General features: G+C 56.8%; 44 protein-coding genes. 18 read left to right on the top strand and 26 right to left on the bottom strand.

Annotated features, from left to right (window positions below; genetic code table 11):
* Positions 1-173 precede the first annotated feature (173 nt).
* Genes napC through napF form a run of 7 tightly spaced genes read right to left on the bottom strand, consistent with a single transcriptional unit; the run spans position 174 to position 6,005 of the window.
* Positions 174-776, bottom strand: coding sequence for a cytochrome c-type protein NapC (gene napC / locus HX778_RS00510; RefSeq protein WP_176981049.1), 603 nt, complete (start codon positions 774-776; stop codon positions 174-176).
* A 3-nt stretch (positions 777-779) separates the two neighbouring features.
* Positions 780-1,229, bottom strand: coding sequence for a nitrate reductase cytochrome c-type subunit (gene napB / locus HX778_RS00505; protein WP_038480379.1), 450 nt, complete (start codon positions 1,227-1,229; stop codon positions 780-782).
* On the bottom strand, positions 1,226-2,089 hold the full coding sequence (gene napH, locus HX778_RS00500) for a quinol dehydrogenase ferredoxin subunit NapH (RefSeq protein ID WP_176981048.1): 864 nt from the start codon (positions 2,087-2,089) through the stop codon (positions 1,226-1,228). The genes napB and napH overlap by 4 nt, the downstream gene beginning before the upstream one ends.
* Positions 2,076-2,771, bottom strand: coding sequence for a ferredoxin-type protein NapG (gene napG / locus HX778_RS00495; protein ID WP_176981047.1), 696 nt, complete (start codon positions 2,769-2,771; stop codon positions 2,076-2,078). Before napG ends, napH begins: the two co-directional genes overlap by 14 nt.
* A gap of 6 nt (positions 2,772-2,777) precedes the next feature.
* The gene (napA, locus tag HX778_RS00490) at positions 2,778-5,264 is read right to left on the bottom strand and encodes a nitrate reductase catalytic subunit NapA (protein WP_176981046.1); all 2,487 of its coding nucleotides are present in this window, start codon (positions 5,262-5,264) and stop codon (positions 2,778-2,780) included.
* Positions 5,261-5,524 carry a chaperone NapD gene (gene napD / locus HX778_RS00485; RefSeq protein ID WP_038480369.1) on the bottom strand — a complete coding sequence of 88 codons (264 nt, stop codon included), beginning with the start codon at positions 5,522-5,524 and terminating at the stop codon, positions 5,261-5,263. Before napD ends, napA begins: the two co-directional genes overlap by 4 nt.
* Complete coding sequence (gene napF, locus HX778_RS00480) at positions 5,514-6,005, bottom strand: ferredoxin-type protein NapF (RefSeq protein ID WP_038480366.1); 492 nt, start codon at positions 6,003-6,005, stop codon at positions 5,514-5,516. The genes napD and napF overlap by 11 nt, the downstream gene beginning before the upstream one ends.
* 351 nt (positions 6,006-6,356) lie before the next feature.
* On the opposite strand from napF, the gene narQ reads away from it, so the two are divergent.
* The 3 genes from narQ (at position 6,357) to acrD (ending at position 11,991) form a co-directional block, all read left to right on the top strand.
* A complete protein-coding gene (gene narQ / locus HX778_RS00475) occupies positions 6,357-8,066 on the top strand; it encodes a nitrate/nitrite two-component system sensor histidine kinase NarQ (protein ID WP_176981045.1) in 1,710 nt (569 codons plus the stop codon).
* Positions 8,067-8,085: 19 nt separating this feature from the next.
* Positions 8,086-8,727, top strand: a complete 642-nt coding sequence (gene narP, locus HX778_RS00470; protein WP_038480360.1) for a nitrate/nitrite response regulator protein NarP — start codon at positions 8,086-8,088, stop codon at positions 8,725-8,727.
* A 153-nt stretch (positions 8,728-8,880) separates the two neighbouring features.
* The gene (acrD, locus tag HX778_RS00465) at positions 8,881-11,991 is read left to right on the top strand and encodes a multidrug efflux RND transporter permease AcrD (RefSeq protein WP_176981044.1); all 3,111 of its coding nucleotides are present in this window, start codon (positions 8,881-8,883) and stop codon (positions 11,989-11,991) included.
* A gap of 114 nt (positions 11,992-12,105) precedes the next feature.
* Here acrD and ypfM read toward each other — a convergent pair whose 3' ends face one another.
* The gene (gene ypfM, locus HX778_RS00460; protein ID WP_115586383.1) at positions 12,106-12,165 is read right to left on the bottom strand and encodes a protein YpfM; all 60 of its coding nucleotides are present in this window, start codon (positions 12,163-12,165) and stop codon (positions 12,106-12,108) included.
* A 202-nt stretch (positions 12,166-12,367) separates the two neighbouring features.
* On the opposite strand from ypfM, the gene HX778_RS00455 reads away from it, so the two are divergent.
* From HX778_RS00455 to HX778_RS00445, 3 genes are read left to right on the top strand one after another with little or no spacing between them, the layout of a single operon-like run.
* Positions 12,368-12,724: an ArsC family reductase gene (locus tag HX778_RS00455; RefSeq protein ID WP_038480356.1), complete on the top strand. Its 357-nt coding sequence runs from the start codon at positions 12,368-12,370 to the stop codon at positions 12,722-12,724.
* 4 nt (positions 12,725-12,728) lie between these two features.
* The gene (gene dapE, locus HX778_RS00450) at positions 12,729-13,856 is read left to right on the top strand and encodes a succinyl-diaminopimelate desuccinylase (protein ID WP_038480353.1); all 1,128 of its coding nucleotides are present in this window, start codon (positions 12,729-12,731) and stop codon (positions 13,854-13,856) included.
* 28 nt (positions 13,857-13,884) lie between these two features.
* Positions 13,885-14,073, top strand: coding sequence for a YpfN family protein (locus tag HX778_RS00445; RefSeq protein WP_038480350.1), 189 nt, complete (start codon positions 13,885-13,887; stop codon positions 14,071-14,073).
* A 42-nt stretch (positions 14,074-14,115) separates the two neighbouring features.
* Here HX778_RS00445 and ypfH read toward each other — a convergent pair whose 3' ends face one another.
* The 6 genes from ypfH to dapA form a co-directional block, all read right to left on the bottom strand.
* Positions 14,116-14,811, bottom strand: a complete 696-nt coding sequence (gene ypfH / locus HX778_RS00440) for an esterase (RefSeq protein WP_176981043.1) — start codon at positions 14,809-14,811, stop codon at positions 14,116-14,118.
* Positions 14,812-14,883: 72 nt separating this feature from the next.
* Complete coding sequence (locus tag HX778_RS00435) at positions 14,884-16,914, bottom strand: tRNA(Met) cytidine acetyltransferase TmcA (protein ID WP_176981042.1); 2,031 nt, start codon at positions 16,912-16,914, stop codon at positions 14,884-14,886.
* 3 nt (positions 16,915-16,917) lie between these two features.
* A complete protein-coding gene (locus HX778_RS00430) occupies positions 16,918-17,796 on the bottom strand; it encodes a neutral zinc metallopeptidase (protein WP_038480344.1) in 879 nt (292 codons plus the stop codon).
* A 133-nt stretch (positions 17,797-17,929) separates the two neighbouring features.
* Entirely contained in the window at positions 17,930-18,643 is a 714-nt protein-coding gene (gene purC, locus HX778_RS00425) for a phosphoribosylaminoimidazolesuccinocarboxamide synthase (protein WP_038480341.1), read from the bottom strand.
* Positions 18,644-18,845: 202 nt separating this feature from the next.
* Positions 18,846-19,880: an outer membrane protein assembly factor BamC gene (gene bamC / locus HX778_RS00420; RefSeq protein ID WP_176981041.1), complete on the bottom strand. Its 1,035-nt coding sequence runs from the start codon at positions 19,878-19,880 to the stop codon at positions 18,846-18,848.
* 16 nt (positions 19,881-19,896) lie between these two features.
* A complete protein-coding gene (gene dapA / locus HX778_RS00415; protein WP_038480336.1) occupies positions 19,897-20,775 on the bottom strand; it encodes a 4-hydroxy-tetrahydrodipicolinate synthase in 879 nt (292 codons plus the stop codon).
* A 146-nt stretch (positions 20,776-20,921) separates the two neighbouring features.
* On the opposite strand from dapA, the gene HX778_RS00410 reads away from it, so the two are divergent.
* Together HX778_RS00410 and bcp are read left to right on the top strand one after the other, a co-directional pair.
* A complete protein-coding gene (locus HX778_RS00410; RefSeq protein WP_038480332.1) occupies positions 20,922-21,476 on the top strand; it encodes a glycine cleavage system transcriptional repressor in 555 nt (184 codons plus the stop codon).
* Between the two features lie 15 nt (positions 21,477-21,491).
* Positions 21,492-21,962 carry a thioredoxin-dependent thiol peroxidase gene (gene bcp / locus HX778_RS00405; RefSeq protein WP_176981040.1) on the top strand — a complete coding sequence of 157 codons (471 nt, stop codon included), beginning with the start codon at positions 21,492-21,494 and terminating at the stop codon, positions 21,960-21,962.
* A gap of 45 nt (positions 21,963-22,007) precedes the next feature.
* Here the strand turns inward: bcp and HX778_RS00400 are convergent, their stop codons facing one another.
* On the bottom strand, positions 22,008-23,084 hold the full coding sequence (locus HX778_RS00400) for an AI-2E family transporter (RefSeq protein ID WP_038480327.1): 1,077 nt from the start codon (positions 23,082-23,084) through the stop codon (positions 22,008-22,010).
* A 203-nt stretch (positions 23,085-23,287) separates the two neighbouring features.
* Here HX778_RS00400 and bepA point away from each other — a divergent pair, with 203 nt between their 5' ends.
* Both bepA and arsC read left to right on the top strand, forming a co-directional pair.
* Positions 23,288-24,751 carry a beta-barrel assembly-enhancing protease gene (gene bepA, locus HX778_RS00395; protein WP_176981039.1) on the top strand — a complete coding sequence of 488 codons (1,464 nt, stop codon included), beginning with the start codon at positions 23,288-23,290 and terminating at the stop codon, positions 24,749-24,751.
* An 11-nt stretch (positions 24,752-24,762) separates the two neighbouring features.
* Positions 24,763-25,119 (top strand): arsenate reductase (glutaredoxin), encoded by a 357-nt coding sequence (gene arsC / locus HX778_RS00390; protein ID WP_176981038.1) that lies wholly within the window; start codon positions 24,763-24,765, stop codon positions 25,117-25,119.
* Positions 25,120-25,150: 31 nt separating this feature from the next.
* On the opposite strand, the gene opgB is transcribed toward arsC, so the two are convergent.
* The gene (opgB, locus tag HX778_RS00385) at positions 25,151-27,439 is read right to left on the bottom strand and encodes a phosphatidylglycerol--membrane-oligosaccharide glycerophosphotransferase (protein WP_176981050.1); all 2,289 of its coding nucleotides are present in this window, start codon (positions 27,437-27,439) and stop codon (positions 25,151-25,153) included.
* Between the two features lie 434 nt (positions 27,440-27,873).
* Between opgB and ahpC the strand changes: the two genes are divergently transcribed.
* Both ahpC and ahpF read left to right on the top strand, forming a co-directional pair.
* Positions 27,874-28,437, top strand: coding sequence for an alkyl hydroperoxide reductase subunit C (gene ahpC / locus HX778_RS00380; protein ID WP_008460202.1), 564 nt, complete (start codon positions 27,874-27,876; stop codon positions 28,435-28,437).
* Positions 28,438-28,518: 81 nt separating this feature from the next.
* Positions 28,519-30,087 carry an alkyl hydroperoxide reductase subunit F gene (gene ahpF, locus HX778_RS00375; RefSeq protein WP_176981037.1) on the top strand — a complete coding sequence of 523 codons (1,569 nt, stop codon included), beginning with the start codon at positions 28,519-28,521 and terminating at the stop codon, positions 30,085-30,087.
* 81 nt (positions 30,088-30,168) lie between these two features.
* Here ahpF and cysS read toward each other — a convergent pair whose 3' ends face one another.
* Positions 30,169-31,554: a cysteine--tRNA ligase gene (gene cysS, locus HX778_RS00370; RefSeq protein WP_176981036.1), complete on the bottom strand. Its 1,386-nt coding sequence runs from the start codon at positions 31,552-31,554 to the stop codon at positions 30,169-30,171.
* Between the two features lie 175 nt (positions 31,555-31,729).
* On the opposite strand from cysS, the gene ppiB reads away from it, so the two are divergent.
* The 5 genes from ppiB to mnmH all read left to right on the top strand — a co-directional run bounded on the left by ppiB (position 31,730) and on the right by mnmH (position 35,887).
* Positions 31,730-32,224 carry a peptidylprolyl isomerase B gene (gene ppiB / locus HX778_RS00365; RefSeq protein ID WP_038480312.1) on the top strand — a complete coding sequence of 165 codons (495 nt, stop codon included), beginning with the start codon at positions 31,730-31,732 and terminating at the stop codon, positions 32,222-32,224.
* Positions 32,224-32,946: a UDP-2,3-diacylglucosamine diphosphatase gene (gene lpxH, locus HX778_RS00360; RefSeq protein ID WP_176981035.1), complete on the top strand. Its 723-nt coding sequence runs from the start codon at positions 32,224-32,226 to the stop codon at positions 32,944-32,946. The genes ppiB and lpxH overlap by 1 nt, the downstream gene beginning before the upstream one ends.
* A 139-nt stretch (positions 32,947-33,085) precedes the next feature.
* On the top strand, positions 33,086-33,595 hold the full coding sequence (purE, locus tag HX778_RS00355; RefSeq protein ID WP_038480306.1) for a 5-(carboxyamino)imidazole ribonucleotide mutase: 510 nt from the start codon (positions 33,086-33,088) through the stop codon (positions 33,593-33,595).
* On the top strand, positions 33,592-34,662 hold the full coding sequence (purK, locus tag HX778_RS00350) for a 5-(carboxyamino)imidazole ribonucleotide synthase (protein WP_176981034.1): 1,071 nt from the start codon (positions 33,592-33,594) through the stop codon (positions 34,660-34,662). The genes purE and purK overlap by 4 nt, the downstream gene beginning before the upstream one ends.
* 127 nt (positions 34,663-34,789) lie before the next feature.
* On the top strand, positions 34,790-35,887 hold the full coding sequence (mnmH, locus tag HX778_RS00345) for a tRNA 2-selenouridine(34) synthase MnmH (RefSeq protein WP_176981033.1): 1,098 nt from the start codon (positions 34,790-34,792) through the stop codon (positions 35,885-35,887).
* Here the strand turns inward: mnmH and HX778_RS00340 are convergent.
* The 8 genes from HX778_RS00340 to HX778_RS00305 form a co-directional block, all read right to left on the bottom strand.
* Positions 35,877-37,082, bottom strand: a complete 1,206-nt coding sequence (locus HX778_RS00340; RefSeq protein ID WP_176981032.1) for an MFS transporter — start codon at positions 37,080-37,082, stop codon at positions 35,877-35,879. The genes mnmH and HX778_RS00340 overlap by 11 nt on opposite strands.
* Positions 37,083-37,558: 476 nt before the next feature.
* Complete coding sequence (locus HX778_RS00335; protein ID WP_176981031.1) at positions 37,559-38,107, bottom strand: hypothetical protein; 549 nt, start codon at positions 38,105-38,107, stop codon at positions 37,559-37,561.
* A 225-nt stretch (positions 38,108-38,332) separates the two neighbouring features.
* Entirely contained in the window at positions 38,333-38,638 is a 306-nt protein-coding gene (locus HX778_RS00330) for a transposase (RefSeq protein ID WP_255483285.1), read from the bottom strand.
* A gap of 297 nt (positions 38,639-38,935) precedes the next feature.
* Positions 38,936-39,469: a hypothetical protein gene (locus HX778_RS00325; protein WP_176981029.1), complete on the bottom strand. Its 534-nt coding sequence runs from the start codon at positions 39,467-39,469 to the stop codon at positions 38,936-38,938.
* A gap of 270 nt (positions 39,470-39,739) precedes the next feature.
* Complete coding sequence (locus HX778_RS00320) at positions 39,740-40,399, bottom strand: methionine ABC transporter permease (protein WP_038480284.1); 660 nt, start codon at positions 40,397-40,399, stop codon at positions 39,740-39,742.
* Positions 40,392-41,408, bottom strand: coding sequence for a virulence-associated ABC transporter ATP-binding protein SfbB (sfbB, locus tag HX778_RS00315; protein ID WP_176981028.1), 1,017 nt, complete (start codon positions 41,406-41,408; stop codon positions 40,392-40,394). The genes HX778_RS00320 and sfbB overlap by 8 nt, the downstream gene beginning before the upstream one ends.
* Before the next feature lie 56 nt (positions 41,409-41,464).
* Positions 41,465-42,301, bottom strand: coding sequence for a MetQ/NlpA family ABC transporter substrate-binding protein (locus HX778_RS00310; protein ID WP_038480278.1), 837 nt, complete (start codon positions 42,299-42,301; stop codon positions 41,465-41,467).
* Positions 42,302-42,529: 228 nt separating this feature from the next.
* The gene (locus tag HX778_RS00305; protein WP_176981027.1) at positions 42,530-44,008 is read right to left on the bottom strand and encodes an MFS transporter; all 1,479 of its coding nucleotides are present in this window, start codon (positions 44,006-44,008) and stop codon (positions 42,530-42,532) included.
* Positions 44,009-44,125: 117 nt separating this feature from the next.
* Here HX778_RS00305 and HX778_RS00300 point away from each other — a divergent pair, with 117 nt between their 5' ends.
* Entirely contained in the window at positions 44,126-45,139 is a 1,014-nt protein-coding gene (locus tag HX778_RS00300; protein WP_176981026.1) for a helix-turn-helix domain-containing protein, read from the top strand.
* Between the two features lie 67 nt (positions 45,140-45,206).
* On the opposite strand, the gene HX778_RS00295 is transcribed toward HX778_RS00300, so the two are convergent.
* The gene (locus tag HX778_RS00295; protein WP_176981025.1) at positions 45,207-46,358 is read right to left on the bottom strand and encodes a porin; all 1,152 of its coding nucleotides are present in this window, start codon (positions 46,356-46,358) and stop codon (positions 45,207-45,209) included.
* Positions 46,359-46,457: the final 99 nt, after the last annotated feature.

Here is a 46,457-nt window from a genome sequence, read left to right as displayed (position 1 = left end):
GCCGGGAACAAGGGCGTAGCGGTGAGACCTGAAGCGACTGTTAGTTTCCGTTTGGCTGCAAATTCAAAGCGAGTCGTTTACCGGTGCGGTGACTGCATATAAAACAGGACAGAAAGTGAACGGGACCTTAGCCGATCCTTCATAAGCAAGCCTCACCAGGCCCCCTGGCTCGATCAAAATCCCGCCTCAACCTCTCTCATATCCGGCAGCTTATGCGCTATCCCCTTATGGCAATCAATGCAGGTTTTACCGTCTTTGATCGCTTCATCATGCATTTTGGCGGCCACGGTTTTCTGTGCCGTAAAATCCATATAGTCGAAGTTGTGGCAGTTTCGACACTCCTGCGAGTTGTTATTCTTCATGCGTCGCCACTCGTTTTGCGCCATCGCCAGGCGGTGATCGTCGAACTTCTGCGGCGTGTCTATCAGGCCAAAAGCTTTGGCGTACAGCTCTTTGCTGGCCTGAATTTTACGGATCATTTTCGGCACCCACTCATGCGGCACATGGCAGTCCGGGCAGGTGGCGCGCACGCCGCTGCGGTTGTTATAATGCACCGTGCCCATGTACTCTTCATACACGTTGTTGCGCATTTCGTGGCAGCCGATACAGAACTCTTCGCGGTTGGACATTTCCATGCCGGTGTTGAAACCGCCCCAGAAAATTATCCCGGCGGCAAAGCCGATAAGCAGCAAGGTGCCGAGCGCCAACCGGCTTGGCCTGCGCCACCACTGCCACATGCGCTTAATCACGCCGGGTTTACGAGTTGATTTATCCATAACTTATTTCCCAAACCCTTTGGATGGAGTGAAGGTATTTTCAACAATCGGCGCGGCGTCCGCCTGCGGCACATGGCACTGCAGGCAGAAATAGCGGCGCGGAGCCACGTTCGACAGAACTTTACCGTCGCTGTCTAAAAAGTGCGTTGGGCTGACGCGCGGCGCGCCCGTGGCGCGATAGCTTTCAACGCCGTGACACTGCAGGCAGCGGTTGCTGGTCGTCGTGACCTGGTAGCCGTCCACGCTGTGCGGGATCATCGGCGGCTGGTTAACGTAGTTCAGCGCCATACGCTCCTGCTGCTTCGGCATACGCACCGCGCCTTCCGGCGTGCCAGAAACTTCCGGCGACTGGTTAAGATCTACGCCGTTTGCCGCCCAAAGCGCGCCGCTGACGACCAGAGTTAATGCCGCTCCCCATTGAAATAACGCCTTTGTCAGGCCATGGCTTTTCATGATTTAGCTCCCGAGCTCCATCGTGTTGTTATTTTGAAAACATCCTCCGGGCAGATGTCGATGCAGCGACCGCAGTTCAGGCAGTCGCGGCTCGTGACCCGCGCCGGGCTGTGCTTATCCAGTACCGGCGCGCGCAGCACCTGCGGCTCCGGGCAAACGTGAAAACAATCCATACAGCGGGTGCAGCGCTCCCGCCCATCGGTGCTAACTTCAAGAGCACCTTTGCTGCTGACTGCGCCATAGAGCGCCCCAAGCGGGCAGAGATGGCCGCACCAGCCGTGTTCAACCAGCAATAAATCGAAGAGAAACAGCGCAACCAGCAGCCAGATTCCGGTTCCAAAGCCGAATATCAGCCCTCGCCCCATCAGTGAAACAGGATTCACCCATTCCCAGAGAAGCGTGCCGGTCAGCGCGCTGCCCGCCAGCACCATCAACAGCAGCAGGTAGCGCAGCCAGCGCGGCAGCGAAGCCGAAGCGTTGAAGCCCGTTTTTCGCCTCAGCCAGGCAGCCAGATCCGTTAACGGATTGAGTGGACAGACCCATCCGCAAAACATCCTTTTGCCCAGCAGCGCGTACCCGGCCACCACAATTCCTGCTCCAATTAGCGCCAAAGCTGAAGGCAAGTGGCCGCCCAGCAGGCTTTGCAGCACCAGCAGAGGATCGCTCAGCGGCACCGTGTCCAGCAGCAGGCTGCCGCTGTAATTGCCATGCAAAACCCACACGCCGAAAAGCGGACCGCAGAGAAATAAACTTAAAACCAACGCCTGCGAAAAACGGCGCATCAGCAGCCATTTTCGGCTATGCCACCAGCCCTTTTTCGCTGCGGCATCGTGCCCTGCATCCTGCTTATGATTTGCCATCGGTCGCCTCCAGCCAGCCAAAACGGTAATGCTTGCCTAACTCCCCTTTTGCCAGCGAGCCTGGCAGCACTTTGATTGCCGCCAGGTCCAGCACGCAGGCCTGCTCACACTTGCCGCAGCCGGTGCAGGCATCGCTGTGTACCGTCGGCAAGAAGCGGGCGTGTTTGCCGGTACGAAGGTTGCGCTCCATCTCAAGGGTGATGGCCCGGTCGATAGACGGACAAACGCGATAGCAGACGTCGCAGCGCAGCCCCTGATAGTTCAGGCAGTTTTCATGATCCAGCAGAACCGCCAGCCCCATTCGCGCGTCGTCGATCGAGGCGATATCCGCGTCCAGCGCGCCGCTTGGGCACACTTTGGCGCACGGCACGTCTTCGCACATTTCACAGGGCACATCCCGCGCAACAAAGTACGGCGTGCCCGCCGCAAGCCCGGAAGCAAGCGTGGCCAGCTTCAGGGTGTCGTAGGGGCAGGCCTGCACGCACTGCCCGCAGCGAATACAGGCGCGTGAAAATGCCTCTTCATCCAGCGCGCCCGGCGGACGCAGCCGCACGCCCTGCGCTCTGGAAGTTTGCTGCTGCAATCCCAGAACCACGGCGACGGCCGTCAGCCCTGCCGCAGCTCGCGCAACATCACGCAAAAAGCGGCGGCGTGCCGGTTGAGTTTTGTCGGCGCGGGACATTGCGCGTTACACCTTCGCCAGCTTCACGGCGCACTTCTTGAAATCCGCCTCTTTAGAAAGCGGATCTGTGGCGTCGAGCGTCAGGTTGTTCACCAGCTGCGCGGCGTCGAAGAACGGCATGTAAACCAGGCCCCGAGGCGGTTTGTTACGGCCACGAGTTTCGACAATAGAAATCACTTCGCCACGGCGAGAGATCACTTTCACTTTGTCACCGCGGCGCAGGCCACGCTCCTGCGCATCCAGCGGATGAATAAACGTTACGGCTTCCGGGAAAGCACGATGCAGCTCCGGCACGCGGCGCGTCATGCTGCCGGTATGCCAGTGCTCAAGGACTCGCCCGGTAGAGAGCCACAGGTCGTATTCTTGATCCGGCGCTTCCGCCGCCGGCTCGAACGGCAGCGCAAAGATCACCGCTTTCCCGTCCGGCTTGCCGTAAAACTTGTAGCCTTCCCCGGCCTTAACGTAAGGATCGTGGCCTTCGCTGTAGCGCCACTGGGTTTCTTTCCCGTCCACCACCGGCCAGCGCAAACCCCGCGCTTTGTGGTAGTCATCAAACGGGGCGAGATCGTGCCCGTGCCCGCGTCCAAAGCTGGCGTATTCTTCGAACAGGCCTTTTTGCAGGTAGAAGCCCAGCTCGCGAGACTCGTCGTTTAGCTGCCGATCTGTCAGTTCAGTCAGCGGGAACTTGCGAACCGCGTCGCTGGCAAACAGCACGTCGAACAGAGTCTTGCCCCGGTACTCAGGTTTCTTATCGATAAGGTCGGCAGGCCAGACATCTTCTACCTTGAAGCGTTTTGCGAAGGTCACCAGCTGCCAGAGATCGGACTTGGCCTCACCCGGCGCGCTAACCTGCTGGCGCCAGAACTGCGTGCGGCGTTCGGCGTTACCGTAGGCGCCCTCTTTTTCCACCCACATGGCGGTCGGCAGGATCAGGTCGGCCGTCAGCGCGCTGATGGTCGGATAAGGATCGGAGACGATGATGAAGTTGCGCGGATCGCGCCAGCCCGGCATACGCTCTTCGTTAATGTTTGGCCCGGCCTGCATGTTGTTGTTGCACATCACCCAGTAAACGTTGAGCTTGCCGTCCTTCAGCGCCCGGTCCTGGGCAATCGCATGCAGCCCGACTTTGGCTGGAATAGTCCCGGCCGGCAGCTGCCACGTTTTTTCGACAATTTCACGATGCTTTTCGTTGGTGACGACCATATCTGCCGGCAAACGGTGGGCGAATGTCCCCACCTCGCGCGCGGTGCCGCACGCAGACGGCTGCCCGGTCAGAGAGAAAGGCCCGCAGCCCGGCTGGGAGATTTTCCCGGTCAGCAGGTGCAGGTTATAAACCAGGTTGTTAGCCCACACGCCGCGCGTGTGCTGGTTAAAGCCCATCGTCCAGTAGGAAATTACTTTCTTGTTCGGGTCGGCATAAAGCTTCGCCAGCGCCTCAAGCTGATCTTTTGGCACCCCGCTCATCTCAGCGGTTTTCTCCAGCGTGTATTCCGCGACGAACGCCTTGTACTCGTCGAAGCTCATCGGCTCAGAGGCATCCGACCCCGGATTCTTCGCGGCTTTCTCCAGCGGATGGGTCGGACGCAGGCCGTAGCCAATATCCGTGACGCCCCGGTGCAGGTTAACGTGCTGTTTGAAGAACGACTCGTTAACCGCGTTGTTCTGGATAATGTAGTTGGCGATGTAGTTCAGAATGACCAGGTCGCTTTGCGGCGTAAACACCATGCCGTTGTCCGCCAGCTCAAAGCTGCGGTGCTGGAAGGTGGAGAGCACCGCCACATTGACGTTCTCGTCAGACAGACGGCGGTTAGTGATGCGCGACCAGAGGATCGGGTGCATTTCCGCCATGTTGGAGCCCCAAAGCACGAAGGCGTCCGCCTGCTCGATATCGTCATAGCAGCCCATCGGCTCGTCCATGCCGAAGGTGCGCATAAAGCCCACCACCGCCGACGCCATGCAGTGACGCGCGTTCGGGTCGATGTTGTTAGAGCGGAAGCCCGCTTTGAAAAGCTTCGCGGCGGCGTAGCCTTCCCAGACCGTCCACTGGCCGGAGCCGAACATGCCGATGCCGTCCGGGCCTTTCTCTTTCAGGCTGGCCTTGAATTTTTCTTCCATCACGTCGAAGGCTTTATCCCAACTGACCGGCTGGAATTCACCTTCTTTGTGGTACTGCCCCTCTTTCATGCGCAGCAGCGGCTGGGTCAGACGATCTTTTCCGTACATAATTTTTGGCAGGAAGTAGCCTTTAATGCAGTTCAGACCGCGGTTCACCGGCGCTTCCGGGTCCCCCTGACTGGCGACTACGCGACCGTTTTGGGTGCCCACCAGCACGCCACAGCCCGTACCGCAGAAGCGGCAGGGGGCTTTGTCCCATTTGATGGCATCCTGCTTGCCCACCACCGCACGAGCCACGCCCGGTACGCTTAGGCCCGCCGCCGCGGCAGCTGCGGCAACGGCATTCGCTTTCATAAAGCTACGACGACTGAGTTTCATGGTGCTTCCTCACCTTGTTCATTCTGCTGGTGGTAAACCAGCGACACCGCCAGCACGCCAGAGATATTGCGTGCCCGCTCAATTTGTTCGAGCAGCGTGCTGCTCTCGGCTGCCTCGATAACCACCGCAAGCTTGCCGCTGTCGGTATCGTCGACCGCAACCTCGCTGCCCGGCAGGGCATTAATCGCGCTGCGAACGGCAGCAACGTGTTCAGGTTTGGCCTGAACCACCAGGCCGCATACGTGCCAGTCAGTGTGCATCTTGTGGCCTCAGGGTTATGGCTGACGTCGGGCACCCGGCAACGCAGGCGCCGCAGCCGTGACAGGCAGACGAAGAAATCTGTGGACGGGAAACGCCCTCAAGAGTGGGTAAAAAACGAATCGCCCGCGGCTCGCAGGCATCTTCACAGCTGCGGCATTCCACCTGATGCAAGGCAAGGCAGGTTTCGGCCAGCTGTAAGGTCAGTGCCCAGGGTTTGGAGGATTGCGGCGCAAAAAGCTGCTCAGGGCAGGCTTCAGCACACGCGTAGCAGAAAGTGCATTCGCCCGGGCTGAAGTCGATTTCAGGGTAGCCGCCCTGCCCACGGCGAAGCACCCGACTTTGACAGACGGTAATGCAGGTATCGCAGCGCGTGCAGTCCAGCAGAAAATGCGTTTCATCGCCGCTCCAGGGAGGACGAATTACAGGGGTAAGGCTGTGCCAGCCACCGGTCAGCAGGCCGCGACGGGTCAGTTTAGCCATTGGGCAGATCCTTGCTCAAAATACCCGGTCGGGTCACCTCCGGGTAAAAACGTTCTTCTTTTTATCCGCGTATTTACTGCGGTTTTTTACCGTGTTTAAGGTATGTGACGGAGGGTTACAAAAGCATCCCCCTAAAGGGGTAAATGCCGTTGTCGGATCAAAGAGGCGGCGAGTCAGGCGCAATAAGTCGCACCCCGTTAGATGTAAGAAGGGCGTTATAATGTGGCAAAGCGTGCGTTAAATGAGACGCCATTTTTAGCGCCAGAGCGAAAAAGTCGCCGCCAGGCGTTTGCCTGTAAGGCAGATTCTGGTAGGTTTCGCCCACCATATGCTTTAAGGGGTTATTACGCAGTGACAGTCAAACGCTCGGTCTCCACCAGCCTCGCCCGCGCTTTCTTTTCGATTGTCCTGCTGTCGTTGCTCTCCACCGGCATCGCGATGCTGACGCTCGCCAGCAGCCTGAAGGATGCGGAAGCGGTCAATATTGCGGGCTCGCTGCGCATGCAGAGCTACCGTCTTGGCTACGATCTGCAGGGTGACCCCAAAGCTATTGCGGCACATTTGCAGCAGTACCAGCAGTCGCTGGATTCCCCCACGTTGCAGCAGCTCAACCGCTTTTGGGTGCCCGACGAGGTTAAGACGCGCTATAACTCGCTGCAGGATGCCTGGCAGCAAATGCAAAAGCACATTCAGAACGAAGATACCGACTGGTACCGCTACAACATCGCCGCCTACGTGGAACAAATCGACCTGTTTGTGCTGGCGCTGCAACACTATGCCGAGCGAAAAATGATGCAGGTTGTCGCGGCTTCGGTTATCGGTTTTATGGCAATTTTCACCCTCATGTTTTTCACCTTACGCCGTATTCGCCAGCAGGTGGTCGCGCCTCTGAATACGATGGTCGAAGCCAGTCAGGCCATTGAGCGCGGTGAGTTCAGGCTACCGACGCTCGACCGCTCCTTGCCCAACGAGCTGGGTTCGCTGGCGCAGGCTTTTATCCGCATGGCGGACGAGTTGCAAAAACTCTATCGTTCTTTAGAGCAGCAGGTTGAGCAAAAAACCCTGCGCCTGCAGGAAGCGAACCGCATGCTCGAGGTGCTTTACAGCTGCTCTCAGGCGCTGAACGTCAGTACCATCAACCGCGATTGCTTCGTGCAGATTTTGAAAATAATTCACCAGCACGAGGCGGTCAGCGCGCTGGAAATGCAGGTCGGAGAAAACTGGTGCCTGACAGAGGGCTCTCCGGCGGCAGACGAAAAATGGCATGCCCTGCCGCTGGTTCAGCAGGACAGCGCGCTCGGGACGCTGCGCTGGCAGTCTCAGGGTGAAGAGCCCTCCCCTCAGTTGATGAAAAGCGTTGCCACCATGCTGGGGCGAGGCGTTTACTTTAATCAGGCGCAGAAGCACTACCAGCAGTTGCTGCTGATGGAAGAGCGAGCCACCATTGCCCGGGAACTGCACGACTCGCTGGCTCAGGTGCTCTCTTATCTTCGCATCCAGCTCACGCTGCTAAAGCGCGCGGTGCCGGAAGACAATCTGCCCGCTCAGCGGATTGTCGGGGATTTTTCCCAGGCCTTAAATGACGCCTACCGCCAGCTACGCGAGCTGCTCACCACCTTCCGCCTGACGCTGCAGCAGGCAGATTTGCCTGCCGCGCTACAGGAACTGCTTGAACCACTGCGCGAGCAAACCCGGGCAGAAATTAGCCTGAAGTGCAGCATGCCGACCCAGGCTTTGGATGCTTCCCAGCAAATACACCTGCTGCAAATCATTCGTGAAGCGTCGCTAAACGCCATTAAACACGCGAATGCGGGCCGCATTGAGATCGTTTGCCGCTCGACGGCAGGCGGCGAGCATTACGCTTCGGTGTTTGATAACGGCCACGGCATTGCCAGTCTGGAAGAGCCCGAGGGGCATTACGGGCTGAATATCATGCACGAGCGCGCGGGCCGCCTTGGCGGGGAACTAACAATATCTCGTCCGCCGCAGGGCGGAACGCTTGTGGAGGTTCATTTCACCTCCACTCCCCCGGCGGATGCCGGCGGCCATAACAATAATTAGCTTTATTCAGGAGTTAGCAATGTCAGAAAAAACGGTATACCAGGTTTTAATCGTCGACGATCATCCGCTGATGCGGCGCGGGATCCGCCAGCTTCTTGAGCTGGACGACACTTTTTCCGTCGTGGGAGAAGCCAGCGGCGGCGCAGAAGCCATCAGTTTAGCTAACCGGCTCGCACCAGACCTCATTCTGCTTGACCTGAATATGAAAGGGCTGAGCGGCCTTGATACGCTCAACGCCCTGCGCCGGGACGGCATTAGCGCGCGGGTGGTGATCCTCACCGTTTCCGACGCCCGCAGCGATATCTTTACGCTGATTGATGCCGGGGCCGATGGCTACCTGCTGAAAGACAGCGATCCGGACGTTTTGCTGCAGGAAATTCATCACTGCCTGAAGGGTGAAAAGGCGTTCAGCGAGCAGGTTCGCGAGTATCTGAATAACCGCGGCAGCGAGCGGCAGAGTAGCGATCCCTTTGCTATCCTCACCGAGCGCGAGCTGGACGTGTTGTCTGAGGTGGCTCGCGGCCTGTCGAACAAGCAAATCGCCAGCGGCCTGCATATTTCCGAAGAGACGGTAAAAGTGCATATTCGCAACCTGCTTCGTAAGCTGCAGGTCAGGTCTCGCGTTGCGGCCACCGTACTTTTTTTGGAAAATAAGAGTTAAATCGACCCAATAAAAGGTACGGTTACAAATCCTGCCAATTACAAAGCTTATTTACACGATCTCCTAAATTTCTCCACGTTTGACTACGCGGTTAAAGCTACAGTGATGCGGTTATTGATAACAATTAGAAGCTTTTAAAGGGGTCCTGACCGCATGGCGAATTTTTTCATATCTCGCCCCATTTTTGCCTGGGTACTGGCAATTTTACTTTGCCTGACCGGGGCATTGGCTATTTTTTCGCTGCCCGTTGAGCAATATCCCGACCTCGCGCCGCCAAACGTGAGGATCACCGCGAACTATCCTGGCGCCTCCGCCCAAACCCTGGAGAATACGGTTACCCAGGTCATAGAACAAAGCATGACCGGCCTGGACAATATGATGTACATGTCCTCCCAGAGCAGCAGCGCCGGTCAGGCCACCATCACCCTGAGCTTTAAGGCCGGGACCGACCCGGACTCTGCGGTCCAGCAGGTGCAAAACCAGCTGCAGTCAGCGGTGCGAAAATTACCGCAGGATGTGCAGACTCAGGGCGTTACGGTGAATAAAACCGGTGATACCAACATCCTGATGGTGGCGTTTGTGTCCACCGACGGCAGCATGGATAAGCAGGACATTGCCGACTACGTCGCCAGTAACGTGCAGGACCCGATGAGCCGCGTGAACGGCGTCGGCAGCGTGGATGCCTACGGCTCGCAGTATTCCATGCGCATCTGGCTGGATCCGAACAAGCTCACTAACTACCAGATGACGACCCAGGACGTGGTCACCGCCATCAAATCCCAGAATGCGCAAATTGCCGTCGGCCAGCTCGGCGGCACTCCGGCGCTGGATAAGCAGGCGCTAAACGCCACCATTAATGCCCAGTCGCTCCTGCAAACGCCGCAGCAGTTCAAAGACATTACCCTGAGGGTGAATCAGGACGGCTCGCTGGTCACCCTGGGGAATGTGGCAGACGTTGAAATGGGGGCGGAAAAATACGATTTTCTGAGCACCTATAACGGCCAGGCCGCTTCCGGGCTGGGCATTAAGCTGGCTTCCGGCGCCAACGAGATGGAAACCGACAAGCTGGCCCGCGCCAAAATTGAAGAGCTTTCGCAGTTCTTCCCACACGGCCTTGAGGCCAAAATCGCCTACGAAACCTCCCCGTTTGTGAAAGCCTCGATTACCGACGTGGTGAAAACGCTGCTGGAAGCGATTCTGCTGGTGTTCCTGGTGATGTACCTGTTCCTGCAAAACTTCCGCGCCACGCTGATCCCGACCATTGCGGTGCCGGTGGTTCTGCTCGGCACCTTCGCCGTGCTGTATGTCTTCGGCTACAGCATTAACACGCTGACGATGTTCGCCACCGTGCTGGCCATCGGCCTGCTGGTGGATGACGCCATCGTGGTGGTAGAAAACGTCGAGCGTATTATGAGCGAGGAAGGCCTCTCCCCTCGGGAGGCAACCCGCAAATCGATGGGCCAAATCCAGGGCGCGCTGGTTGGCATCGCCATGGTGCTGTCCGCCGTGTTTGTGCCGATGGCCTTCTTCGGCGGCACCACTGGCGCAATTTACCGCCAGTTCTCGGTCACGATTGTTGCCGCCATGGTGCTGTCGGTGCTGGTCGCGATGATCCTCACGCCAGCCCTGTGCGCCACGATCCTCAAGCCGCTGCACAAAGGCGAGCATCACGGCCAGAAAGGCTTCTTCGGCTGGTTTAACCGCACCTTTAACCGCAGCGCCGAACGCTATGAAAATGGCGTGGCCAGAATTCTCGCCCGCAGCGTGCGCTGGATGTTGATTTATGTCCTGCTGCTCGGCGGCATGGTGTTCCTGTTCCTCAAGCTGCCAACTTCGTTCCTCCCGCAGGAAGACCGGGGCGTGTTCACCACCTCCGTGCAGCTTCCCAGCGGAGCAACCCAGCAGCAGACCACAAAAGTGGTGCAGCAGGTTGAGCGCTATTACCTGACCGAAGAGAAAGACAACGTCGTTTCGGTATTCTCGACCATCGGCGCGGGCCCCGGTGGGAACGGGCAAAACGTCGCCCGGATGTTTATCCGCCTGAAGGACTGGGACGAGCGCAGCGTGGACGGCAGCTCGTTCGCGATTATCGAACGGGCGACCAAAGCCTTTAATAAGATTAAGGAAGCACGAGTCATTGCCAGCAGCCCGCCAGCGATTAACGGCCTGGGCAACGCAGCTGGTTTTGATATGGAGCTGCAGGATCACGCCGGTGCCGGGCACGACGCGTTAATGCAGGCGCGTGACCAGCTGCTGGAAATGGCCAGTAGTGACCCACAGCTCACCCGCGTGCGCCACAACGGCCTGGACGACAGCCCGCAGCTGCAAATCGATATCGACCAGCGTAAAGCCCAGGCACTTGGCGTCTCTATTGACGATATCAACAGCACCCTGCAAACCGCCTGGGGCTCAAGCTACGTGAACGACTTTATGGATCGCGGGCGCGTGAAAAAGGTATATGTCCAGGCTGCGGCCAAATACCGCATGCTGCCGGACGACATCAACAGCTGGTACGTGCGCAATAAAACCGGCGGCATGGTGCCTTTCTCCGCCTTTGCTACCTCCCGCTGGGAAACGGGCTCACCTCGCCTTGAGCGCTACAACGGCTATTCCGCGCTGGAAATTGTGGGGGAAGCCGCGCCGGGATTAAGTACCGGCACCGCCATGGACATCATGGAACAGCTGGTGAGCAAGCTGCCAAACGGCTTTGGTCTCGAGTGGACGGGCATGTCCTACCAGGAACGCCTCTCCGGCGCGCAGGCCCCTGCCCTGTATGCTATCTCGCTACTGGTGGTGTTCCTGTGCCTTGCCGCGCTGTATGAGAGCTGGTCGGTGCCGTTCTCCGTCATGCTCGTCGTTCCGCTTGGGGTGATCGGCGCCCTGCTCGCCACCTGGATGCGCGGCCTGGAGAACGACGTTTATTTCCAGGTCGGGCTGCTGACGGTGATTGGGCTTTCGGCGAAGAACGCCATTCTGATCGTCGAATTTGCCAATGACCTGAACGCCAAAGGCCAGGACCTGGTCGCCGCCACGCTTGAGGCCTGCCGCCAGCGCCTGCGCCCTATTTTGATGACTTCACTGGCGTTTATTTTCGGCGTGCTGCCGATGGCGACCAGCACCGGAGCGGGCTCCGGCAGCCAGCATGCGGTAGGCACGGGCGTCATGGGCGGGATGATCTCCGCCACCGTGCTGGCCATCTTCTTTGTGCCGCTGTTCTTTGTGCTGGTGCGCAGACGCTTCCCGCTGAAAGAGCATCACGACTAAGCGCCGCAGATCTTCGGCCACAAAAAAGGCGACCTCTAAAGGGTCGCCTTTTACTGATGTTCGCTGAGTATTCAGTAACAGAATATCGCGCCGTTGCTTTTTATGCCGGAACGCTTATTTACGCAACATATCTTCGATGAAGTCTTTCCACTGCCCTAATTCGTGCTCGATCATAACCGCCTCTCTTGATGTTGGCGCAATTATACGCGGATATATTCTGCGATTGAACCCTTTTTGAGCGGCTAAGTCTTGAGCGCCTTCACAAATATATTGTTAGCAGAATAATGATTTAGCCTGAAATCGCGGCTCGATAATTCCCCGCACCTGCGGCAAAATGGTTGCCCTCTGAAAAATTAAAACGGGACCGACCGCCACCATGATCACCATGTACGGCATTAAAAACTGCGACACCATCAAAAAGGCGCGCCGCTTTCTGGAAGCTCAGGGCGTCGATTATCAATTTCACGACTACCGCGTTGACGGGCTGGACGCCGCGCTGCTGAACGGGTTTATCGCAGAACTCGGCTGGGAAGCGTTGCTTAATACGCGCGGGACCACCTGGCGCAAGCTGGATGAAGCCCATCGCGCGTCCATCAACGACGCACAAAGCGCGGCAGCGCTGATGCTGGAGATGCCGGCAATCATCAAACGCCCATTGCTCTGCGCGCCCGGTCAGCCTATGCTGCTGGGTTTCAACGAAACTCACTATCAGCAGTTTATCAACGAGGTATAGTCTTATGTCCTGCCCGGTTATTGAGCTGACGCAACAGCTTATTCGTCGCCCTTCCCTGAGCCCGGATGATGCCGGTTGCCAGGCGCTGCTGATTGAACGCCTGCGCGCGATTGGTTTTACCGTTGAACACATGGATTTTGGCGATACCCAGAACTTCTGGGCCTGGCGTGGACAGGGCGAAACGCTGGCGTTTGCCGGACATACCGACGTGGTCCCGTCAGGCGATGCCGACCGCTGGATCAACCCACCGTTTGAACCGACCATTCGCGACGGGATGCTGTTTGGCCGCGGTGCCGCAGACATGAAAGGTTCGCTGGCCGCGATGGTGGTGGCCGCAGAGCGTTTCGTCGCCCAGCATCCAAACCATAAAGGCCGCCTGGCGTTTCTCATCACCTCCGATGAAGAAGCCAGCGCGACCAACGGCACGGTTAAGGTCGTTGAGGCGCTGATGGCGCGTCGCGAACGCCTGGACTACTGCCTCGTAGGCGAGCCGTCCAGTACTGAAATCGTCGGCGACGTGGTGAAAAACGGCCGTCGCGGCTCTCTGACCTGTAACCTGACTATTCACGGCGTGCAGGGCCACGTTGCCTACCCGCATCTGGCGGATAACCCGGTGCACCGCGCGGCCCCGATGCTCGCAGAGCTGACGGGGATTGAGTGGGACAAAGGCAACGAGTTCTTCCCGGCCACCAGCATGCAGATTGCCAACGTGAAGGCCGGGACCGGCAGCAACAACGTTATCCCAGGCGACATGTTCGTCCAGTTTAACTTCCGCTTCAGCACCGAACTGACCGATGAAGACATCAAGCAGCGCGTTATCGCCCTGCTGGATAAGTACGAACTGCGCTATACCGTCGAGTGGTGGCTTTCCGGCCAGCCGTTCCTGACCTCACGCGGTAAGCTGGTGGATGCGGTAGTGAACGCCGTTGAGCACTATAATGAGATTAAACCGCAGCTGTTAACCACGGGCGGTACATCTGACGGGCGCTTTATCGCTCGCATGGGGGCTCAGGTTGTTGAGCTGGGGCCGGTGAATGCCACCATTCATAAAATCAATGAATGCGTAAACGCCGCCGACCTGCAGCTGCTGGCCCGGATGTACCAGCGCATTATGGAACAGCTTGTCGCCTGACGGGCAGTCAACTGAACGAGGTATCAGCATGGAATGGCTATCGCATTACTGGTGGATTATCGTCCTGGTGTTATTGGTGGGGATGTTTATTAACGTCATTAAAGACCTGAGCCGGATAGATCCGAAGAAGTACATGGCAGACAAACCCGAGCTTCCGCCGCATCGTGATTTTAACGATAAGTGGGACGACGAGGACGACTGGCCTAAGAAGAAATAGCCAGACGCCTCACTCCGGGTGATTCCGGAGTGAGGCGCATATTTACAGTAGCTCAATCAGATCATCATCTTTCGGTGCTCCGCCGCCGCTCAAAGCCTCATCAAAATAGTGCTTCGGCACGGTGTAGCGCAGGTGATCCAGCGCCGCCTTCATGCTGCGGTCGTCGATCGCATGCCCCAGGGAATCAATCAGATCCAGCGTGACGTCCCCACCCAGGCTAAGTAATTTCTCGGCGGCATCTACCGAATGCGTCGCGTGGATCACTTTGTCATTATCGCCGTGAATCAGGTGAATCGTGGTGCTGGTAGACGCCTGCTGCGGCAGCTCCGCGTAACGCCCGCTAAAGGCGATGACGCGTGCCGCAAGGCCTGGCTGCGCTTTAATACTTTCCAGCGCCATGATAGCCCCCTGCGAAAAGCCGATCAGCGCGGTGGCCGTTGGCGGCACGCCGCTTTGCTGCTGCCAGTAGCGCACGGTTTCAATAAAGGCTGGCATCACGGCATCCACCCGCTGCTGGCGGTTTTCCTCCGTCACGCCCGCCACGGAGAACCACTCCCGGCCAGCGCCGCTTTGGTCCGGGCCGCTAATACTGACCACCAGTGCGTCAGGAAATTCCGGAGCAAACCAGCTGCCGATTTCGCCCATCGCTTTCGCCGTGTCACCCACGCCGTGGAACAGCAGTATCAGTTGGCTGGCCGGTGTGGCTGGGCTTTGGACAACAAAATGGTCATGTTTCATGGTTTTCTCCTGGTTGATGGAGACAACTATACGCCGCCGTCAGGGGATGACCATGCCGTTTCATTGAACAAGTTAGTGGAATTTTTGCAATTGCAAAATACCGTTTCGCAGCGCCTCTGTCCTTGCCTGATCCAGGTTTTCCAGCGCGCTTCGAGCTTCCTCACGCATCAGCGCAAGCAACGCTTTTTTGCCAGAAAGCCCCAGCCGCTGGCTAAGGACTTCGCTGCTTTCACGCCGCTCGAGGCGACCGCGCAGGGCGTGAAGCGGTAAAGGGCTCGCCAGCAGAAGGCGATTCAACGCGCCCAGGCAGGCTTCCAGCGGACGATGCGCGAAAGCAAAGCCGGACAGCTCTTCCCAGTCTGCTGCCAACAATTCTGTTGGGCTATCCGTGGTCAGAGGCAAAGACAATTCCAGCCAGATTTTTTGCCATGGCCAGTCTCGCTGTAGCCGCTGCCGCTCATGGCTTGTTAACGCCTCGCCTTCCGGCGTGAGCGGCAATAGCGCCATCGCGCTGTAGCAGCCGCTGCTGGCTTCTTTATGGCTGCCGATACGCACCAGCTCAAACCCGCAGCGCTGCCAGAAGCGCCATAGCTCATCGGTGTAGCCGAAGCTGACCGAGAGATAGTCATATCGAGCCTTCGCGGCCTGGCGCGCAAGCTGTATCATGCTGGCGCCAATATGTTCGCGCTGGCGCAGAGGATGAACGGCAATGCGGCTGATGCGCAGCCCACGCAGCGTAGCGGCAAGCGGGCTGCCACCATGCGCCGCCAGCGATTGCGCCACCAGATTGCCTTTGGGGCGACGGAATCCGGCCCACACGTTCCGGCTCAGGTTTTCATCCAGCCCGCCCTCTTCGACCATCCATAATGCACCTGCGCATAGCTCTCCTGCGCTGGCCGCGATGAAATGCTGGCCGGGAGCATCAAGCATGCGCCTCCAGTCGAGGGGGGAGGTACGGTAATGTGCGCCGGAGAGCAGCCGGTACATCTGCTGCAGCTGTTCCTGTTTTTGCGACCAGTCAGCTTGATCCACGACCTGTAATACCGGATCGCCCTGCGGGAAGTGCTCAAGATCCGGCTCATCGAACAGCATGATCCGGTCAACGACATGTTCCAGCGGATCGTTTTGCGCCCAGCGGATCGGCGTATCAAGCGTGAAGCGCCTGAGTGACGGCAGCTTTGCGCAAAACTTCAGTAAAAAACCGCGCCCCGTTCCCTCGTACCCTTGCACGGTCGTGGTCAGCAAAACGCGCGGGAAGCGTTCGATCAACTGGCGTAATAGCGGAGCTGGAATCGCAGCCGCCTCATCAACAACCAGCCAGTCATACGCCGGCAGATCGTGTTCGGCAGCCAGCGCGTCCGGAGCCATAAACTGGAAAGATTCTCCCGCATAGCGAGCCAAAACGTCGGTAGCGGCCTTTGCAGGAGCGGTGACCAGAGAATCGCCAGGGCTGCGGCCAACCAACATACCGGCCAGAGCAGACTTGCCCCGCCCTCTGGCCGCCGTCACCACCGCCACGCCGCGCTCCATCTCAGACAAATTATCGAGAATGGCTGCCTGCTCCTGCTCAGGCGCACCGCTTGCGGGCTGCCAGTCAGGACGAAAAGCAAAACGATTCAGGATTAACGGCTCATGCTGCTGCCACAGCACGGACTCTGAATCCTGCCGTATGCAGCGCTGCAGATGGGAAACAAAATGAGGCACAGGGATCGCCCGGGGAGTATCGCTCCAGCGGCAGGAATCTTCATCGGGAAGCGAAGGCCAAAGCGGCCAGTCTGGCGTCAGCAACAGCAGCCAGCTGCCCGCTTTAAGCATGCCGGAAAGCGCCGCGAGCGCGGCGGCATCCAGCCCGAGCCTGGCATCGAATACGGCATGCTGGAACTCACGTCCCAGCATGCTCCGCACCGCCGAGGGTACACAGTGAAAAGGCAGCTCAGGTGACGCGCCAACCCACAGCCAGTCTCCGGGTAAAGAAGCCGACAGCGTGGCAACCTGCTGGCTGCTCCATTCACTTTCGCCGGCCAGCACCATCAGCCGACGAATGCCCGTTTGCTGCATTTGCGTCGTCGCCAGCTGCAGCTGCTCTATCGTCCCTGCGGTCATTGATTAACGGAGCGCATTGCCGAAGGTGTTGCACTGGGACGGATCGCCGCCGTCAAAACCACGCTTGAACCAGGTGTAGCGCTGCTCTGAAGTGCCGTGGGTAAAGCTGTCCGGCACCACGCGCCCCTGGCTTTGCTGCTGCAGGCGATCGTCCCCGATGGCTTCGGCAGCGTTGAGCGCCTCTTTCAGATCGCCCGAGTCGAGCACCTGCTGTTTCTGCATACTGTTACCCCAGACGCCGGCGAAGCAGTCGGCCTGAAGCTCCATTTTCACCGACAGGCGATTGCCTTCGGCCTGAGACGCATTCTGCTGGAGCTGGCGCACTTTCGGCTCAATGCCCAGCAGCTTCTGCACGTGGTGACCTACTTCGTGAGCAATCACGTACCCCTGGGCAAAGTCGCCGCCTGCACCTAGCTTATTGCGCATATCGTCGTAGAAAGAGAGGTCGATATAGACGGTACTGTCCGCCGGGCAGTAGAACGGCCCCATCACGGACTGGCCGGTACCACAGCCGGTACGCGTTGCCCCGCGATACATCACCAGCTTAGGTTGCTGGTAGGTGCGGCCCATTTTCTGGAAAATTTCACCCCAGGTATCTTCGGTTGTCGCCAGAATTACCGAGGTAAACTTAGCGGCCTCGTCGTCTTTCGGACTGATGGTACGCTGCTGGGAAGATTGCTGGGAGACTTGCGGCTCGCCGGACAGGAAGGAAGTAAGATCGACGCCGTAATAGCTTGCCACAATAACCACGACAAGCAGCACCAGGCCACCTTTACCCCGAGGTATGCGGAATCCGCCGCCGCCCATGCTCATGCCGGGGCCGGAGGCGTCATTGCGCCTGTCCTCTACGTTGTCGCTTTCGCGACGTCCTTGCCAACGCATACGTTCATCCTCATTCACAACTTGTAATGGATAGATCGTAGGTGGTTACCGGCAGGATTACCATAAGAACAGGCAGCGAAAAAACAGGGTGCGCAAAAACGCACCCCATTGCGCAACGTAAACGATTGCGTGGTTAGTCTAATTTAACGCCGAGACGGTGAGCAACTTCCTCATACGCTTCAATCAGGCCACCCAAGCTCTGGCGGAAACGGTCTTTGTCCATCTTATCAAGCGTTTCTTTGTCCCACAGGCGGCTGCCGTCCGGGGAGAACTCGTCGCCCAGCACCACTTCGCCTTTGAACAGGCCAAACTCCAGCTTGAAGTCCACGAGGATCAGGCCAGCGTCATCAAACAGCTTGCTCAGCACGTCGTTAGCTTTGTAGCTCAGCTCGCGCATGCGGGCCAGATTCTCTTTGCTCACCCAGCCAAAGGTTTCGCAGTAAGATTCATTGACCATCGGGTCGTGCATGGCGTCGTTTTTCAGGAACAGATCGAACAGCGGTGGGTTCAGCTCGATACCTTCTTCAATGCCAAGGCGCTTCACCAGAGAACCCGCGGCGCGGTTACGAATCACGCACTCCACCGGCACCATGTCGAGCTTTTTCACCAGCACTTCGTTATCAGACAGCAGCGCTTCCATCTGGGTCGGAATACCCGCTTCTTCCAGTTTGGCCATAATGAAATGGTTAAACTTGTTGTTTACCATGCCTTTACGGTCGAACTGCTCGATGCGTGCACCGTCACCTGCTGACGTATCGTTACGGAATTCGAGCACCAACAGATCCGGGTTTTCCGTACTGTAAACGGTCTTCGCTTTGCCGCGATACAACTCAGCTTGCTTTTGCATCTTTCTTACTCCAGGTATAGCGATCGCTTGCGCAATCGGAGGGGTTTACCCGTCATACTTCAAGCTGCATGTGCGTTGGTTGCTCCTGCTCACTCCGGTCACATGGAGATTTCCAGGCTTACCGCCTTCCTGCAGCTCGAATTATTTAGGGTATCTACATAGGCCTAAATAACAAGGGCCGGAATTAACCGGCCCCTGAGTGTTACTTGCTGAATGCTGCCTGGAAGACAGCGACCAGCGCATCGTTCTGAGACTGCGTCAGCGGATGCCCTTTCGGGTCGATGAACTGCAGGCTGCTGCGGTTATCGAGGTCGCCAACCTGCAGCTTATAGTCACCGTTCACCAGACCCGGATCTTTCGCCCCGAGGTCGCTCCAGCTGCCGTCAGACAACGCCTTGTAGGTCACCGCGATACTGCCCTGAGAACGGGTGGTATCGGTCACCTTCATGCCTGCTTTTTCAAGCGCGGCCGGCAGGCGGGTCCACACGACGTTGAACGGCGCACGCACCACCAGCATTGGCAGGCCGGTGTCATCCGCGGCGCTCTGCACGTCAAGCTGGGCAGAGCTGCGGTTTTCCTGCGCATTCTGACGCGAGGTTTCAGACTTATCGAGGCCGGCACTGATGGTGTTCAGCATTTGCGCGCTGTAGCGCTGCAGAGCCGAAGCATCCGCGACCGGTTTGCCGCCCTGCTCAAGGTTCAGCAGTTTGACAACGACCGACTGCTGGTAGCCCTGCGGCTGCACGCTAATCTGGTAACGTCCACGGTACTGCACGTCTTCGTCAGCGCGGTTCCACTGTACCCAGTCGGTAGTCAGGGTTTGGCCGGCATCGTTACGTTGAGCGATCGCGTAGTTCTCGGACTGCAGAATGCTCACCACCTGAGACCACAGGCCGCTCGCCTTGTTGGCTTCAACTTGCAGCGTGGCGGTATCACCGGTGAACTGGGTGCGAGCCCCGTTCACCAATGCCAGAGCCTGTGCCGGTGGGCGAATATCCAGCTGCTTGCCTACTCCACCACTGCCGTTAGTGACCGGAATGTTGTAATCGCCATTCTGAATCGGCAGGATCATCCCCGCCGGAGCGTGGATTTCCGCAAGTGGGGTTGCATCCAGGTAGGACTCATCGCCGCTAACCTGACGCTTGTAACGCTGATCGGAACTGCACGCCGCTAACAGCATGGCGAGCGAAACAACAGCAACTTTTGCCACCGTCGACTTCTGTACTGAGTAAGCCATCAAATCTCCCTAAGCTTTACAGCAGACCGGCATGCTTAAGCGCGCTAATAATCACCGGGCGACTTGCGTCGGTCAGCGGCGTCATCGGCAGGCGTAAGGTATCGGTTGCCACAAGACCCAACTCCCTGGCGGCCCATTTCACCGGGATAGGGTTGGGTTCTACAAACAATTTATGGTGCAGCGGCATCAGACGCTGATTAATTTCGCGAGCCTGTGCAAATTGCCCTGAGGTGGCCAGTTTACACATTTCCGCCATCTCACGCGCGGCTACGTTTGCGGTCACGGAAATTACGCCGTGGCCACCAAGCTGAATAAAGTCCAGCGCGCTGGCGTCATCGCCGCTCACCAGGATGAAGTCATCTTCAACCAGCTCTTTGATCTGGTTTACGCGGCTTAAGTTCCCGGTAGCTTCTTTGATACCGATAATATTTTTGATTTTCGCCAGGCGGCCAACGGTTTCCGGCAGCATGTCGCAGCCGGTACGAGACGGCACGTTATACAGCATCTGCGGCAGATGGGTGCTTTCAGCAATCGCTTTAAAGTGCTGGAACAGCCCTTCCTGGGTAGGACGGTTGTAATAAGGGGTGACCGTCAGGCAGCCCACAATGCCGCTGTCCTGCAGGTGATGCGTCAGGGAAATCGCTTCGGAAGTCGCGTTAGCACCGGTACCGGCAATAATCGGGATACGCCCGTCGGCCAGTTCAACGGTAAGCTTCACTACGTCGACGTGTTCGTCGTGGCTTAAGGTAGCCGATTCGCCGGTAGTCCCTACCGAGACAATCGCCGATGTTCCGCTGGCGACATGGTAATCAATCAGTTTTTTCAGGCTGGACCGGCAGACATTACCTTTCTCATCCATCGGCGTAATTATCGCGACAACACTTCCCGTAAACATTAGCCACCCTCTGTGCAAACATGTTCTCCAATGTTACGTTTGGTGCCATAGCAAAAGCAAGCCGCCAGAAGGCGCTAAGCGGTTGGCAGCTTACTTTTTTTATGCTTTCCTAATGTGAATCTCACCGATTGACAGGAAGAACACGCTTGACACCCTCATCACACCATTATTTGGTTATCACAGCCCTGGGGGCGGACCGTCCTGGTATCGTCAATACTATTACCCGCCACGTGAGCAGCTGCGGCTGCAACATCGAAGACAGCCGGCTTGCCATGCTGGGTGAAGAGTTCACCTTTATCATGCTGCTTTCCGGCAGCTGGAACGCGATAACCCTGATCGAATCTACCCTGCCGCTGAAGGGCGCGGAACTCGATCTGTTAATTGTGATGAAACGCACAACCGCCCAGGAAAGACCGGCCACCCCGGCCACGGTTTGGGTACAGGTTGAAGTGGCAGACTCGCCGCACCTGATTGAGCGATTTACCCACCTGTTTGACACCCATCAAATGAACATTGCCGAGCTGGTTTCCCGCACTCAGCCTGCTGAGAACGACGTGGGGCCGCGTCTGTATATCCAGATAACTGCCCACAGCCCAGGTTCACAGGATGCGACAATTATCGAGCAAGCGTTTAAAGCCCTATGTACAGAACTGAAAGCAGAAGGCACTATTAACGTGGTTAACCCACAGCAAGATGATTAAAGACGGAGAGTAGTGATGAGCCCACTGAAAGCCGGTGATAGTGCACCGAAATTTAGCTTGCCCGATCAGGACGGCGAACAAGTAAATTTAACCGACTTCCAGGGACAGAGAGTTCTGGTTTATTTCTATCCAAAAGCGATGACACCAGGCTGCACCGTGCAGGCATGTGGTTTGCGCGACAACATGGATGAGTTGAAAAAGCGTGGCGTGGAAGTGCTGGGCATCAGCACCGACAAGCCGGAAAAACTTTCCCGTTTTGCCGAGAAAGAGCTGCTTAACTTCACCCTTCTTTCTGACGAAGACCATCAGGTCTGCGATCAGTTTGGCGTGTGGGGCGAGAAATCTTTCATGGGCAAAACCTATGACGGCATTCACCGTATCAGCTTCCTGCTGGACGGCGACGGTAAAGTGGAAAAGGTCTTTGATGATTTCAAAACCAGTAACCACCACGATATCGTTGTGAACTGGCTGACAGAAAACGCCTAAGAACACACAAAAAAGCCGACGTCTCAGTCGGCTTTTTTATTCCCGTTATTCCCGGGTGACCGCGTCATCCACCAGCGAAGCATCCGGCCAGGCATGAACGACGGCTTTAATCAGCGTTGCCAGCGGGATAGCGAAGAACACGCCCCAGAATCCCCACAGCCCGCCGAAAATCACCACCGACAGAATAATCACCAGCGGATGAAGGTTGACCGCCTCCGAAAACAGCACCGGCACCAGCAGGTTGCCGTCGAGCGCCTGAATAATCAGGTACACCCCAAACAGCGTCCAGAACTCAGTGCCGAGGCCAAACTGGAACAGCGCCACGCAGATAACCGGAATAGTGACCACAAACGCGCCGATGTACGGAATAAGCACCGAGAAGCCCACCAGCACCGCCAGCAGCAGCGAATAGTTCAGCCCGAAGACAATAAAGCCGATATAGGTCGCCACGCCAACGACGATCATTTCCAGCACTTTGCCGCGAATATAGTTGGTGATTTGCTGGTTCATCTCCAGCCAGACCTGCCCCGCCAGGCCACGGTTGCGCGGCAGAACGCGGCGCACGGCGTTCAGCATCTGCTCTTTATCCTTCACCAGGAAGAACACCATCAGCGGAACCAGAATCAGATAGATAGCCAGCGTCAGCAGCCCAACCAGCGACGCCAGGGAGAATTTCACCACCTGGTCGCCCATGCCTGACAGCCGCCCGCGCACGTTTTCGGCCATGGCGTCGATAATGCCCGCGTCCACCAGCGCCGGGTAGCGCTTCGGCAGCGTGGCGGCAAAATCAGAAAGCTTGTTGAGCATTCCCGGCATATCGCGAATCAGGTTGATCCCCTGCTGCCAGGCGACGGGGGCCACAAACAGCACCATCAGCAGCAAAATGCCGACAAACAGCACCAGCACGATAGTCGTCGCCCACGTTCGGGAACAGCCGACACGCTCCAGGCGCACCGTCGGCCACTCAAGCAAATAGGCCAGAACAATAGCCACCAGCAGCGGCGCCAGCAGGCCATGAAGGAAGAACAGAATGCAAAAGCCCGCCACAAGAATAACCAGCAGCGCAATCGCCTCCGGATCGCTGAAACGACGGCGATACCACTGCAACAACATGTCGAGCATACATCCCTTCCGTGAAGTTTTTTTTGATGGCGAATTGTATCGAAATGTCACCGTAAAGACTTTGCTTTTTACGGCGGATTACAAAGGGATAATCAACCAAATAAAATCTTCGCAGCTTCAACGCCCTACAGTACACTTCTTTAAGCGAACAAACTTGTACTCATCGTGTCAAAATCTGACAACGACTAAACGGGACAGTAGTTATGGTTAGGCAGTTGAAAAAGACCCTGATTGCAACACTTACGGCCGCACTGCTGGCGGGAAGCGCACTCCCTGTAAACGCGGATGTGACTGACCAGCTTCCCGACATGGGGACATCCGCGGGCAGCACGCTGTCTATCGCCCAGGAAATGCAGATGGGCGATTTTTACGTCCGTCAGCTGCGAGGCAGCGCCCCGCTGATTAACGATCCGTTGCTCACGCAGTACATTAACTCGCTGGGGATGCGGCTGGTCAGCCACGCCAACTCGGTGAAAACGCCTTTCCACTTCTTCTTAATCAACAACGACGAAATTAACGCCTTCGCCTTCTTTGGCGGCAACGTGGTGCTGCATTCGGCGCTGTTCCGCTATGCCGACTCAGAAAGCCAGCTGGCTTCGGTTATGGCTCACGAGATTTCCCACGTGACCCAGCGCCACCTGGCGCGTGCGATGGAAGACCAGAAGAAAAATGCGCCGCTGACCTGGGTGGGCGCGCTGGGCTCGATCCTGCTGGCGATGGCGAGCCCACAGGCAGGGATGGCCGCGCTGTCCGGTACGTTGGCCGGGACTCAGCAAGGCATGATCAGCTTTACCCAGCAGAACGAGCAGGAGGCAGACCGCATTGGCATTCAGGTGCTGCAGCGTTCGGGCTTTGATCCACAGGCGATGCCGGGCTTCCTCGAAAAACTGCTCGACCAGGCTCGCTACTCTTCTCGCCCACCTGAAATTCTGCTGACTCACCCGCTGCCGGAAAGCCGCCTGGCGGACGCCCGCAACCGTGCCAACCAAATGCGCCCGGTAGTTGTGCAGTCCTCAGAAAACTTCTATATGGCAAAGGTTCGCACCCTCGGGATGTATAACTCAGGACGGAATCAGCTGACCCCGGACCTGCTGGATACCTGGTCAAAAGGCAACGTGCGTGAGCAAAGCGCGGCGCAATACGGGCGAGCGCTGCAGGCTTTACAGGCGGATAAATATGACGAAGCAAGAAAAGCGCTTCAGCCGCTGCTTGCCGCCCAGCCGGCAAACCCCTGGTATCTCGATCTGGCGACAGATATCGACCTCGGCCAGCACAAGGCAAACGACGCTATCAACCGGCTGAAAAACGCCCCGGATCTGAAGAACAACCCGGTGCTGCAGCTGAACCTCGCCAACGCTTATCTTGAAGGCGGGCAGCCCGCCGAAACGGCAACGCTGCTTAACCGCTACACCTTCGCCCATCCAGACGATACCAACGGCTGGGATCTGCTGGCTCAGGCGCAGGGCAAACTAGGCAACCGCGATCAGGAGCTGGCGGCGCGCGCCGAAGTCATGGCGCTAAACGGCCGTCTGGATCAGGCCATTTCGCTGCTCGGCAGCGCCAGCTCGCAGGTGAAGCTCGGCAGCCTGCAGCAGGCCAGGTACGACGCCCGTATCGATCAGCTGCGCCAGCTACAGCAGCGCTTTAAACCTTATATGAAGATGTAACAGGAGTCCGTATGTCCAAGAAGGTCGAAATTTACCACAACCCACGCTGCTCCAAGAGCCGCGAAACGCTGAACCTGCTAAAGGAAAACGGCGTCGATCCGGAGGTGGTGCTTTATCTGGAAACCCCACCGGACGCAGCGACCATCCAGTCGCTGCTGAAGAAGCTGGGCTTCACCAGCGCGCGTGAACTGATGCGCCGCAAAGAAGACCTGTACAAAGAGCTAAAGCTGGATGACGCCAGCCTCAGCGAAGGAGCGCTTATTAACGCCATGGTTGAGCACCCGAAACTCATCGAGCGCCCTATCGTTCTCGCCAATGGGAAAGCCCGTATTGGCCGCCCGCCTGAGCAGGTGCTCGAGATCCTCTAACCTGCCCCGCCCGTTCCCTTCCGGGAGCGGGTTAGCCGCTCACCGGCACAATTTTCAGCTCAGCTAGCCCCACGCCAAGCTTGCGCGGATCGTGCCCCAGAATATTGCCCTCGTTGGACAGCTGCGGCTTCGGTGGCTCAATGGTCAGCACCTTGCTGCCTTCAGGGTTATCAAAGCGCAGCGTGACGGTAGAGAGCTGGTCGCCAAAGGTGATGGTCTGCTCTTCATCACCGACCTTCACCGAAATCGGCTCGCCGACGTTCGGGCCGAAGGCTTTCGCCATCAGCACCAGATCGAACGTTGCCGGCAGCGGATCCTGATACTCAATCGTCACAGCCGGAGCCATGTTGGCGTTTGACCAGCGGCCCCAGGCTTCCGGGCGCGAAATGCCGCTGAACTGCTTCACGCTTTGCGGCGCCCCGGCCACGTTGAAGATGAAGCTGTCCGCCTGGTAGCGAATGCTGTTTTCATCCGCCTTCAGCAAGGCAACGTTGTTTTTAAAACGCTCGTTACTCTGCGTTTGCCCGTCAAACTGCACGTTGTACTCGTCCAGCGGCTTGTCCACCCGCCTTACCGTTGGCTCGCCGCCCAGCTGCCCCTGAGCCACACAGAGCCCGGTAGAAAGCGCGAGCTGTGGCTCCCACAGGCGCGCCATTTTGTAGCAGCGGTCGGCCCAGATAAACCTATCGTCACTTTTAAAATCAGCCAGCTGATAGCGCAATGGCGCGGAATATTCACTTTCCGGCAGCGGCTCAATTTTACCTTTACCGATCTTCAGCAGCAGCGGCAGCTTGAAGTGCGCGCCGGAGTAGCTGAACGTGTTTTTCTTCTGGTCGATGCTGTAGCGGCTGATGGTTTTCGGGAAGTTCCACAAATCGATCACGTCCGGCTTCCACTCGGTGACCTTCTCTTTCAGGTTGGTAAAGACCATCGACAGCGACTCGCCGGACAGGCTGCTGCGCCCCAGGCCGATGTAGTTCCCGCCGCCGAGAATATCCAGCACCGTGGCGCCGTTATCCATCGTGTTGCGCTTCACGGCTTTTATTTCCGCCTGCGGTTTGTCGCCGCGAATCACAAAGAACAGGTTCTGCCTGTCCTGCTTGGTCAGGTATTTATACGCCGTGTTGTTCATCGCCAGATGATCGGAAGAAACCACGATCACCGTATTACGGAAATAAGGCGAGGCTTTGATTTTGTCTATTAGCGCCGCGATATGCTCCTGGCTACAGGAGACGGCGCTAAAAGAGCGGTTTTCTTTGCCATCGTAGCTGTAGCTGCGGCGGTTACAGGTGCGCGAAATAAAGCCGTCCGGGTGATGGGTGTCGACCGTCAGCGTAAACAGCGAGAAGCGCTTCCCGGCCTTAGAAAGCTCGATAAACTTGTCATAAGCTTCGTCCAGCACCGTATCATCGTAAAAGCCCCAGTTATTCTTGTAATTCGGGTCGGCCACCATCCCCTTCAGCTCCTGCGCGCCGTACATATGCTCGAAGCCGTGGGACTGCAGGAAAATGTCTTTGCCGGCAAAGCGCAGGTCCGCGCCCTGAATAAAGTAGTTTTGATAGCCCGATGCCTTAAGAATATCGCCGAGGCAGATGTTCTTCGGGAAGAAGCTCGACATCGACGCCGAAGAGTTTCCCTCAAACGGGGCAAACAGCGGGACACCGCACTGCGAGGCCACAATACCCGCGATGGTGTAATCCATGCCCGCCATCTGGCTGGTGTGGCTGAAATCTATCGCCTGGCTTTTCAGGGCGTTCAGCTCGGGCGCTAAGTCAGGAAACGCCTGCTCATCAAAATAGGTGCGCTCCAGGCTTTCGCCGTAGATATAGACGAGGTTCAGCTTCGGCTGCTTAATGGTGCCTTCCGGCACTTTATACCAGTCGGCAAAGTCAGACGTGCCGGTACGGGTCTGGGACTTAATCAGCGACACCACCTGCTGATAAGCGGGCGTTGTTTTTATCGAGAACAGGGCCAGAAACAGCGCCAGGGCGCTGTAGCCCAAATGATGAGGATGGTTCTTTCGGCGTAAAATCCAGGTCAGACCGCCAAATATGGCAATCAACCCGACGGCAAGCCCCAGCCCGGGCAGAATGTATTTGCCGACGCCTGCGCCGGTCATGCTGCTGGTGAGCGTGTAGAGCACCGCGTCGTTAATGCCCTCGCCGGTAAAATAGTTACTGGCAAGCAGGGTCACGTTGAGCACGATAAACAGGCCGAGCATCAGCAGGATGATCGTCAGCCACCAGATATTTCGACCGGCTTTTACCGCATACACGGCAATAGCCGCCAAAAACAGCACCAAAGAAAGCAATTCGGACAACGCCAGTACCTCAGTCATCGCGCAGCCCGGCGCGATTTTTCATGCAGAAAAATAACAGCCGGTAATTTAACCTCACTGTCACATGGCTGCAATTCACCTGACATTACTTTGCGCACGACGTCGGGTTTTCAGCAACTGAGGTGCATTTTAGGACTAACGGCCTTTAATAGTTTCCAGCTATTACAACCATCGCTACTACAACGGACCGGGGAATTGACCTTTTTGGCGCTAAAATGCTGTAATTTCGCCGCTGTTATAATTTTTTAAAGTGGAATTGTAACGCGCAACACCGGCCACCCTCGCAACGGGTGGCCTTTTTTATGCCCGCAGAAAACGCTGTTAGGTATTACCTCTTGATTCAATAAAACCTACCCATTAGAGCCCCGGGCTAAAATTCGGTACCTTTCTCCCATCGCAAAACGGAGGAAGTTTAGATGTCTTTAATTAATACCAAAATCAAACCATTCAAAAACCAGGCTTTTAAAAACGGCGAATTCGTTGAAGTCACGGAAAAAGATACCGAAGGCCGCTGGAGCGTTTTCTTCTTCTACCCGGCTGACTTTACTTTCGTTTGCCCGACCGAACTGGGCGACGTGGCTGACCATTACGAAGAACTGCAGAAGCTGGGCGTAGACGTGTATTCCGTCTCTACCGACACCCACTTCACCCACAAAGCGTGGCACGGCAGCTCTGAAACCATCGCTAAAATCAAATACGCGATGATCGGCGACCCAACCGGTGCGCTGACCCGTAACTTCGAAAACATGCGTGAAGACGAAGGTCTGGCAGACCGTGCAACCTTCGTTGTTGACCCACAGGGCATCATCCAGGCTATCGAAGTGACCGCCGAAGGCATTGGCCGTGACGCTTCTGACCTGCTGCGCAAAGTGAAAGCTGCCCAGTACGTAGCTTCTCACCCAGGCGAAGTTTGCCCGGCTAAATGGAAAGAAGGCGAAGCGACTCTGGCTCCATCTCTGGACCTGGTCGGCAAAATCTAAGTTTTACCCGCGTTACCCTCTTTTATTTTACGGCTACGCCTTTTGGTAGCCGTTTTTTTCTCGCCACCAGGGAGACTGACCATGCTCGACACAACAATGAAAACCCAGCTCAAAGCCTATCTTGAGAAACTAACGAAACCTGTTGAGTTGATTGCCACGCTGGACGACGGCGCGAAATCATCTGAAGTAAAAGAACTGCTGGCAGAAATAGCTGAGTTATCTGACAAAGTTTCTTTCAGCATTAATAACGACCTGCCGGTGCGCAAACCGTCGTTTTTAATCACTAACCCAGGCTCAAACCAGGGCCCGCGCTTTGCCGGCTCCCCGCTGGGTCACGAATTCACTTCCCTGGTGCTGGCCTTGCTCCAGGTCGGCGGTCATCCGTCCAAAGAGTCTCAGGATCTGCTGGCGCAAATCCGTGAGATCGACGGCGACTTCCACTTTGAAACCTATTATTCCCTCTCCTGCCACAACTGCCCGGACGTTGTGCAGGCGCTGAACCTGATGAGCGTGCTGAACCCGCGCATCACCCACACCGCTATCGACGGCGGCGTTTACCAGAATGAAATTCAGGCACGCAACGTGATGGGCGTGCCTGCCGTATATCTTAACGGCAAAGAGTTTGGCCAGGGCCGCATGACGTTGGCTGAAATCGTGGGCAAAATTGACACCGGCGCAGAAAAACGTGCGGCACAAGCGCTGAACCAGCGTGAAGCTTATGACGTGCTGATCGTCGGCAGCGGCCCTGCGGGCGCGGCGGCGGCGGTGTATGCGGCGCGTAAGGGCATCCGTACCGGCCTGATGGGCGAACGCTTCGGCGGCCAGGTGCTGGATACCGTAGATATCGAAAACTACATTTCCGTACCAAAAACCGAAGGCCAGAAGCTGGCGGGCGCGCTGAAAGCCCACGTGGACGACTACGACGTAGACGTGATCGACACCCAAAGCGCCAGCAAGCTGATCCCGGCCAAAACCGAAGGCGGCCTGCATCAGATTCAAACCGCGTCCGGCGCAACCCTGAAAGCGCGCAGTATTATCGTGGCCACCGGCGCCAAATGGCGCAACATGAACGTGCCGGGCGAAGATCAGTACCGCACCAAAGGCGTGACCTACTGCCCGCACTGCGACGGCCCGCTGTTTAAAGGCAAGCGCGTGGCGGTGATCGGCGGCGGGAACTCCGGCGTGGAAGCGGCCATTGACCTGGCGGGCATCGTCGAGCACGTCACCCTGCTGGAATTTGCCCCAGAAATGAAGGCCGACCAGGTTCTGCAAAACAAAGTGCGCAGCCTGAAAAACGTCGACATCGTGCTGAACGCCCAGACGCTGGAAGTGAAAGGCGACGGCAGCAAAGTGACCGGCCTGCAGTATAAAGACCGCGTGACCGAAAGCGTGCATGACGTTGCCCTGGCCGGCATCTTCGTGCAAATCGGCCTGCTGCCGAACACCACCTGGCTGGAAGGCAGCGTGGAGCGCAACCGCATGGGTGAAATCATCATCGACGCGAAATGCGAAACCACCGTAAAAGGCGTGTTTGCCGCGGGCGACTGCACCACCGTGCCTTACAAACAGATCATCATCGCCACCGGCGAAGGCGCGAAAGCTTCCCTGAGCGCGTTTGATTACCTGATTCGCACCTCAGCCCCAGAATAAAGCACCTGCCAATAAGGCCGCGCCACAGCGGCCAGCCATAAAAAAAGCGGCTCATTGAGCCGCTTTTTCACGTTCTGAATCTTACTTACGACGCCAGGTCGTTCCGGCCGCGCCGTCTTCCAGCACAATGCCCATCTCGTTCAGACGATCGCGCGCCTGGTCCGCCAGCGCCCAGTCTTTCGACTGACGTGCATCGTTACGCTGCTTGATCAGCGCTTCGATCTCCGCCACTTCGCCGTCGTCCGCCTGCGCGCCGCCCTGCAGGAACTGCTCCGGATCCTGCTCCAGCAGGCCCAGAATTGCGGAGAGCTTACGCAGCGCCGCCGCCAGTCCGTTGGCCGCCGCAAGATCTTCCGTTTTCAGGCGGTTCACTTCACGGGCCATATCAAACAGCACGGAATAGGCTTCAGGGGTGTTGAAGTCGTCGTCCATCGCTTCGCGGAAGCGGGCTTCGAAGGCTTCTCCCCCGGCTGGCGCCACGCTGCTGTCCGTCCCGCGCAGCGAGGTGTAAAGACGCTCCAGCGCCGAGCGAGCCTGTTTCAGGTTCTCTTCGCTGTAGTTGAGCTGGCTGCGGTAGTGGCCGGACATCAGGAAGTAACGCACGGTTTCCGCGTCGTAATACTTCAGCACGTCACGCACGGTGAAGAAGTTGCCCAGCGATTTGGACATCTTCTCACGGTCAACCATCACCATCCCGGAGTGCATCCAGGTGTTGACGTACTCGCCGTCGTGGGCACAGGTAGACTGCGCGATTTCGTTCTCGTGGTGCGGGAACATCAGATCGGAGCCGCCACCGTGAATGTCAAAGTGGTTGCCCAGCTCTTTGCAGTTCATGGCGGAACATTCGATATGCCAGCCCGGGCGGCCTTCGCCCCACGGAGAAGTCCATGCTGGTTCGCCCGGCTTGGACATTTTCCACAGCACGAAGTCCATCGGGTTGCGCTTCACGTCAACCACGTCAACGCGCGCCCCGGCCTGGAGCTGATCCAGATCCTGGCGAGACAACAGGCCGTAATTCGGGTCGGTGACCACCGAGAACATCACGTCGCCGTTCTCAGCCACATAGGCGTGATCGCGGGCCAGCAGCTGTTCAACAATTTCGATGATTTCCGGGATATGTTGGGTCGCACGCGGCTCGCTGTTCGGGCGTGAAATGTTCAGCGCGTCGAAATCTTTGTGCATTTCCACGACCATGCGATCGACCAGCGCCACAAAATCTTCGCCATTTTCATGGGCACGCTTAATGATTTTATCGTCAATGTCGGTGATGTTACGCACGTAGTTCAGCTCATAGCCCAGGGAACGCAGATAGCGCGCCACCACGTCAAACGCAACAAAAGTACGGCCATGGCCGATGTGACAGAGATCGTAAACGGTGATACCACACACGTACATGCCTACCTTTCCGGCATGAATAGGTTTGAATTCCTCTTTTTGGCGAGTCAGGGTATTAAATATTTTTAACATCAGGGGATTCCATGTAAGCGTGTGGAAGAATACTCCCTGGTATCTTACCCGATAATTTTCCCCGGCGGCAGTCTGCTTTGCATTACTGACTATGATGTAGCGTTATGCTATAACAGCGTGCTGGTACGACGGCACCGTTTGCCGCCGTACTCTCTGACACTCATAGGATGCAAGCATGGTTACTTTTCACACTAATCACGGCGATATCGTCATCAAAACTTTTGATGATAAAGCGCCTGTTACCGTTAAAAACTTCCTGGACTACTGCCGCGAAGGCTTCTACAACAACACCATTTTCCACCGTGTGATCAACGGCTTTATGATCCAGGGCGGCGGTTTCGAACCGGGTATGAAGCAGAAAGCGACTAAAGACACCATTCAGAACGAAGCGAATAACGGCCTGAAAAACACCCGTGGTACGCTGGCAATGGCTCGTACCCAGGCTCCGCACTCTGCCACCGCACAGTTCTTCATCAACGTGGCCGACAACGACTTCCTGAACTTCAGCGGCGAAAGCCTGCAGGGATGGGGCTACTGCGTGTTCGCAGAAGTGGTTGAAGGTATGGACGTGGTTGAGAAAATCAAAGGCGTTTCCACCGGCCGCAGCGGTATGCACCAGGATGTACCGAAAGAAGACGTTATTATCGAAAGCGTAACCGTAAGCGAATAATGTCGACGCTGTTTATTGCAGATTTACACCTCTGCTCAGAAGAACCGGCGATCACCGCCGGTTTTCTGCGTTTTTTGGCCGGTGAAGCCCGCCAGGCGGATGCGCTTTACATCCTCGGTGACCTGTTCGAAGCGTGGATTGGCGATGACGACCCGGAACCGCTGCACCAGCAAATCGCCACCGCGATCAAAGCGCTGGTTGATTCAGGCGTGCCCTGCTACTTCATTCACGGCAACCGCGACTTCCTGCTCGGCAAACGCTTTGCCAGAGCCAGCGGTATGACGCTGCTACCCGAAGAAAAGCTGCTCGACCTGTATGGCCGCAAAGTGCTGATCATGCACGGCGACACGCTGTGTACCGACGACGAAGGCTATCAGGCGTTTCGCCGCAAGGTTCACCAGCCGTGGCTTCAGGCGCTGTTTCTTGCCTTCCCTCTGTTTATACGCAAACGCATTGCCGCCCGGATGCGCGCCGGTAGCAAGGCCGCCAACAGCAGCAAGTCTATGGCCATCATGGACGTTAATCCGCAGGCCGTGGTCGACACCCTCACCCGCCACAATGTTCAATGGCTGATTCACGGGCACACTCACCGCCCGGCAATCCATGAGCTAACCGCCAACGGGCAACCCGCTTTCCGCTGCGTATTAGGCGCATGGCATGAAGCAGGGTCGATGATCAAAGTGACGGCGGAAAACGTCGAGCTGATCCACTTTCCTTTCTGATAACAAAGCCCGCTTTTTTGCCGATTTGCTAACCACGCAACCGTTTTCCTTGCCCGAAGTTCGTGCTATTCTCTGAGCCCTTCTGAGCGGGCGCCCGACGCCCGATGATGTCTGCACACCCACAGGAGTTTTGAGACGCATGTCTTCTGAGCACACCCCGGCGCGTATCGCCATTGTTATGGGTTCCAAAAGTGACTGGGCCACCATGCAGTTCGCCGCTGAAATCCTTACCGCCCTGAATGTCCCTCACCATGTCGAAGTCGTCTCCGCCCACCGCACGCCGGATAAACTGTTCAGCTTTGCCGAACAGGCCGAAGCCAATGGCTACCAGGTGATCATTGCCGGAGCCGGTGGCGCTGCTCATCTGCCGGGCATGCTGGCCGCAAAAACCCTGGTCCCGGTGCTGGGTGTGCCGGTCCAAAGCGCCGCCCTTAGCGGCGTGGACAGCCTTTATTCTATCGTCCAGATGCCGCGCGGCATTCCGGTCGGAACGCTGGCCATCGGTAAAGCCGGGGCCGCCAACGCCGCCCTGCTGGCCGCGCAGATTCTGGCCCTGCATGACGCAGACCTGAGCCAGCGCCTGGCAACCTGGCGTCAGACCCAGACCGACGAAGTGCTGGACAACCCGGACCCACGGAGCGAAGCATGAAGCGCGTCTGTGTCTTAGGTAACGGCCAACTGGGGCGCATGCTCCGCCAGGCCGGTGAGCCGCTGGGCATCGCCGTTTACCCTGTCGGGCTGGACGCCGAGCCGGAAGCCGTGCCGTTCGCTCAAAGCGTGATCACCGCCGAGATTGAGCGCTGGCCGGAAACCGCGCTGACCCGCGAACTGGCGCGTCACAACGCCTTCGTTAACCGCGATATCTTCCCGATCATCGCCGACCGCCTGACGCAAAAGCAGCTGTTCGATAAGCTCGGCCTGGCCACCGCGCCGTGGCAATTGCTCTCCGGCAGCCACGAATGGCAGGCCGTGTTCAGCCAGCTCGGCTCTCTGGCGATAGTGAAGCGCCGCGTCGGCGGCTATGACGGCCGGGGCCAGTGGCGCTTACGTGCCGACGAAACCGACCAGCTGCCGGAAGAGTGCTACGGCGAATGCATCGTCGAGCAGGGCATTAACTTCTCCGGCGAAGTTTCTCTGGTGGGCGCGCGCGGCCATGACGGCAGCACGGTGTTCTATCCGCTGACCCACAACCTGCATCAGGACGGCATTCTGCGCACCAGCGTTGCCTTCCCGCAGGCCAATGCCGAACAGCAGCGCCAGGCCGAAACCATGCTCACCGCCATCATGCACGAGCTGGGCTACGTCGGCGTGATGGCGATGGAGTGCTTCGTCACGCCAGCCGGCCTGCTGATCAACGAGCTGGCTCCGCGCGTGCACAACAGCGGGCACTGGACGCAAAATGGCGCCTCCATCAACCAGTTCGAACTGCACCTGCGCGCCATCGTGGATTTACCGCTGCCGCAGCCTGTGGTGAATGCGCCGTCGGTGATGGTGAACCTGATCGGCACCGACCTGAACTATGCCTGGCTGAAGCTGCCGCTGGTGCACCTGCACTGGTACGACAAAGAAGTTCGTCCGGGCCGCAAAGTCGGTCATCTCAACCTGAACGACAGCGATACCGGCCGCCTGAGCGCCTCGCTGGAAGCCCTGGTTCCCCTGCTGCCGGTGGAATACGCCAGCGGTATTGCCTGGGCGCAGAGCAAGCTGGTGAAGTAAAACCGCGTCGCGTCTGACCCTCCTTTTGTTTTTAGAGGGTCAGACCAATTTCCCCCTTTCCCTTTCCTTTGCCCGACCAGAAGCGCACAATCCCCCACGTTACGCCGCTTCAGACTAAGGTTATGCCATGGAAAAACGCCCTAACGCGCAGGACTACGACCGCCTGCTGCTCAACGACATTCCGCTGATAGACGTTCGCGCCCCGGTAGAGTTCGCTCAGGGAGCGATGCCCGCTGCCCATAACTTACCGCTGATGCTCGACGATGAACGCGCGCAGGTCGGGACATGCTATAAGCAGCAGGGCCAGCAGGCCGCCGTCGAACTGGGGCACCGGCTGGTCAGCGGCGAGCGAAAAGCCAGCCGGGTCGAACGCTGGCTGGAGAGCTGCCGCCGGCAGCCTGAAGGCTATTTATGCTGCGCCCGGGGCGGGATGCGTAGCCACATCGTACAGCACTGGCTACGGGAAAACGGCCTCGAATACCCGCTGGTCACCGGCGGCTACAAAGCCCTGCGCCAGCATGCCATGCAGGTAATCGACACCCGTTCGCAGTGGCCGATGATTATCGTCAGCGGCAACACCGGCTGCGGCAAAACCATCCTTATCCGCTCGCAGCCGACGGGCGTTGACCTTGAAGGCCTGGCGCACCATCGCGGCTCGTCGTTTGGCCGCACGATTGTGGCGCAGCCTTCTCAGGCCAGCTTCGAAAACAACCTCGCCGTCACCCTGCTCAAAATCAGCCCGACCGGGCCCAAAACGCTGGTTGTGGAAGATGAAGGCCGGATGATTGGCTCCCGCCATATCCCCGAAGCCTTCAGGGAACAGATGCTGCGCTCGCGCATTGTGGCGATCGACGATCCGTTCGAACTGCGGCTGGAGCGCCTCAAAAACGAATACTTCGAGCAGATGATCGAGGCATTTTTATCCGTCAGCGATGAAGAAAGCGCGTGGCGCGATTACGCCGAATATCTGCACCACGGCCTGTTCGCCATCCGCCGCCGCCTGGGCATGGAACGCTTCCAGCAGTTCACCGCCAGGCTGGACGAGGCGCTGCTCACCCAGCGGAAAACCGGCTCCTGCGAAGGCCATCTGGCCTGGCTGTCGCCGCTGCTGAAAGAGTATTACGACCCGATGTACCGCTATCAGCTCAGCCAGAAGGCCGACCAGATTGTCTTCCGGGGGGATTACCAGCAGGTCGAGTCCTGGCTACGCAGCATTAACGGTTAGCCGATTTATCCCCTGCCGAGAGCGCAAGCCCCAACCCGGTTACCGCCAGCAAGACCAGAGGAATGCCCACCGCCCACGGCAGCGTAAACGAAAGCGCGAACAGTGCCGTGCCGGTAGCCGGCCCCACCGATCCCTGCAAATCGCTCACCACCGAAAGCGCGGCCATATATGTCGCGCGTAACCGCGCCGGGGCTAACTTGTTCACCGCCGTCGGGATCAGCGGGCCGGTCATCATCTGGGACAGCGAATAGAGGCAGACCGCCATTACCAGCGTCACGACGTGAGGATAAGCCAGCAGCAAAACAAAGGCGGTGATAAGCGAGGAGCCTGCGCTGAGGGTGATAAACAACGGCGAGCGTCGGGCAAACAGCTTCGTTAAGGCGAGCTGACCGACCGTGTTAATCCCCGCGCCAAACGCGAACAGATAGCCGATACTGGCGGCACTCATTCCCATCTGATTGCTGGCATACAGCGGCATGACGGCCTCCACCCAGCTCCCGGCCACGCCCAACAGCAGCACCCACATTAGCAGCACGGCCAGGCGACTATCCCGGAACGCGGGCAGCAGCGCGCTAAACCCTTCTTCATCGCCCTCATCTTCCGCATCAGCGGCTAACGAACGCGTTTCCGACAGGCAAATCGCCAGCATCAGACCGCCCGCAACCATCACCGAACCTCCGGCCAGAAAAACGTAACCCAGCCCCTCCTGCACCAGCACCGTGCCCAGCAGCGGCCCGGCAATCGCGCCCGCGCCGGAACAAACGCGCATGATGCTGAACTGGCGGCGATGCTCCGCCTCGGGCGTGGCGTCCGCCACAATGGTGTAAATGGTCGGATGCAGCACCGACTCAAACAGGCCGATAACGATCAACACTGCGGCGGCGGCAAAGACGCCATGCGCAAAAAACAGCGCGATAAAGCCCGCCCCGACGCCGGTCGCCGAAATAATCAAAACGGGCCTTCTGCCCACGCGATCGGCAATGCCGCCGATAAACGGCGCGGCCAGCAGTTCGCCCCCGGCATAGCAGCCGAACAGCAGGCCAATAAACTCCACCGGGATAGCGGCAGACTGCTGCGCCCACAGCGGGAAAAACGGCACAATCGCGCCGTCGACCAGGCCGACAATGAAATAGAGGATAAAGCCCAGAACGTGGGGCTCGCGGTACGCAATAACGGGGGATGTAAAAAGTGCCATGATATTACCCAAGTACAATTACCCCGAATGCAGGGGAGAATATGTACGTTGGATAACGTTAACGTTTACGACTTACGAGAAGCTGGCCCGATACTAGCCAATCGCTTGAGAAAGGGCAACTGTGAGATTTGGGGGCTGGTGGTGGGTGGGGGAATTGGGGTAATTATTTCTGTCTGCTTAGTGCCAGAAGCGGACGTTGCGATGCCTATTGTGTAGCAAACAATCGGGCATGTTTTATACCACCCTAATACATCTTAAATTCTATATTTCATCTTAAATATAGAAAACACCGCTCACTTCATTTGACAATAATTCATATTTCAAAGGTTTTTTGATTTCTAAATTAATCTATACCCACCTTGTTTATAGCCTAAACTGTTTGCAGATTATCGTGAGTCATTTTGAACCGCTGTGGCACCAGGAATTGTAAAACATGCTCTGCTTTGATGTATAGCATTATGTAGCAACCAGATTAATCAACCCTGCCTTTTCCAGACCGTAATATCACTGCTTGTTGCCGATATAATTAACTCACCATCCCATGAGAAACCAACACAGCGAAAGTAATCATTTGCAAGCCTGAGACACCCTTCTCTATGGGAGGCAATTAATGCACTCTTACCCGGTGGACACCAGATTAACATTTCCAAAGGCCACTCTGGGGATACTCGCTCTAGTGCCTCATCATACCGATTATACATTGGTAAGCCACCACCACACAGACCAGCAATGGAAAGAATCTCACCACTCAGTGGTCCTATACCTTCACATGTAAGGCCAACTGAGTCGTACCAGTTTCCATACTCTTCATAATCTCTGGCAATAACTTCGCCACTCAGGCAATCAAGCACCCCTCTTCCGGAAGAGGAAATTATCAGGAGCAAGTGGTTATAATTGCGTGAAAAAGCGACTTCGGTTAAACCACCTACCGCCATCTCGATACAAGGTGCCCAATTACAATCAGGAACATTTTTCAGTAGCAATTTAAGGCTATTTTCATGGTTCTTTGGCTGCCAAATAGACATCTGAACTCCTTATCAGTGTTGATCGTCATTAAGCATCTCATAACGAGGATAAATGCTATTTTAACAGCATAGGATGAAGTGTCATAAACAGTTGTCTGCCCCCCTTCGTTCAAGCTCATATAGATAAGTATTGACCAACTCCCCGTGCACTAACATGGTCTGCTCCTCGCTAAAATCTGCCTGTCGATATCTGGTACGCAGTTCATTACAGGCGGCTTTGGGCCATTATCTGACGTTGTATTTTTTTATGCTAATACCATTGATATTGTATATACCTGTTCGCTTAATCCGCTTGCCCTTTTTGTCCGTAATAGTGGCTGTAAGCGTGCTGCAGCGAATGGAATGATGTTCATCAATCACCAAACGAATTGCTTCTGAATAGTCCTCCACCTCGACGAGGTCATCAGTCTTATCCAGGCCGAATGGTACAAGGTGGAATGCGGTTTTTCCCGATGATTTTCTGGTTACCTTTACAGGGTAAAGCACATCACCACTTTTATGGATCAATTCAAGGCGTTCAGTGTAAATCATGGCAATTCTCCTTAGTTTGTCTGCATGAATGTACAAACTGAAGATAGGAGATACAACAGAAAAGACAGGTAAAGATAAAATAGCCTAACTCGCCACATAACTCATTGAATTAAATATCTATTTTTGCAATGTGCAGGTAAAACTGAAATATTGATTAACCTTAGAGCCAGTTAAAGTGATCTACTCCCTATAACTCAAGACACTCTGATTTAAATATTAATTCCGAACTTCCGCTTTTCGCTCAAAACAGCCCTCCCCCCACCAGGGGGAAGGCGGCAATTTAATACCAACTTTAAATCAATGAACCAAATTCAAAACCCCGCCCGGAATCATCTCCAAACCACCATCCAACGCGCGAACAAACCTCGGGGCTTTCAAATCTTCCGCCAGCACGGTGATCAGCTCATACAGCAGCCCGGTCATCTGCTGCCTTTGCTCGGGGGACTCTTGCTGATTCAGCAGGACGATGGTTAATGCCGTGCAGTATTCGCGGAGCGGTTCGGAGTCGGTGGCTAGCGGGTTATAGCAGATGCGGGCTTCGCTCTCTTTGAGCGTCAGCTTCTCTATCAGGTGGTCCGGCAGCGGGGCTTTGAGCGTGCTTTTTAAGACTTCCAGCCCGGCGAGCAGGCGGCCGCAGAGCGCCATGCGTTCCGTTTGATTTTTGTTTTCAAGTAAATGTTCGGCGTACTGCTCGCAGATATCCAGCACCTGGAAGAGATCCATCGCTGCGCCCTGCGGCTTTTCTAGCAGGGTTGCGATATCGCCCGCAAATGCCGGGTCGTGTGGGGTGATTTCAGGGCGAGCCTGTGTGTTACTATCAGCGTTAGCCATAGCTGTTACCTCGTATAACGGTTGTGGTCAGCCCTCGTCTGGTGTTCCACCACCATTCGGGGGCGCTTCTTTTTCCGGCTTTGACCGGGTTTATCTCTTGCTCATCCCTCCGATCATACTGGATGGTTGCACAGTAACCCAGATGAAAAACCAGGCAGATTGGCAAACTTCGAGGCGGCTCGCAGGAATAATGAAACGCTTGGGGGAATTGCAGATTGGGGGCTTATCAGGAAGAAAACAGGCCGAACAGACGCCCGGCCAGAAAGAAGATTAATGCCTGTCGCGCTTATCCGCGCGTTTGGCGAGATAGTCGCCAAACATTTGCACGATCTGCACCAGCACAATCAGCGCCACAACCGTGACCACCATGACCTGGGTTTCGTAGCGGTAATAGCCGAAGCGGATCGCGAGGTCGCCCACGCCGCCGCCGCCGACAATCCCCGCCATCGCCGAGTAACCGATCAGGCTGACCAGGGTTATCGTTAACCCACGCAGCAAACCGGCGCTGGCTTCCGGCAACAGCACGGTGCAGATGATGCGCATCGGGCTGGCGCCAAAGGCCTCCGCGGCTTCAATAATGCCTTTGTCCACTTCCCGCAGCGCGCCGTCCACCAGGCGGGCATAAAACGCAATTGCCGCCACCGACAGCGGCACGGAAGCCGCAATCGGCCCGATGGTGTTGCCGAGCAGGAACTGCGTCAGCGGCAACAACAGCACCAGCAGAATGACGAACGGCACCGAGCGCACGATGTTAACCACCACCGAGCTGAAGATGTTCAGCGCGCGGTTCTGCCAGAACAAATTCCGGTCGGTAACGAAGATCAAAAAGCCCAGCGGCAGGCCGCCGATAATCGCCAGCAGCGTGGAAATGCCCAGCATCTGGAAGGTTTCGCCAAAGGCAATCGTCAGGTCCGCGACTAAATCATCCATTCAGCACCTCCACACAGGCCGTATTTTTCCGAATATGATCGATGGCATCGCCCACCGCAGCCGGGTTGCCGGGGGCGGTAATCGCCACCACCAGAATGCCCAGCGCCCGGTCGCTGATGTACTCGATTTTGCCGTGCAGGATGTTCACGCCGACCCCGAACTTCACCGCCGCGAAGGAGAGCACCGGCTGTTCGGCCGAGTCGCCAACGAACATGATTTTCAGCAGCGCGCCGCGCATGTTGTCCAGCAGGCGCACCGGCAGCGTGAGGTTCAGCGTGTGGGACACCAGCTGGCGGGTAAATTCATGCTGCGGATGCGCGAAGATATCGAACACCTCTCCGGATTCCACCACTTCGCCGCCGGACATCACCGCCACGCGGTCGCAAATCGTTTTGATCACGTTCATCTCGTGGGTGATCAGCACGATGGTGATCCCCATCTGCTGGTTGATCTTTTTCAGCAGCGCCAGAATGGTGGCTGAAGTTTCAAGATCCAGAGCAGAAGTCGGTTCATCACAGAGCAAAACATCCGGATGGTTAGCGATGGCTCGCGCAATGCCCACGCGCTGTTTCTGCCCGCCGCTCAGCTGCACCGGGTAGCGGTTGGCTTTGTCGGCCAGGCCCACCAGCTCAAGAATTTCATCCACGCGTGGGCCGATTTTACTGCGTTCCCAGCCCGCAGCTTTGAGGCTGAAAGCCACGTTCTGTCTGACAGTCCGGGTGTGCATCAAATTGAAGTGCTGGAAAATCATGCCGATGCGCTGGCGCGCTTTACGTAGCTCGGCGCCCTGCAGCGCGGTGATCTCGGTTCCACCGATTTTTACGCTACCCTCACTTGGGCGCTGGAGCGCGTTCAGAGTGCGTAATAAGGTACTTTTCCCGGCACCGCTGGTGCCAACAATGCCAAAAATCTCACCGGCCCCAATGTGCAGCGAAACATCGTTCACCGCCCGGCTGGTCTGGTTCCGGCCCGTGGGGAAGTCCACGCAGACCTTTTCAATCTTAATCATGACAACCTCAAATCAGCGATAAAGAGCAGGCATCCCGCCTGCCCGCTTTGCTCTGGTTACTTTTTATCGGCGGCAACCATCCAGTCCGGTTTCTGGAAGGCGTTGAAAATATTCTGCGGATCGTCGATCGCTTTTTCGTAGGCCGGGGACTTCACGGTCTCCACGATGTCTTTGGCGAACGGTTTATCCGCATCTTCGGCACGCACCGCGATGATGTTTTTGAGGTTCTCGTCCAGGTGTTCCTGTTTGAGCGCGGAAGAGAGTTTTAGCCCGGCGGCAATGGCAAAGTTACCGTTGACCAGCGCGGCGCTGGCGCTGTCCAGCGTGCGAGGCAGCTGCGCGGCTTCCAGAGATTTAAACACCAGGCCTTTCGGGTTGGTGGCGATGTCGCGCTCAGAGGCTTTGGTCGGGTCAATGTTCTCTTTGATGGTGATAAGCTCCATCGACTGCAGGAAGCGCAGCCCACGGGCGAGGTTGGTCGGGTCGTTAGACAGGGTGACAATGTCGCCTTTCTTCAGCTCGTCCAGGCTTTTGACTTTATGGGAGTAAATGCCCATCCCGGCGGTTGGCACGGCGATCAGCTTCGCCAGCTTGAGGTTTTTGTCGGCGGTGAATTTGTCGAAGTACAGCGAGTGCTGGAACAGGTTGGCGTCGATGCTGCCGTTCGCCAGCGCCATGTTTGGCTGCACGTAGTCGCTGAACTCGCGCACCACGACTTTATAGCCTTTCTCTTTTAACGACGGGGCGATGGCCTGTTTGACCATGTCGCCGTAAGGCCCCGGCGCCACGCCGAAGACGATGGTGTGCGGGTCGCTGTTGGCCTGAGCAAACTGCAGGCCGCTGGCCAGAAGTAAAGCGCCGGTCGCCACGCGCCAGCCGAAACGATTTCCCATGGGTATTCTCCCTTACAGAATGATGTGTGGTGTCCTGAGGCGAGCCTCTTTCACGGGCCGCTTACTAAGTCGTTGATCCAACTGGACAGAATAAGATGGCACATTCCGCTAACAGGGGTAATTGAAAATATTTCATCTTGCGCGCGGGAGAAGGCGCGGCGGGCATAAAACGGGCTTTTGCGAATAACAAAAAAGCAAAGCGGAAAACCCGCTTTGCCTGGGATGAACTTAATCAGTGCAGGATGCCGCCCGTTTGCGCTTAACGTTTGTTTTAAAATTGAACAGCAAATAACTCGCCAGCGACAAACAGCCCACCCCTACTGCGCCGTAGGCCAGCACGCCAGAAAAACCGGCATTCAGCGCCTGAATAATGAGATCGCTACTGAGCGAGCCTCTGGTCCCGCCAGCTATTTGTTCTGCCAGGGCATACCTTTCGCTCACGCTGTCGATATGGCTCTGTAAACTTTCGGCTATCCCCGCCACCAGGAGACTCCCCATTAAGGCAATATTGATGGCGAGGGTAATTAAGCGCGAACTGATATCAATCCCGGAAGCCATGCCCACGCGGTTAGCGGCGACGGAACTCGTGGTGGTGTTGGTGACCGGGGTATTGATTAACCCCAGCGCCATCCCCGAAAGTATCGCGCCGGGTAGCAAACTGACCTGATAGATGACGGCTAGTCTCATCAGGACAAATCCCAGGCCGATAGTAAGCAGCCCCAGCGGGATGAGGCGCGCGGCACCAAAGCGCAGCACAAGCTTCTCTCCGACTGGCGGCATTAACAATGTGGGCAGGGTGTAGGCCAGCAGCGCCATACCAGTCTCCATAATGCTGTAGCCCTTCCCTATCTGGTAATAAACCGGCAGATAAATCATCAGCGGCCAGAAGCTGAAATTCATCCCCACGGACCCCATCAGCGCACCGGAGAAAGGTCTGATCCGAAAGACTGAGAAATCAAACATAGGATGCGGGTGGCGTAGCTCAATTATGACGAACAGCCCCAGGCTGATAAAAGTGCCCAGCAAGGTTAACTGGGCTTCACGGCTGGTCCACCCGATATTCCCGCCCTGAGTGATGAGCCAGGTCGCCCCCACCACTCCTATGCTCAACGTCACCAGGCCCGCGACATCCAGCGGTTTCGTGGTGTTTTCCCGCGACTCGATAACATTTTTCAGGGTCAGAGCCAGGGTGAGCAGCGCAATAATGCCGTGGACCAGAAATACCCATTGCCAGCTAAACCACGCCTCCAGCACACCGCCAATGATGGGGCCAAAGCCCAGCCCAAAACCAAATGTGATCCCCCAGGCGGAAAACGCCCTGCTGCGCGCTTTTCCCTCCGGAAACTGGACCGACAGGATGGCAATCAGGCTGGTTAACATCGCCCCGCCGCTCAGTCCCTGCAAAAAACGCCCTACAATAAGCCATTCCGGCGTCCGGGCCAGGCCACAGAGAACCGACGTCAGGCCAAACCCAATAATGCTGATAATAAAAATACGCTTGCGGCCATATTTATCTGCCAATGTTCCCGTGGCCATCAGCACCGCCGTACAGGAGAGGGTATAAGCGTTCATAATCCACTGCAGTTCGCGAAAATTGGCCTGCATCTGCTTTTCCAGCACCGGCAAAATAACCGGGACGCTGGATATTTCCAGGCCCGACATTAACGCGGCCAAACAGACCGCCATCAGCGCTAATAGGTTTTTCATACTGATTTCCTGCAAAACGTTAAGAAGGTGCCAGCATGAAAGATTCGGGGTGGAGTAGAAATCGACGCCCAGGTCAGTTATCGTCAAGATCGTGCCATTTTTAGAGACAGAACGACCATGCCAGTCACCTATTCAGATCAAGACCGCGCTTTTACACCGAAAAATCGACGGCTGGTTGTGCTGGCCTATCAGTGTCTCTGCACCTTTGAGTTCGGGATTGCCGTCGAAGCTTTTGGTCGCGTGGATGAAGTGCTTGGGCAGCCTCTCTATGATTTGCGCGTCGCGTCGTTAGAAAAGGGCGTCTTTGACGCCCAGGGCGGCGTACGTTTAGTCGTGGACGGAGGACTGGAGCTGCTCGAGGATGCCGGGACAATTGTCATTCCCGGCTGGCGAAATGTTTTTGAACCGGCCCCGGAGCCGCTGATTGCCGCCTTACAACGCGCCCATCAAAAGGGTTCCCGCATAGTGTCGATTTGCGCTGGCAGCTTTATTCTCTGCGAAACAGGATTACTGGACGGCAAGCGGGCCACCGCCCACTGGAACAGCACGGAGATCCTCGCGAACAGGTTCCCTGCGGTGCAGGTGGAACACAGCATGATCTATGTCGATGAGGGCAGTCTGATCACCTCCGCAGGCGGCGCCGCCGGAGTCGATCTTTGCCTGCATCTTATCCGCCGTGATTACGGGATTGAAATCGCCAACCGGACTGCACGACGCATGATTACGCCCCCGCTACGGGAAGGCAGCCAGGCACAGTGGGTCCAGCAGCCCGTCCCTAAACGCCGCAGCAAAAGCCTGGCGCCCTTGCTGGACGATCTGCGTCATCATCTCAATACGCCCATGGTGATTGAGCAGCTAGCCAGGCAAACGGGCATGAGCCGCCGGACCTTTATCCGCAGGTTCAAAGATGCCACCGGGACCACGCCGGGTGAGTGGATGCTCAGCCTCCGGCTGGAAAAGGCTTGTGCACTGCTGGAAAGCGAGAGACTCAGCATTGATCAGGTTGCAGAACAGTCTGGATTTGGCTCAGCGGAAACGCTCCGGCATCACTTCCGGCTGCGATTTAAAACCACGCCCACACAGTGGCGCAAGGCCTTCAATGCCAGAACATGCATACCCGTTTCTGAATAGGTAAAAAAATAAGGCAGGAAACGCTAAATGAGGCGGGCAGCAGTGCTGCCACCCGCCAGAGGCACGATTAGAAATCGTAGCGCAGACGAACCAGGTTCATGTCGCCCAGGTTGTCGGTGCTGGAGGTGAAGACGTGCTCGTAGTCCACCTGGAAGCCGTAATCCAGCTTGAAGCTCACGCCCACACCGTTGTCGATGCGCTGGTAGCTGCGGCCGGTCACGTATTGCAGACGGTCACCCATGAAGTATGGCTGTACGGATTTCAGCGCGTACTGACCCACCGGGATGGTGTAACCGGCAAAGTATTCGATGCCCCACGCGTCGCCGGAGAAGTAGTTGTTGACGTCTTTCAGCTTGGTGGTCAGGAAGTTCTGGTACCAGCCGCCGCCGAAGCTGAACGTCCAGTTGTCCGGTTTCCAGCTCAGCGCGGTTCCGTAGATGTTCTGGTTGTAAGACTTGCTATCGCCGTCGTTAGGGTTACGCATATCGGCACGGGTGTAGTTCCATGCGGTGCCCCAGGTCAGGTCTTTGGTGATGTGGTAATCCACGCCCAGAGAGCCGCCGCCTTTACGCTTGTAGCGCATGCCGGTGGTGGCACGGATGTCGTTATCTTCAAACAGGTAAGAAGCGTAAACGTCCGCATCGCCGAAGGTGTTTTTATACTTCAGCATGTTACGGGAACGGTAAGAGCCGTCGTAGTCGCCGTTGATGCCGTTACCCGGAGCCTGACCGATCATGTCGTAGTCCCAGATATCGGTTTTGGCGCCAACCACGTCATAGTAAACGCTGTTCTGCTGGCCGTAGGTCAGCTGACCCCAGGTTTTGCTTTTCAGGCCGGTGTACAGCATACGGCGAGTAGTATTGTTCGCGCCGTCTGCATAGTGGTTGTCCCACTCAAATACCGCCGGAATATTCACGCCCAGCTCGTAATAGCTTATCCAGCTAATATCATCGAACAGATAATAATCAGCCGCAAAGCGGAAACGGGTGCCGCCGTCAAAGCCGTTACGTTTGTAAGAGCCTTTATCGCCGTCGCCGGACATCATATTAAACTGCGGACGAATACTGCCGCCCACGGTGAAGTTGAGGCGGCTCAGCGGGTTACCGGCCTGCGGGTCCTGCTTCAGGACGGTGATTTCCGCGTTAGCGGCGAAAGACGCCATACCTGCAAGCAGGCCGGCCCCAATCAGTAATGGTAAAGCGCGCAAATTTGCTTTCATGTGGATCCTTAGTAACCGTATTTATTATAAGCGCGGGCATATTAACGCTTATTAAGTCCGATTTCTGAGGGATTTTTATTAATTCGTGCGGTTATCTAT

It is taken from the genome of Cedecea sp. P7760 (genome assembly GCF_013386425.1).
GTDB lineage: Bacteria > Pseudomonadota > Gammaproteobacteria > Enterobacterales > Enterobacteriaceae > Cedecea > Cedecea selenatireducens.
This window is presented reverse-complemented; position numbering and strand designations above follow the sequence as displayed.

Bases quoted from the DNA above. Each gene is read 5' to 3' on its own strand.
- napC (WP_176981049.1), bottom strand. From the start codon at position 776: ATGGATAAATCAACTCGTAAACCCGGCGTGATTAAGCGCATGTGGCAG.
- napB (WP_038480379.1), bottom strand. From the start codon at position 1,229: ATGAAAAGCCATGGCCTGACAAAGGCGTTATTTCAATGGGGAGCGGCA.
- napH (WP_176981048.1), bottom strand. From the start codon at position 2,089: ATGGCAAATCATAAGCAGGATGCAGGGCACGATGCCGCAGCGAAAAAG.
- napG (WP_176981047.1), bottom strand. From the start codon at position 2,771: ATGTCCCGCGCCGACAAAACTCAACCGGCACGCCGCCGCTTTTTGCGT.
- napA (WP_176981046.1), bottom strand. From the start codon at position 5,264: ATGAAACTCAGTCGTCGTAGCTTTATGAAAGCGAATGCCGTTGCCGCA.
- napD (WP_038480369.1), bottom strand. From the start codon at position 5,524: ATGCACACTGACTGGCACGTATGCGGCCTGGTGGTTCAGGCCAAACCT.
- napF (WP_038480366.1), bottom strand. From the start codon at position 6,005: ATGGCTAAACTGACCCGTCGCGGCCTGCTGACCGGTGGCTGGCACAGC.
- narP (WP_038480360.1), top strand. From the start codon at position 8,086: ATGTCAGAAAAAACGGTATACCAGGTTTTAATCGTCGACGATCATCCG.
- acrD (WP_176981044.1), top strand. From the start codon at position 8,881: ATGGCGAATTTTTTCATATCTCGCCCCATTTTTGCCTGGGTACTGGCA.
- HX778_RS00455 (WP_038480356.1), top strand. From the start codon at position 12,368: ATGATCACCATGTACGGCATTAAAAACTGCGACACCATCAAAAAGGCG.
- dapE (WP_038480353.1), top strand. From the start codon at position 12,729: ATGTCCTGCCCGGTTATTGAGCTGACGCAACAGCTTATTCGTCGCCCT.
- HX778_RS00445 (WP_038480350.1), top strand. From the start codon at position 13,885: ATGGAATGGCTATCGCATTACTGGTGGATTATCGTCCTGGTGTTATTG.
- ypfH (WP_176981043.1), bottom strand. From the start codon at position 14,811: ATGAAACATGACCATTTTGTTGTCCAAAGCCCAGCCACACCGGCCAGC.
- HX778_RS00435 (WP_176981042.1), bottom strand. From the start codon at position 16,914: ATGACCGCAGGGACGATAGAGCAGCTGCAGCTGGCGACGACGCAAATG.
- HX778_RS00430 (WP_038480344.1), bottom strand. From the start codon at position 17,796: ATGCGTTGGCAAGGACGTCGCGAAAGCGACAACGTAGAGGACAGGCGC.
- purC (WP_038480341.1), bottom strand. From the start codon at position 18,643: ATGCAAAAGCAAGCTGAGTTGTATCGCGGCAAAGCGAAGACCGTTTAC.
- bamC (WP_176981041.1), bottom strand. From the start codon at position 19,880: ATGGCTTACTCAGTACAGAAGTCGACGGTGGCAAAAGTTGCTGTTGTT.
- dapA (WP_038480336.1), bottom strand. From the start codon at position 20,775: ATGTTTACGGGAAGTGTTGTCGCGATAATTACGCCGATGGATGAGAAA.
- bcp (WP_176981040.1), top strand. From the start codon at position 21,492: ATGAGCCCACTGAAAGCCGGTGATAGTGCACCGAAATTTAGCTTGCCC.
- HX778_RS00400 (WP_038480327.1), bottom strand. From the start codon at position 23,084: ATGCTCGACATGTTGTTGCAGTGGTATCGCCGTCGTTTCAGCGATCCG.
- bepA (WP_176981039.1), top strand. From the start codon at position 23,288: ATGGTTAGGCAGTTGAAAAAGACCCTGATTGCAACACTTACGGCCGCA.
- arsC (WP_176981038.1), top strand. From the start codon at position 24,763: ATGTCCAAGAAGGTCGAAATTTACCACAACCCACGCTGCTCCAAGAGC.
- ahpC (WP_008460202.1), top strand. From the start codon at position 27,874: ATGTCTTTAATTAATACCAAAATCAAACCATTCAAAAACCAGGCTTTT.
- ahpF (WP_176981037.1), top strand. From the start codon at position 28,519: ATGCTCGACACAACAATGAAAACCCAGCTCAAAGCCTATCTTGAGAAA.
- cysS (WP_176981036.1), bottom strand. From the start codon at position 31,554: ATGTTAAAAATATTTAATACCCTGACTCGCCAAAAAGAGGAATTCAAA.
- ppiB (WP_038480312.1), top strand. From the start codon at position 31,730: ATGGTTACTTTTCACACTAATCACGGCGATATCGTCATCAAAACTTTT.
- lpxH (WP_176981035.1), top strand. From the start codon at position 32,224: ATGTCGACGCTGTTTATTGCAGATTTACACCTCTGCTCAGAAGAACCG.
- purE (WP_038480306.1), top strand. From the start codon at position 33,086: ATGTCTTCTGAGCACACCCCGGCGCGTATCGCCATTGTTATGGGTTCC.
- purK (WP_176981034.1), top strand. From the start codon at position 33,592: ATGAAGCGCGTCTGTGTCTTAGGTAACGGCCAACTGGGGCGCATGCTC.
- mnmH (WP_176981033.1), top strand. From the start codon at position 34,790: ATGGAAAAACGCCCTAACGCGCAGGACTACGACCGCCTGCTGCTCAAC.
- HX778_RS00340 (WP_176981032.1), bottom strand. From the start codon at position 37,082: ATGGCACTTTTTACATCCCCCGTTATTGCGTACCGCGAGCCCCACGTT.
- HX778_RS00335 (WP_176981031.1), bottom strand. From the start codon at position 38,107: ATGTCTATTTGGCAGCCAAAGAACCATGAAAATAGCCTTAAATTGCTA.
- HX778_RS00330 (WP_255483285.1), bottom strand. From the start codon at position 38,638: ATGATTTACACTGAACGCCTTGAATTGATCCATAAAAGTGGTGATGTG.
- HX778_RS00325 (WP_176981029.1), bottom strand. From the start codon at position 39,469: ATGGCTAACGCTGATAGTAACACACAGGCTCGCCCTGAAATCACCCCA.
- HX778_RS00320 (WP_038480284.1), bottom strand. From the start codon at position 40,399: ATGGATGATTTAGTCGCGGACCTGACGATTGCCTTTGGCGAAACCTTC.
- sfbB (WP_176981028.1), bottom strand. From the start codon at position 41,408: ATGATTAAGATTGAAAAGGTCTGCGTGGACTTCCCCACGGGCCGGAAC.
- HX778_RS00310 (WP_038480278.1), bottom strand. From the start codon at position 42,301: ATGGGAAATCGTTTCGGCTGGCGCGTGGCGACCGGCGCTTTACTTCTG.
- HX778_RS00305 (WP_176981027.1), bottom strand. From the start codon at position 44,008: ATGAAAAACCTATTAGCGCTGATGGCGGTCTGTTTGGCCGCGTTAATG.
- HX778_RS00300 (WP_176981026.1), top strand. From the start codon at position 44,126: ATGCCAGTCACCTATTCAGATCAAGACCGCGCTTTTACACCGAAAAAT.
- HX778_RS00295 (WP_176981025.1), bottom strand. From the start codon at position 46,358: ATGAAAGCAAATTTGCGCGCTTTACCATTACTGATTGGGGCCGGCCTG.